Source organism: Streptomyces sp. NPDC019443, assembly GCF_044389785.1.
GTDB lineage: Bacteria > Actinomycetota > Actinomycetes > Streptomycetales > Streptomycetaceae > Streptomyces.
The window spans coordinates 338,861-396,531 of sequence record NZ_JBIRYJ010000006.1; the positions used below are offsets into that span (position 1 = coordinate 338,861).

A 57,671-nucleotide genomic window follows, 5' to 3' on the forward strand; every position below is an offset into this window, starting at 1 on the left:
TAGCGTGAGTCGGAGCATGGCGTAGCCGCTCTGACGCGACGGGCCCCGGACTCACCTGGATCGGAGTGCGGGGCCCGTCGTTTGCCAGGGGCAGGCGAGGCCTCTCAGGTCCCGTTCGAACTCGAAGTGGTCCCACACCGGCTCGCGAATGTCGCCGTACGGATCGTCGTCCTCGACTACGGCCGCGTCATCCAGACCGGCGTCCCGGGCGAGCCTCCGCAGGCGGTGGCCCTCTCCGTGAATCAGCCAGAGAGCATGAACGTGTGGGCGATTGGGGCTTGTTGGCAACGCTCGCGAGTCCTCTGGCAGGGCGTTATTGAACCGTCATTCCGCTGTGCACAACCCTGGTCAAACTGTGGTGATCGTCACCTCTCCATTGGTCTGGTTGCCTCGTTCGCCTGGTTGGTCCGGTAGCCCTTGGGGCGTCGATCGGCATAGGAATGCCTGAGGCGACATCGAACGCGCGTCGCAATTTGGTAACTGACCAACCAGGCCCCCCTGCTGGGCGGGCGGGGCGCGAGAGGATCACCCAACTTGTCTGCGAAAATACGATTAAGGTGCATACTGTCCCGCATTGCCATCGGCACGGCGCTGCTCACCGCTGCACCCCTCGCCGTGGTGAGCGGGGCCGCCGCACAAGACATCCAGCCGACCGCCTCGGGTACGCACTTCACCTCGAATCCCGACCCGAACGGTGCGCCGTCGGCGAGACCGGCGGCCGGTCCGGAGAAGGCCACCCTGGCGGCAGCAAGCCGCCCGGTTTCAGGCAAGAACCCCCAAGCGGGCCCGACCTTCACTCAGGTGTCCGGGGTGTGGAACGTCAACACCTCCATGGCCGTCCTGCGTAACAGCGTCACCGACGCTGACGGCGACAAGGCCAACCTGACCTTCGAGGTCTGGACGACCGACGCCAACGGCAACCCGAAGACCCAGGTCAAACTCACTGACGACAACCCGTACGGCGTTCTGGTGTCCGGCTTCGTGGCGTCCGGCAAGACCGCCGAAGTCACCGTTCCCAACGGGAAGCTGAAGCCGGGCACCACCTACACCTTCCGCACCTCCGCCTACGACGGCAGCCTCTACGAGACGTCCTGGTCTCCCTGGGCGAAGTTCCGTATCCACGTCCGCGCGGTGGACATCACGCTGCCGGCGCCGAACGACAAAGCCGTGAACCCGGCCTTCGACAACTCCTGGCAGCCGGTTCCCGGCTGGGGTTCGGTCGAGACGAAGAAGCTCGTCGGAGTAAATGAGCGGCACTGCCAGCCTGCCGGGAACGGCAACCAGCTCTGCATCACCTCGTCCCCAGCGACCAAGGCGGACATCACGAAGGCGAAGGAGAGCCGGGGCCGACTGAAGGGCATCCGGGCTGCCGCGCCGCCGTTGAACGACACTTGCGAGGTCGGCGGGACGCAAGGCAAATACGTGTCGATCTTCACCCGTGACGCGGCGTGCATGTACAACAAGCTGTCCGTCGAGGTGACCGACGAACAGCAAACGGAGTCCAAGGGCTACCAGGAATTCCTGATGTCCTACCACATGAAGACCGCCATGACCGGCATTGATCTGAAGCTGTGGGCTCGCATCACCCCGCTGCCCATGCCCGCCGGGAAGGTGCCGTTCCCGGCGCAGCCTGGCGCGATCAAGCTGACGATCACCCCGATGTGCAGCGCAGGATGCGTCGACAAGCCTTCCTACGCGTGGGACGGCAACCTGATGTGGGGCGGCTCGTACGACATCGACCCGCACGAGGAGACCGGTACAGCCACGGTGAAGTGGTCCGGCGGCGTTCCGGACGAGTCGGGGAAGAAGGACCGGGATCTGTCGCAGGACATGGCGTTCGCGCCGTTCGCGACGTTCTCCACCAGCGTTCCGGAGACCTTCCCCACCGACAAAAGCCACGGCCTGATCGGAAACCCCGTCTACGCCCGCTGCGACATGGTGTATTCCCCGGCAGGCTGCGTCTTCCGTGACTACATGCCCGGCTACGTGTTCAACACCGCCAAGGCGCCGGCTGCTGCCGCACATGCCTGGCTGATCAACACCAAGATCCGCAAGGGTGCGCCCCTGAACTACCTCCCGGACCGCAGGGGAGAGACCGGCGCTCATGGTGAGCGCAACGCCTACGGCCGTGACCCGGACGCCAACCGGAGGGTCATCTGCCCGGACGGCTGGGCCGCGAACAATGGACACCCCGACACCACGACGGTTCCCGACATCAGCACCAACGACAAGCCCAGTTGTGACGAGTTCGCCTTCGCCGCCAGCTACAACAGCGGCGGTATGCCGAAGGACATGGAGGGCACCAACCCGGTCACCTCCGGCGACCAGTGCGTGCAGACCTTCGCTACGAAGCTCACGGACGGCACCTGGAAGCTGTACGACGACGAGCGCAAGGCCGGCCCCACGTGGAAGGAGGTCTGTGGCCGGTCGGCGATGTCCGGGTGGGTCAACTCCACGTCCATGGCCCGCTTCTCGACCTTCACAAGCCAGTTCCGCCTTCTCGACCAGGATCTGTACTTTGTCAGGACGCCTGGATTCGAGAAGTGCGACGCGAGTAAGGCGATCGTGAAATGCGACATCAGGTAGCCCCCTAGAAGGACAAGCCCCGTCGGTTGAGAAGCGGGGCGTCGCGGGGGACGGCGCCATGCGCGGTCCCCCGCGACCTGCACAGGAGGAGAGAGATGAACGATGGAATAGGCTGGATCGCCCGCGACGAGATCGCCTGGATCGGCTACTGCATCACGCTGGCACGCGGCCTGGAGCCCGAGGAACTGGTCAGGCGTCTCGCGACGGATTCGGCCCCTCTCCCTCTGGGCCACTACACCGGCTATGACCTGAACACCTATCTGGACGAGCGCGAGGGGGAGCGGCGCCAGAACGACTCCATTGCAGTACGGTACGGCGCCAGCGGGGACCTCGCCTTCGCCGTAGCGGACGGTTACTGGCCCGGAGAGATGAACACCGGACCCCTCCACGGTGTGTCCAAAGATGGCGCTCACGTCTTCCGTCTGTACTACGAGAGCCAAAACCCGAAGCTGCCGCCGCCCGATTTCAGTTACTTCCATGACGGGCACTACATGTGCGGATTCGACATGTACATGCACACGTGGTCGCATGAGATCACAGGATCCCGCCCCGACCTGGTAAGCGCCGCCGTCCAGGCCGCAGGCATCCCCGACGAGAATAGGCGGGACGTGGCACACGCCAAGTCCCTCGCCGTCGTCGAGGAGCAGTTCAGTCTCACCCTCCCCAAGGAACAGGTGCTGCACGGGGCGCTTCCCGCCGCACTGATCAAAGGACAGGTCCCTGCGTGAAAGTGGCGTTGGCCGCTGTAACGTGCCCCGCACTCTTCCGGGCCGGAGTGCGGGGCTTGGCGTTTGTCAGGACTGAGCACTGCGTTCATAACCCTCGACATGGCCTTCATCGTCCGGATCCGCCTGCTGCGCAGATCGCTGAGCCAGATCGCTTTGATCGCCGCTGGCGCTCGCTCCACTCGGGTCAACGCTCACAACAGCACGGCCTGGCCGCGTCATTGGGCGCTGATGGCGATCCGGACGTTGCCTACCCAACTCCGCGGCGGTGCTGGGGTCATGGACGGTTCGGGGCCGTTGGCCGACTTGTTTCGCAACAACGATCGATGGCTGACGCTGGCCGAGGAGCCAGGCCGCGCCCTCGTGCTGGGCAGGGTGGCGCGGCTCTGGCGGCCGGTTCCGGCGGGACACTGCTGTCCGCAGCCCAACGCCGCTCCGGACGCGAGCTGGGCTCCGTTTCGGCGGTCGCGGACTCCAAGCAGACCCTGCTCTGCACTTATCTGGCGGCGGTACTGCTGCTCGGCCTGGCCCTCCGCGTCACTCTCGCCGGAGAGAGCAACTGGATCGGCTACCGCGAACTGACGGCTCTTGACGCCGCTGACCGTGTCGGCCATGCAGGTCTGGTGGCATGGCTGCGAGGTCGTGGTGGGAGGTCCGCCGCCGACCTGGCCTGACAACCTCGGCCAGCCGTACGCCGCGCCGAGCCACGGCCGGGCCGTGTACGTCGCCGCCAGTCCGGCAGCGGCCTCCGATGCATCGAAGTCGACGGGGCTGTCCGGGGCTTCGCCGCGGACAGCCCCTGCCTGGTGCGAGAGGTGATCACTCAGTGGCAGGTGGTGGTGCCGCTGTCGCTGTAGGTCTTGCCCGCCTCGGGCACGAACTGCCAGTCATAGCTGTTGGCGTGCAGGGTGAACTTGAGCACGCCATAGGTGTCGCTGTTGCGGGCTTGGCTGTTGGGCAGGATGGTGCCGAAGCTGTAGTGGCTGGCGCCGCCCATGCCGGCGACGAAGTGCCGGATGCCGCGGGCGGTGTCGAGCTGACCGCTCGGGTTCATGGGAGCGAACCGCTCGTACTGGTGGTTGTGGCCTGTGGCGATCACCTCGGCGTTGTTGTCGTACAGCGCCTGGACGAGAGGTCCGGTCGAGGTGTTGGGGGCGTGGTTGGCACCCGAGGTGAACCGCGGCTTGTGCCAGTAGGCGATGGTGCACGGCTTGGTGCTGGCAGTCAGGTCAGAACGCAGCCACTGCTCCTGCGCCGAGCCGACGGACATGCTGACTTCGGAGTTCAGCGAGACCACGTGCCAGTTGCCCAGGTCGTAGGAGTAGTAGCCCCGCCCGGACGGGCCGGCGTTGGCACCGAAGTAGTTGTAGTAACCCGTGGCTCCCGACGTGTGGTAGTCGTGGTTGCCGGGCGAGGGACGGGTGCGGGCCTTGTGCCGCCCCCAGGTCGGCTCGTAGTAGGTGGTGAAGTTCGACGCCGTGCCGTCCGGGTAGGCGTTGTCCCCGGCGGTGAACACTGTGCCGGAGATGCCGTCCAGCAGGTTGGCGGTCGCGGTGTCGCCCGAGCCGGAGGTGGCGATGTCGCCCGCGCCGACCAGCACCGGGTCACCCGACGGCGGCGGAGTGCTGGACGTGGGCGTGGGGCTCGGCGACGGGCCGCTGCCGGTGCTGATCACCAGCTGCGGCGCGTCGGCGCCGCTCTCCCTCGAGTCGTAGTAGGCGCCGTCGGAGCTGGTGGAGGTCGCGCCGATGCTGAAGGTGCCGTTGCCGGTCACCAGCGAGGTCACGTCGATCTCGTACCAGGTGTCCTTGGTTACCGAGCCGAGGCTGCCCAGCGTCGCGCCGTTGATGGCGGGCTTGTTGTTCCAGGTCGTGCCGGTCTCCGACCACGTGGTGTTGGTCATCGCCCGATACGTGCCGCCGTTGCTGCTGCCGTTGTTGCCGCTGATGGTGCGGATCCGCAGCTTGGCACTGGTCACCGGCTCGGTCAGACCGCTGACTGTGAACTTCAGGAACGACTGGCGCACGGGCGAGTTGTCGACGACGAACTGGGTCGAGGTGCCGTAGTTGGTGGACGGGGTGCTGTCCTGCACGTAGGTGTCGGCGATCGGGGTGAACGTGTTTGTGGCTGCGGTAGCCGTGGGAGCGGTCGTCAGCAAGGCTGCGACGGCGGCGGTCGTCAGCGCGACTGCTCCTCCCGCCATCGCAGATCTCTGGAAGCGGCGGATGCCCATCAGGTGATCCCTTCTGAGGTCAGGGCTGTGGAGGGCAATGAGGGAACTTAGGGACACACCGGAGCCATCAGCACGCGGTTGGATGAACGTTGAGCGTGCTGTGAGTGAGGTCTCTTCGTGCTCGCTCACACGTTCTGACGACCCGTGAGTAGGCCACCGGCTGTTCATCGACCGCATGTCTGCCTGCCGACTGCCGTGCGTGGTTCAGGCGCTGCCGACACCGGACGATGGGCCGTCGTCATCACCATGGAGTGCCGCTGCAGGCGAAGGCTCCGTGGGCGTCCGTCGTCGTGGCGGCGGTCCCCCAACCGCTCGGCCGGCGCAAGCCGCAGGAGGTGGGCAACCGCGTGTACCTGTCGACAATCGGCTGGTCCAGGGCGGCCGGCAAAGCAGGCGAGCCCGGCAGGCGCCGACTGCCGGCGATCAGCGCCAACGTCTTCGCTCTCGGCACCGTAAGCCTGGTCACCGACATCTCCGCCGAGATGGTCACCGCGGTCCTCCCGCTCTACCTCGTACTCGGCCTGCAGCTGAGCCCGATGGCCTACGGAGTGATCGACGGGGTCTATACCGGTGCAACGGCGGTGCTGCGGATCGTCGGCGGATACATCGCCGACCGGGTGCGCAGCCGCAAGGCGGTGGCGGGCGTCGGCTACGCGCTCTCGGCCGTGGCCAAGCTCGGATTGTTAGCGGCAGGCCGGTCGGTCGCCGCCGTCGGGCTGGTCATCGCGGTCGATCGGACCGGCAAAGGGCTGCGCACGGCGCCTCGGGACGCGCTGATCACGCTGTCGACACCACCGGAAGCCCTCGGTCGGGCCTTCGGAGTGCACCGTGCGATGGACAGCTTCGGCGCCTTCCTCGGCCCGCTGGTGGCCTTGGCGGTCCTTGCCGCCGCCGGCCAGTCCTTCGACGCGGTCTTCGTCACCAGCTTCTGCGTTGCTGTCCTCGGCGTCGTGCTGCTCGTGCTGTTCGTACGCGACCGGCGCGATCCGCAGCCCGCGGCCGGGACCGTCTCACCGCGCGGTGCCGCATCGATGCTGAAGGCCGCGCCGGTCCGCCGCCTCGTACTCGCCGCCTGCTTCCTCGGGCTTGCCACTATCGGCGACGGCTTCGTCTACCTGCTCCTGCAGCGACGTGAAGAGCTGAGCGCAGGCTGGTTTCCGCTGCTCGCGGTTGGCACCAACCTTGGCTACCTGCTCCTCGCCGCCCCCATCGGCGCCCTGGCCGACCGGGTCGGCAGGCTGCCCGTCATGCTGGGCGGCTACACCGCGCTGATCGCCGTCTACCTGTTGCTGTTCGGTCCACTGGGCGGGTGGTCGCTGATCGTCCTGACGCTCGGGCTTTACGGCATCTTCTACGCCGCCACCGACGGCGTATTCATGGCGCTGGCAGGCCCGCTGCTGCCAGAACGGCTGCGCACCACCGGCATCGCCATCGTCCAGACCGGCCAGGCACTGGCCTACCTCGTCTCCTCGGTCCTGTTCGGGATGGCCTGGCAGGCATGGGGTCCGGTGGCCGCCAGCAGGGTGGCAGCCGCAGGCGTCGTCGTGGCGATCATCGCCACCGCGGTGCTGCTCGCTCGGCGACCCGATGCCGTCATCCCGGAGGAATCCAGTTGAGCGCCCTCACCCAGCGGACCCGGATCGCCATCCTCTTGGCCGCCACCGTTGTACTCGCCGCCGTCGCCATCGGCTACATCCGGCTGGCCGCCGACCGGACCGCCACCGCCGACCGCACCGCCGATCCGTTCACCGCCGCCGCGGACCGCGCAACGCTCGTTGCGGGCCGACGCCTGCTGGTGGTGAGCGACCGTCACCTCGCCACAGTCTCCCGGGACAACCCGAACGGCCCGCGGAGGGTCGCCCCGCTGGAGTGCGTCCGCGTCTACGCCGCGGCAGGCACCGGCGTCTGCGTGCGTCCCGACTCCCCGTGGTCCTACAGCCTCGTCGTCCTCGACCAGGAGCTCCGTGAGAAGCGCGCGTTCCGGGTCCCCGGTCTGCCGAACCGAGCCCGGGTGTCAGCCAGCGGTCGCATGGTGGCCTGGACGACCTTCGTCGGAGGCGACTCCTACAACAGCGGCGGCTTCTCCACCCGTACCGGCATCCTCGACACCCGCACCGGCGCGCTCGTCAGCACACTGGAGAAGTTTGCGGTGACCAGAGAGGGCAGGCCCTACCAGGCCGCCGACCTCAATTTCTGGGGCGTCACCTTCACCGCTGACGACAACCGGTTCTACGCGACCGTGTCCACGGCCGGCCGCCGGTACCTCGTCGAGGGCGACTTCGCCGCCAGAACCGTCCGCACGCTCAAGGAGAACGTTGAGTGCCCGTCGTTGTCACCGGACGGCACCCGAATCGCGTTCAAGGAGGCCGTCGGCGCAGATCCCACCCGCGGTTGGCGGCTGTCCGTGCTCGAACTGGCCTCGATGAGGGTGACGCCACTGGCCGAGACCCGCAGCATCGACGACCAGGCAGCCTGGCTCGACAACGCCACTGTCGCCTACACGGTGCGAGACAGCAGCGGCGACCCCGACGTCTGGTCCGTGCCGTCCGACGGGTCCGGCACACCTCGCCTGCTGGTACCCGACTCCGAATCTCCTGCCGCACTGGGCTGACGCTGAGTCAGCCACGTGCTCTGAGGGGTACTTGGGCGATCACCGCTGTCGCCGGGTGCCCCGCAAAACAGGAGCGCCGTACGGTGATTATCGAAACCCTGCCGCTGCCCGAGGCCCGAGGTCGACGAGCAGGAGTGTTGGCACGAACCTGGGGACGCCCAGGGGACGGTGAGGGGACGCAAGGATCTGCACGGATCGAGGAGCACCGACTAGGGATGCCACGAGTGCACCACCTGCGCCGCGGCTCGGCCACTGTGTCGCTGCTCGCTTGCACAGACATCAAGGTCGTCCAAGTACACCTGCGCCACAGCGGTGCCGTTGGTGCTCCGCGTCGCCTGGCCGGAGGAACTCCCCGGCCGTGCAGGCCCTGCCACCACCCATTGCCGCCAATGCCCACCGGACGACTGCCCTTGGTGTCCGGCGAGCCGAATCCCCTTCTCGGACAGGTGAGCCCAGTGTCCGGTACGGCTGTGGGAAGTGCCGTACCGGACAGATGAAGATCAGGCCTCGCGGGAACCGTCGTACATCCCCTCGATGACCTCGGCGTACTCGCGCTCCACGACAGGCCGCTTGACCTTGAGGCTCGGGGTGAGTTCACCGTGCTCGATGTCGAGGTCGCGCGACAGCACCGAGAACTTTTTGATTGTCTGCCACCGTTGCAGGTCGCCGTTGACCCGCTGAACGAAGCCGTCGATCAGCTCGTGGACCTGTGGCGAGGAGACGACCTCGGCGTAGCTGCGGCCGCCGAAGTCGTGAGACGCCGCCCAGGGCATGATCACGGTCTCGTCCAGGGTGATCAGGGCGCTGCAGAAGTTGCGGCCGTTGCCGATGACCAGGATGTTGCTGACGAACGGGCAGACGGCCTTGAAGCGGCCTTCGATCTCGGTGGGCGCCACGTACTTGCCGCCTGAGGTCTTGAAAACGTCCTTCTTGCGGTCGGTGATCCGGACGAAGCCGTCCTTGTCCATCTCGCCGATGTCGCCGGTGTGCAACCAGCCGTCGCTCTCCAGCACCTCCGCGGTCTTCTCGGGGAGGTTGTGGTAGCCGCGCATGATACCGGGGCCCCGCAACAGGATCTCGCCGTCCCCGGCGATGCGGACCTCGGTGCCGGGCAGCGGTTTGCCGACCGTGCCGACCCGGTTGTCGTCGGCGGGGTTGACGATGCAGCCCGCGCTGGTCTCGGTCAGACCGTACCCCTCGAGGACGTGCACGCCGGCGCCGGAGAAGAAGTAGCCAATATCGGGGGCGAGTGCGGCACTGCCCGAAACGCTGGCGCGCAGATTGCCTCCGAAGGCCGCGCGGATCTTGCCGTACACCAGCCTGTCAGCGATGGCGTGCTGCAACGCGAGCGACAGAGGCACGCTGCGTCTTCCGGTTGCCGCCATGCTCTCCTGCCCGGCCCTGGCGTAGTCGCGGGCGACCTTCGCCGCCCAGAGGAAGATCTTGTACTTGGCGCCACCCTCGGCTCTCGCCTTTCCCGCGATGCCGTTGTAGACCTTCTCGAAGATCCGCGGGGCGGACGCCATCAGGGTGGGGCGCACGGCGGGCAGGTTGGTGATGATGCGGTCGACCCGCCCGTCCACCGCCATCACGTGGCCGGTCTTGATCTGACCGGAAATCAGCGCCTTGCCGAAGACGTGGGACAGCGGCAGCCACAGAAACTGCACATCGTCGGAGCGCAGCAGCCCGCCGGCCTCCTGCGCCACGGCCTGGTACGACCAGCAGTCGTGCACCAGGCGCACGCCCTTCGGCCGGCCGGTGGTGCCGGAGGTGTAGATCAGGGTGGCGAGCTGCTCCCGCTCGATTGCCCGGACCGTCTTCTCGATCGCGTCCGGGTGCTCTTCGAGGTACACCAGGCCCCGCTTCTCCAGCTCAGCGAGGGACAGCACCTCCAGTCCCTCCACCTGGGGGATTCCCGGCTGGGGGTCGAAGAGGATCGCGTGGACGAGCTCGGGCAGGCGTTCGGTGTGGGCGACCACCTTGGCCAGCTGGGCGGCGTTCTCGACGAAGATCGCCCGGCTGCCGGAGTCGGAGAGGATGTACACCGTCTCGTCGGCATTGGTGCTGGGGTAGACGGCGGTGGTGGCGGCACCCGCGCACATCGCGCCCAGGTCGGCCAGGATCCACTCCACTCGGGTGGAGGAGGAGATCGCCACCCTTTCCTCGGGCTGCAGCCCTAGGGCAAGCAGGCCGGCCGCGATCGCCCTTACGCGCTCGCCGGTCTGCGCCCATGTCAGCAAGCGCCACTGCTCGCTGCCGGAAGCGCCGTCGGCGGCCGGCGCGGGGTAGCGATAAGCCTCCCGGTCGGGCGTGGCCTCGACTCTCGAGAGAAAGAGGTGCGCCACGGAAGCCGGGCGATTTTCAAGAGGGGACTGCGCGGAACTCACATTGACCTCCGGGCCCGGGTGCGCCCATCAAACGACTTGTTAACTGACAGGTAACTCGCAAGCAATGGCCAGAGTAGGGGGTGAGCCTACCGACGCGTAAGGGAGGAAAGGCGCTGCACAAGCCGCAACGTCGAACACTGGGCGCGCGCACAAGGAGCCTCCTCCGCCGGGGCCCCGGCCTCGGCGGCGACGCGGCCGGCCGCGTCGTGGAGCGGGAACGTGGTCACCTGGCGCCCGCTTCGTCGCGGCGGCGGCTGCTGCGGTCGGCGAGGCGGGCAAAGACGCGGTCGGTGTCGGTGACGAGGAACCGCACGAGCTCCCCGGCGTCGGTGTGTGCCTTGTCGAGCAGCGGCGCTCCCTGGCCGGCGTAGAGGAAGAGGACCTCGGGGTTGGCGCGCTCTGTACCGGCGGCGCGCAGCGGTGCGGTGAGCCACAGCTGCTGCGGGTAGGGCGGGATGTCGGCTGGGTCGGTGGCGAGGGCGTCGAGGAAGTCGTTGCGGATGCCGCGGCCGTGACGGCCGGAGAACGCGTGGGTGAGCATGGTGTACCGGGCGCGGTCAGTGTGCAGGACCTCCCGGTGCACCGCCGGTGCCGCGGATTGCTCGGTGGCCAGGAACGCCGTGCCGAGCTGCGCCCCCTCGGCACCGAGCGCGAAGGCCGCGGCGATGCCCCGCCCGTCGGCGATACCACCGGCGGCGATCACCGGCACGCGCAGTTCGCTGCTGAGCTGTGCGGTGAGCGGTCCGGTGGCGACCGATTCCTCGGCCGGGCGCAGGAACGATGGGCGATGCCCGCCGGCCTCATTGCCGGAGGCGACCACGACATCGACGCCGCCTGCTTCCAGGGCGCGCCCTTCGTCGAGGTTGGTCGCCGCGCCCACGGTGACGATCCCGCGGCGTCGGCACTCGGCGAGCACCCGCGGGCTGGGGATGCCGAAGACGAAGCTGAACACCCGTGGTCGGCGTTCGAGCACGACCTCGACCTGTTCGTCGAAGTCCGGCAGCGTCTGTGGTCGGTACTCCGGCAGGTCCACGCCCAGCGCGTCGTACCAGGGGCGCAGCCTGGCCAGCCCGGTGCGGAAGGTTTCCTCGTCGATGCCGCGCGGCTGGTCCGCGGTCGGCACCCACAGGTTGACCGCGAACGGCCGGCCGGTCGCCGCCGCAAGCGCGCCGACCGTGGCGTCGAGCTGGTGGGGCTGCAGATGGTGACCACCGAAGGAGCCCAGACCGCCGGCGTTGGACACCGCCGTGGCGAGCGCGACGGTGGAGACCCCACCGCCGAACGGGCCCTGCACGATGGGGTACTGCGCGTCGAACAGCTCACTGATCCGGGTACTGGCCCAGCTGGTCATGGTTGTCTCCTTGACGATCTGGTCTGGTGTGGCGTTCTGGCGGGTGTGGGGGCGGTGGCGCCGCCCGGTGACCTGGGCAGGGAGCGCCGCGGCGCGAGCGGCGTCGCTCGCGCCGCGGGCGATCCCGTCACCATGGGCGTGGTCAGGCGAGCAGGTCGAGTACGCGGCGGGCGGCGTCGACGGTGGAGCCGGGGTTCTGTCCGGTCACCAGGTTGCCGTCGACGATGACGTGGCTGCCCCAGGAGGCACCGGCGTCGTACTTGGCGCCGGCCGCGCGCAGCCGGTCCTCCAGCAGCCAGGGGGCCTTGTCCGCGAAACCGGCCTGGGTTTCTTCGTCGTTGGTGAACGCGGTCAGGTGCCGGCCGTCGAAGGCCCAGCTGCCGTCGGCGCGGCGGGCGGCGAGGAAGCCGGCCGGGCCGTGGCAGACCGAGGCCACCACCTTGCCGGGAGTGTCGAGCAGGGAAACCAGCAGTCGGCCGAGCGTGTCGCTGACGGCCAGGTCCTGCATCGGTCCGTGCCCGCCGGGCACGAACACCGCGTCGTAGTCCGCGGGATTGATGTCTTGCAGCCGCCGGGGCGCGGCGAGGAACCCGTCGACCTCGGCGAGGTAGGCACGGAAGCCGGACACCTTGGCCTCGTCACCACCGTTCATCGCCGGGGCCAGGCTCAGCTCGTCCACGGTCGGCCGCACCCCGCCGGGCGTGGCCAGGGTCACCCGGGCGCCGGCCACGGTGAAGGCCCGGTGCGATTCGATGAACTCCTCCGCCCAGAACCCCGTCGGGTGGGCGGTGCCGTCCTTCAGCGTCCAGTGTCGGGCCCCGGTCAGCACGATCAAGATCGATGACATGTCTGTCTCCTGTCAGTGTCTTGGAGCCCAGGTTCGGCTCCGGAAGACTTTCTAGCCGACCGGTCAACTATTCGCAACCTGGACACGGCTGGATAGTTGACCGCCCATGTTGTGGCCCTGCTCGCATTGGTTGACCCGGTAATTGATCTGATCTCGGAGGTGGTGGTGGGACCAGGTTCAAGCCACCCAATGCGGCCGTTCGGTGCGGGAGGTGGAGGGCGTGCCCGCGCCGAGGGCGGCGGCCATGCGCCGGACCGCCTCGTCCAGAGTGTCGGAGGGCAGGGTGTACGGGATACGGAGGCGGTGCTCGAAGGTGCCGGGTTGGGCGCCGAAGCGGGCCCCGCTCTCGATCCGTACGCCGTAGTCGACAGCCTGCTCGGACAGGCGCGAGGCGATGGGCCGGCCCAGGTCGGCCCAGAGGGAGAGGCCCCCGGCCGGCAGTTGCCAGGTCCACTCAGGGATGTGCCGGGCAAGGGCCACCGTGAGGGCCGCGCGCTGCTCCCGTAGCCGTTGCAGACGGGCCGGTGTCAGCTCCTCCTCGCGGGCGAGGAGCGAGAGGGCCACGAGCTGGTCCAGCACCGAGCTTGCCATGTCGGCGGCCACGCGCTGGCCTGCGATTTCCGTGACAAGCCGGGAGGAGGCGCGCAGCCAGCCGATGCGCAGGCCGCCCCAGTGGCTCTTACTCATGGAGCCGATGGTGACGACGTGGTCGGCCTCGCCGCGCCCGGCGAGGGAGACGAACGGTGCCGGCGAGGGGACGTCGAGTGCGATGTCGGTGATGGTTTCGTCGATGACGAGGCAGGTGCCGGACCGCCGGGTGGCGCGCAGTACCCGGGCGCGCTGCTCGTCGGGCATGAGGCGGCCGGTCGGGTTCTGGAAGTCGGGAATCAGGTAGGCCAGCCGCGGAACGGTTTGGTGGAGGGTGGACTCGATGATCTCGATGTCCCAGCCGGTGTCGGAGACAGGGACCGGGGCGGTGCGCAGCCCCGCGCGGCGGATGGCGTCCAGGGCGTTGGGGTAGGTCGGGGTCTCGACCATGACGCGGTCGCCGGGCCCACCGAGGAGTCCGAGGGCGAGGGCGAGGGCCTGCTGGGCGCCGGAGGTGATCAGGAGCTGGTCCGGCAGGGTGGCCAGGCCTTTGGCGTTGTAGCGGTCGGCGATCGCGACGCGCAGTTCCGACAGGCCGTACGGGTGGTAGCCGTGGCTGTGGGCGTGTTCGGGCAAGCGGGAAGCGGCCTGGGCGAGGGCGTCGGTGACCGCCTTTTCCGGTAGTCCGGGGGCGGCGGTCGCAAGGTCGATCGCGGTGTCCGAGGGCGCCAGGAGTTGGCTGACAGCCGCGGTCCTGCGGTCCTGTGGCAGGGCCGTCCAGGTGCCGGAGCCGCGGCGGCTGTGCGCGTAACCACTCTCGCGCAGCAGGTCGTACGCGGCGGTGATGGTGGCCCGGCTGGTCTTCAACACCGGGGCGAGCTCTCGCTCCGCGGGGAGCTTGACGTGCAGGGCGATCCGCCCGTCCAGGATCAACGCGCAAATGGCCTGGGCCAGATGGCGGTAGGCGGGCCGCGCCTGCGACGGGGCCGGGAGCAGAGCGGCGAGCCGCTGACTGCCCAGAGTCCGGTCCGCCCTGCCCACGGACTGGATTGGCTGTCTGCCTGTCACTGCCCACTCTCCTGATTTGGCCATGCTTTCCAGGCCAATCAAGTTACAGAGTCGTCCAGGTGGCCCGCTACGATCCACCTGGACGACTGAGCGGAGAAGGCGGCGAAGGCGGCCAATGGCCAGGGGATGTCACGGGCCGTACAGACGTCACGGTTTGTACGAGCGGGAACTCCACCGGCAGTACGAGGAACCGGTGGGCGGTCCCCCTGTTCTCCGGGGCCGACTGTGCCGGCCCATCCGGCGTATCCGGTTGCGCTGGTACGTTCCGCGCGGCCGGGGAAGTCAGCCCAGTTCGAGGCTGGTGACGCCGAACAGCCCGGAGTGATCGATCCGCGGGGCCGGGCCCGTGTACATGCGTGCGGTCTCGAAGGACGGCGCGAGGCCGAGTTGCTCCATGAGGTGCACGGCGGCCGTGTTGGTGTCGGGTACATCGATCGCCACGGGCTTGCCCGGTGTGGTGGCCGCGAGCTCTCCCACCAGCGCGGCGGCCACATCGGGCGAGGCGGCATAGAGCGGCCCGATGCGCGAGGCCGTGCGGCAGGTCCGCATCACGGCCAAGCCCCGCAGTTCTCCCTCGTGCATCGCGGCCAGGGCGCGGCGCTGCGGTGCGGCGATCCAGGACGCCAGGAAATTGTCGCGCGCGGCCGGGAAGAAGCGGCGGTCGTAGGCTGCGAGTTGGCCGAAGGGCAGGGTGCGGGCGTCGACCAGGGTGACGCCGGTCGGCGTCGCGGTCTCGGCGGACGGCGTGCCTTCGTAGCGAATGTTGTTCCAGGCGGACCGAAAACCGGATTTGCGGTAGTTGCCCTGTTGGGCCACCACTCCGTCGAGCCCGACATTGCGACCGGCAAGTCGTGCCATGCCGGCGTGCCACAACTGGATTCCATAGCCCTGGCCGCGTAGCGGTGGACGGGTGATGTAAAAGCCCAGGAACCCGAAGCCGGTGCCATAGCGCACGACGGAGATGCAGGCGACGGGGTCACCATCGAGCCGTCCGATCAGGAAGCCTTGCGGATCGGTGGCGAAGAAGGCATGGCCATCGGTATGGCCCGGGTTCCAGCCTTCGGCGTCGGCCCAGTCTCCCATCAGTCCGATGTCGTCGACGCTCGCGACAGTGATCTCAAATGTCGGCACTTCTCACTCCAGAGACGTTGTCAGGTTGGGCCACCCCGGCGTGATGAGGCATGCCAGGGATGTGGCGCTTGGCCGGGGAACTTCGGGTACTGGTCTACCCCCGGCGTGATCGCTTCGTACCGGGCCACTTGGCCACAAGCGGCCGCTTTTGGCGTGTGCCGGTTGGGAACGTTCGCCTGCCCGAGCGGATGGGAGCGATCACGTGGTAGGGCAATCAGCCGAGAGACAGCACGGCGCGTTCCGCCCGAGGGCAACGCTCCTGGTAGACCAGTGCGTCGGATCGGTCCGGCCGATGCGCGTGTACGTCTGCGGCACTGCCTGACGTCTTTGAGATGGCGGCACTTGCGGGCATGTTCGGCGGTGCACTTGCTCTTGCCGGGTCGGGGACCGTCACCGCAGTAGGGGTGCTCGAGCGTCACGTAACGGCCCGAAGTGAAAACGGCCCCGCAAGTGCTGGGGACTCTCCAACCGGTCGACGCCCGGCCGCGCTCTGCCGGCTCGTGTCGAGTGCACCGCCGCCCAGGGCACCGGCCACCCGTAAATACGGCACCGACTCGCGGTGGAGGCGGAGCCACCAGCCGCATGGTCGACGCCACAACGGCGGCATCACCTCCCCGACCGAACTCCCCTGCGGAAACGGCGACGCTCCCGCCCACCGTGGTCACATCCGCCCCACCTCCGTCGATGCGTCCGGCTCACGAGACCGCTTCCCTGTACTGCCCGAGAAAGTCGAACTCTCCGTCGACGGTACGGAACAGGAACATGGCGTCGCTGTTGTAGTCCTTGCCCGTGGTGTACTCGATCGTCCGGCTGATGCCGCGGTAGTCGACCTCGTGCATGCGGCGCACGATCGCGCCCCGTTCCGCCAGGTGAGAGCCATTTCTCGTACAGACCGCGGCCAGGAACAGCACGGCGTCGTACGCCTCCGCCGCGTACCAGCCGGGGCGCTCGTCGAACCGTGCGCGGTACGCCGCAGTGAAGGGGCGGGCCGTCGGCGTGGACGCCGGATCGATGAAGGTGGTGGCGAACACCCAGTCCTCGGCGGCGGCGCCCGCGGACTTCAGGAACCGCGTGCCGAAGGCCCGTTGGGTCGCGACCCGGGCTCCGGTGAACCGCGCCTTGCGCAGCGCGGACGCGAAGGCTCCGGCGCGTTCCTGGCTTCCGCTGAACACGACCGCGTCCGCGCGATCCGCCATGACCTTGCCGGCGAGCGCGGCGGAGTCGAGCGTCCCGGCGGCGACACTGGTGACGGTCGCGTCCCTCCCCTGCTGTCGCAGCACCCGTTGGAGCTGGTCGCACAGTGCCCAGGCGAAGTCGCCCTCGGCCTGGTCGTCCACAAGGAACACCCTGCGCGCGTCCGCGGAGTTGGCGAGATAGGCGTTGCAGGGGGCGGCGAGCAGCTGATCGGTGGGCCGTAGCGCCGCATGCGAGCGGAGAGTGGACATGCTGTCCTCCCTGACCTGTGGCGCGACCCCCACCGAAACCGAGAGGACGGGCATCACGGCCTTGGTGTAGATCTCCTCCGCGGCGAGGAAACAAGCGTCGGTGGTGGGGCCCAGTACGGCGAGGACACGCTCGTCCGCCGTCAGCCGCCCGGCCAGGACCCGGGCCCGTTCTGGCTCGCCTCCGTCGTCGTACGGGCGCAGCTTCAGCCGCAGCGGGCGGCCGCTTTCGGCGTTGACACGCTCGACGGCCAGCCGGGCGCCGTTGAGCTGTGCGTGCCCGGTGTCCTTCGCGGCGCCGGTCAGATCCCCCTGGAAGGCCACGACGAGTTCGGGCCGTGAGGCCGAGGAGGGCGACGCGCCGCCGCCCGCCTTCCGGCCGCCACGAGTGCTCCACCACCAGGCTCCGCCGGCCGCCAGTGCTCCGGCCGTGGAGCCGATGCGCAGGAAACGACGGCGGCCCACGACGGGTGCGCGGAACTCCGGATCCACCAGGGACGTCACCGTCGCGGCTTCCGGTGACATCGTGCCGGCCGGTGAAGACACCCGGGTCGGCTCGATCGCCTCCATGCCGAGCACGGCCGCGGACCGGTCTGCGATCAGCCGCGTGACCGGCTCGGGCAGCCACTGCTCCCGGTCGTCGGGGGCGATCTCGTCCAGCGCCTCGCGGACCTGGGCGGCGGTCGGCCGCGGTGCCGGATGCTTGTCCAGGCACGCTCGCACGAGCGGCTCCAGCGCGTCCGGCAGCCCGGGCAGGTCCGGCTCCTCGTAGACCGTGCGGAGCAGCATTCCCGCGGCCGCACCGCCGCCGAACGGCCGTACGCCCGTGGCGGCAAAGGCCAGGAGACAGCCCAGCGAGAAGACGTCGCTGGGCGAGCCGATCTCGCCGGCGCTCGCCCGCGCCTGCTCGGGCGACAGGAATCCGGGCGAGCCGACGATCACGCCGCTGGACGTGAGCGCCGTACCCTCCGGCGTCCGTGCGATGCCGAAGTCGATCAGCCGCGGCCCGTCCGGGGCCAGCAGTACGTTGCCCGGCTTCACATCGCGGTGCACCAGCCCCGCCCGGTGCACCGCCTCCAGCGCCTCGGCGAGCCGGAGCCCCAGGACACTCACCGTGGCGGCGGACAACGGTCCTTGTGCCTCCAGTACTTCGGAGAGCGAGGGCCCCGGTACGAACGCGGTCGCCAGCCACGGGTCCTCCGCGTCGGCGTCCGCGTCCAGCAACGGGACCACCCAGGGGCTGTCCACCTGCCGGGCCACCCCGATCTCCCGGCGGAACCGGGCCCGGAAGTCCTCTCCGTCGGCATGGACCGCCCGCACGACCTTGACCGCTGCGAACGCCCCTCCCGGCGCGCGGGCCAGGAAGACGACGCCCATGCCGCCGGCGCCGAGCCGCCGAAGTATCCGGTAGCGGCCCAGCCGGGACGGATCGGCCGTGCGCAGCGGTTCCATCAGGCCGCGAACGGCGCGGGGCCGCCGTACACGAAGCGACCCTCTGCGATCCGCCAGAGGGAGACCCCGGTGCCGTCGGGGACGACCTGCCCGGTCTTCTGGAACGCGAACGTCCTTGTGATGCCCTGGTACTTGACGGCCCGTACGGCGGCGAGCAGCTCCTTGCGGGTGCGGCTCTTCGCCGACAGGTCCGCCAGCGCCTTCAGTACCATGCCCGTCACGTCATAGGCCTCCGCCGCGTACCGGGGCGGCGCCTCCTTCCAGCGTTTGCGGTAGGCGTCGGCGAACGCCTTCGCCTCAGGCCTGAGCGTCGCGTCGACGACCGGTGCGACGATCGTCCATCCGTCTGCGGCCTCCTTCGCCGCCGTGAGGAAACGCGGGTCGAGCAGGTCCGGGCCGGAGACGCGGGCACCCGTGAAGTCGCGCTCCCGCAGCGTCCGGGCGAGCGACGCGGCCCGGTCGTGCAGTCCGGCGAAGGCGATGGAGTCGGCATCGGCGGCCAGCAGATCGTCCACCGCGTCGCCGAAGCCGGACCGCATTGCGCCGACAACCCGCGGCAGGTACGGCTGTCCCGCGTTCCGCAACACAGTGCTCAGGTTGCTGCTGAGCTCCCAGCCGTAGTTGTCGGCCGCGCGGTCGACGACGACACCGATCCTGCGCGAGTGCGCCGTCCCCCGCAGATAGGCGCTGATGTAGAAGGGGAGCAGCGAGTCGGCGATCCGTGCGTGCAGGAACGAACGGAAGCCCTGGACGCTGAGGTTGATGGCTCCCGGAGACACGGCGAGCACCGGCAGGAGGCCGGCGTCGTAGGCGGCGAGCGCCGTCTGGGCGGTCTCGTCCGTGGTCGGACCGACCACGGCGAGCACCGACGGGTCGTCGGCGAGCTGCTTCGCCAGCCGTGCCGCGACGGCCGGGTCGCCGGAGTCGTCGACGGCCCGCACCTTCACGTCGAAGGGAGCGTCGCCCCGGGCGTTGAACTCCGCGACGGCCAGCCGCAGTCCGCGTTCCTGTGCCTGCCCCGTCTCGCGCCGGGAGCCGCTGAGGTTGCCGTGCACCGCGACGGTATAGGTGGGGCGCCGGGACGAGGCGGAGGACTTCCCGTCGTCCGGGCCGCCGCCCCTGCCCAGGGTCCACCAGCCCGCGCCCGCACCCGCCGCGAGCACCGCGCCCCCACCGGCGAGCACGAGGAAGCGGCGCCGTCCCGGAGTCCGGGTGTCGTCCGTGACCGACGGCACCGCATCCTCGGTGTCGGATGCCCGTTCCGTGTTGGCATCCTGAGGTCCGCTCCTGTCCTGGGAGTTGCTCCCCGGGGGGCTCTCCGCTCGCGAGTTGCCGGCCGAGATCTCGGTGCTGTCGATGTCCGGCAGCGCGAGTGCGGCGGCCGAGCGTCGGGCGATGAGTCTCGTGACCTCTTCCGGCAGCCACGATGCGGCCCCGCCGCCCGCTGCCGCGTCGCCTGCCTCCGTACCGTCGTCCGTACCGCCGTCCGTCGTGCCGCCGTGGGGCCCGTCATGGGCCAGGCCGTCGGCAGGGGCATCGGCCGGCTCATCGGCCAGGTCACCGGGAAGCAGTTCCCGCACCAGTTCCTCGACACCGGGCCGCTGTGCCGGATCCTTCTCCAGGCAGCGCGACACCACCTCGCCCAGCGCGGGCGGGACACCGTCGAGCTCGGCAGGGTCATGCACGGCCCGGTACAGCAGGGCGTCGAGCGCCCCGGTACCGAACGGCGGCCGACCCGTCGCCGCGAACGCCAGGACGCAACCGAGGGAGAACACATCGCTCGGTGGGCCGATGGCCTGCCCGCCGCGCCCCTCGGCCTGCTCCGGTGACAGATAGCCGGGTGTGCCGACCACCAGCCCCGTAGCGGTGAGCGCCGTGTCCTCGGGCGCCCTGGCGATGCCGAAGTCGATGAGCCGAGGCCCGTCGAAGGCGATCAGCACGTTGCCCGGTTTGAGGTCCCGGTGGACCAGCCCGGCCCGGTGGACCTCGGCCAGGGCCCGTGCCAGCCGGCCGCCGAGGATCCGCAGCCCGTGCTCCGCGAGCGGCCCGTGCGCGGCCACGGCCTCGGCCAGCGACGGGCCGGGTACGTACGCCGTTGCCAGCCACGGCGCTTCGGCGTCCGCGTCGGCGTCCACCAGGGGCACGGCCCACGGGCTGCTGATGCGCCGGGCGACGTCGACCTCGCGGCGGAACCGCTGCCTGAAGCCGGGCTCCTCGGCGTACTCCGCCGCCAGCACCTTCAGCGCCACCAGCGCGCCGGCCGGTGTGCGCGCGAGGTACACCACGCCCATGCCACCGGCGCCGAGCCGTCCGAGCAGGCGGTGGTCCGCGATACGCGCGGGGTCGGAAGAACGCAGTTGCTCCATCAGCCCTTGCCCCCCAGCTCGAATCTCACGCGGTCGAGCATGTTGGTGGTGCCGCGTGTCACGTACTGCTGCAGTTCGTCGGCGGTGTACCCGTGGGTGCCCTTCAGCGACACCGCCACGGTCACCGGGCCGAGCCGGGTGACCATCCACCGGTACGAGGCCTTGCTGCCCCCGGTGAGATAGGAGCCGAGCTCGAAGACCGAGTCGTCGGCGTAGGTGTTCCCGCGCACGCCGAAAGGAGTGCCCACGGACGCCAGCCCCGTGATCCGCTCATCGGTGCGTACCTGCTGCTCGGGGCAGCGCAGCACCTCCTCCAGCGTGGTGGCCAGCTGGTCGTCGGCACCCAGCTCCGTGGCATGCACGGTCACCGCCGCCGTCACCTTGATCGCGCCGCGGCTCCCGCTGCCGGGCAGTTCGCTGTAGAGGGACAGCGAGGCCAGCACGCCCTTGGGCAGCGCCCGGCGCTCCCATCGGCACTGCTCGTCGAGTACGGCGATGGTGCCCGGGGCGCTGCGGGCCGACTGCTGCGCCTTGAAGCCCCGGCCCCAGTCCTGTGGCCGGAACACGACTGCCTCGGCCAGAGCAGAGCCCTGACTCTTCGTGCGGGGCACGAGATCCGCGGCCGCCTCGAACGGCGTCGCGGACGGCTGTGCGCCACCCGCCACCTGGCCTGACGCGGAAGCGGACGGCGCCGGGGACCGCGAGGCCTTGGCGCTGGGCTCGGCTGCCTCCTTGGCCTCCCCGGCGCTGCAGCCGCCGAGCAGCACCGCCGCCGCGGCTCCCGACGCTGCGGCCCTCAACCGCCAACTGCCTCTGCGTCCAGTGGTTTTACCACCCATCGCCGCCCCCTCCGCAGCCGTTCCCCCGTTTGTGATCGGTGATCGTACAGAAGTGCGCAAGAAAGACGAGGCGGTTCCAATGAGTCTCTTCGGACACGTCGGAGCTCTTGACGCGAAGAATGAAGTTACCCATTCTGAACGGATGTTCAGAACGAATGTTCAGAACGGGCAGGAGCACGTCGACACGGCGGTGATCGGCGGCGGCATGGCGGGCATGGCGACGGCGCTGCGGCTGCAGGCGGCCGGACTGTCCACGCTTGTGCTGGAGGCACACGGCCACGCGGGCGGCTGCGCCGGGTACTACCGGAAGCGGGGTTTCTCCTTCGACGTGGGCGCGACCACCCTGGTCGACTTCGGCCCCGGCGGCGTCGGCGGCGAACTGCTGGAGACCGTGGGCATCCCGCCGCTGGACGCGCATGAACTGCCTGGCTACCGGGCCTTTCTGCCGGACCGTGAGGTCGTGCTGTACCGCGATCACGCCGCGTGGCACCAAGAACGGCTGCGCAAGTTCGGCGACAGCGAGGACCATCGCCGGTTCTGGGCGCTGCTCGACCGGCTGGCACACACCTTCTGGCGGGCCAGCCGGAGAGGTGTACGGCTGCCGGTACGCGGCCCCGCCGACGCCCTCCGCGACCTGCGGGCCGTCGGGATGCCCGGCGTACGGCTCGCCCGCCACCTGAACCGGACCCTGGGGGACGCGCTGCGGGACCACTCCCTGCGCGGGGACGACGCGCTGGTAGGGCTGCTCGGCATGCTGGTCGAGGACACGGTGCACACCGGTGTCGACGACGGGCCCCTCATCAACGCGGCGCTCGGAGTGACCATCCGGGGCGCGGGACTCAGCCGGCACACCGGCGGCATGCACGGATTCTGGCGCGTACTCGTGCGGCACTACCGGGGCCTCGGCGGCTCGCTCCGGGTGGGCTGCCGCGTCGCGCGCGTCGAAGGCGGCCCCGGCGCCTACCGGCTGACCACCCGCCAAGGCGTCGTTCACGCGCGCCGACTCGTCTGCGCGATCCCCGCCGCCACCACGGCGACGATCTGCGCGGGGCTCCCGGTCGCCCGCAGACTGCGGACGTACCTGGAACGGGACGCGGACGCGCTGGGCGGTGCGACCGTGGTCTTCCTCGGAGTGCCCGAGTCCGAGGTGGCGGGCCAGGACCTCACGCACCATCAGGTGCTGCAGGCGTACGACCGTCCCCTGGGCGACGGCAACAACATGTTCGTCTCCGTGTCCGCACCCGGCGACACGCTCAGCGCCCCACCCGGGCACCGAGCGGTGATGATCTCCACCCACACCGACCTCGCCGCCTGGCGCGGCCTCGACCGGACTGCGTACGAGCAGCGCAAGAAGGAAACCGGCGAACGGCTGATAGCCCTGGCCCGGCGCGTGTACCCCTGTCTAGGAGAGCGAGCCGTGATCGCGCAGACCGGAACGCCTCGCAGCTACGAACGGTTCGGCTTCCGTCCGGACGGAGCGGTCGGCGGAGTGCGCCAGCATCTGCGCAACGCCAACCAGCACGCCGTTCCGCACGATCTGGGCGGTCCCGGGCTGTGGCTCGTCGGCGACTCGACCTGGCCGGGCCTCGGCACGGTCGCCTGCGTGCTGGGCAGCCGCATCGTCGCCGAGGGCATCCTGAGGGAGAAGGGACGGGCCCGATGACCCCGCCCGATCCGGCCGCAGGGCCCGAACCACCGGTCGTACCGGCCGCCTTGCCGCCTCCGGCCGTCTTGCCGCCTCCGGCGGCCGGGTCCCCGGCACCGGGTCTGCCGTCCCTGGCGGACCTCGGCGAGGATCTCCTCGTCACCACACGCAGGCAGCGGATTGTCGCCCTGTCCCGCCCGGGCGCCGGAGTGCTGTGCTTTGCGGGCGCTGTGTGGCTGGGCTGGTGGTGGCTGACTCCCGTGATCGTCTTCGGCATCTTCGTCGCCGTCGTGACCGTCACCCACGACGTGGCGCACCGCACGACCGGCCTGTCGCCCCGCGCCACCGACTGGGCGCTGTTCGCGATGGGGCTGGTCCTGCTGGAGAGCGGGCATGCCTACCGGTCCACACACACCCAGCACCACCGGATCTTCCCGCACCCCGACGACCCGGAGGGCTACCCGGCCGAGCTGTCGCTGCTCGGCGCCGTCTGCTACGGCCCCGTGTTCCTCGTGCGCCTGTGGTTCTGGTCCTACCGGCGCGGGCGGAACCGCCGTTGGCTCCTCGCGGAAGCCACGGCCCCGTTCGCCGCGCTCGGCGGGGGGGTGCTGCTCCTGCCCCACACGCCAGGGGTGCTGGTCTATACGGTGATGGCGATCGTCGGGAGCTGGGTGTACCCCCTCCTGACGGTATATCTGCCGCACCACGACTACGGAGACACCCCGTTGACGCAGACCCGCACGCTGCGCGGGAGGATCATCCCCGCCGTCTTCCTGGAGCTCACCTACCACTTGGAGCACCACCTCTACCCGCGCGTGCCCAGCCATCACCTGCCGGAGCTCGCGCGCCGGCTCGAAGGCCACTTCGCCGCCCATGGGGTCCGGCCGGTGCGCGTTGTCTGACACTCGTGACCGCGTCCTCGACGCCACCCTCGCCAGCCTGGTGCGCAACGGCTACGGAGGTACCACCGCGCGGGCGATCGCCCAGACCGGCGGCTTCGCGCCCGGGGTGATCTACTACCACTTCTCGGACCTGGACGATCTGCTGGTGGCGGCGCTGGCACGGACCAGCGCGTCCCGTATACGACGCTATCGCGCCGAACTGTCCGGGACCGACCGGGCCGCGCACGCGGTCGCACGGCTCCGCGAGCTCTACGACGAGGACACCGAGACCGGGCACATCGCCGCCGTCCAGGAGCTGTACGCCGGCGCCAGGCCCGGGTCGAGGCTTGCCGCCCAACTGGCCCTCGAAACCCGGAACTGGGAGGAGCTGGCCGAGGAACTGCTGACCGCGCTGTTGCGCGGCAAACCACTCGCGTCCGTCGTGCGCGTATCCGTACTGGCGAGCGCGGCCGTGGCGTTCTACCTCGGCATGGAAACCCTCACCCATCTCGACGGCGACCGCTCCCGCCCGGCGACCCTCTTCGACCAGGCCGCCAGGCTCGCCGCGGTCTTCGACCGGATCCCTCGCCTGAACCGGCGGGCACCACGCCGGACGCCTTGAGCTTCCGGCTGTTGTGCCAGGGCGTGTCCGCCGCAAGGTCCCGGCTGCTATTGGGTGTTCATGGGACCTGGAATGCGGCCGGCGAGGGCAAACCACGCATCGCCGACACAGTGATACCCCGATAAACAGGCCCACCCGCACCCTGCGGTGCTCCCGGTCGCACAACCACACCGGGAGCACCGCCACGGCTTCCTCCCGCAGCCGCGCCGCCAGCACCGCAGGCCCGAGGTCTGCCTGATCCAAGGCGTGGAGTGCTTGTTCCGTAGCAATGTCCTGGTCGCCGAGGATCTCGGCGATCTGATGGTGGGGCGGCTGGCCGACAGGCTGGAGGACGGCCTGTGCTGACGGGTACTCAGGCCTCTTCGTCCCCGAGAACGGCTCTCTGCGCCGGTGTGGTCTCCGGATTTGCTTTGGCTCCGCACCGGCGAGCGGGGTGCTACGTACGGGTGGTTCTGGCGAGGATCTTGATGAATTCCCGTGACTCGGTCGCGGCCTCTCCGGGCGAGCGGCCGCGCGGTGCCACAGTCCTCTGGCGAGATGAACAGGCCGTCAGGGTGCAGGCGCGGCGGCCGGGCCAGAAGGAGACGGATGAGCGGAAGCAAAGAGGGGGACGCAATGTGGAACAACCACATTCAACGGCGTGCCCTCACCATTGTCAGCAGTATCCTCCTCGTACTGCAGACGCTGTTCTTCGTCGGATCGGCGACGCCCGCCTGGGCGGGCGATGACCAAGCGGTCGACACCGGCTTCGAGCCGCACAATGCCACGGCCAATCCCCGTAAGCCGTCACAGGTCGCCATCATGCGGGGATGCACGGTCCGCATCGACAACAACTTCGGCAAGGACGGCTTCCCGATCACGCGGACGTCGACCCTCCCATGCTCCGGGGACCCGTCCCTCGCCTTCGACTCACAGGGGCGCCTGTTCGTCACCCACCTCTCGTCGAGCTTCAACACCACCCCCAATCGCTTCGGGGTGGGGGTCGCTCGGATCAACGACCTGACGACGACGGGGAACCAGAATTACACCCCCGACCAGGTGAGCGGGAACAGCCCGAACAACCATGACAAGCAGTGGCTGGTGGCCGACGCCAACCCCACCAGCCCATACCGGGACAACCTCTACATCGTCTGGACACACCTCGGCGCCCCGTGGGAGATCCAGTTCTCCCGCCTCGTGAACGGCGGCACGGCGTGGTCGACGCCGCGCGTCCTCTCCGCGGCCGGAGAGGGGAACGTCTGGCCCTCCCATGCGGCCGTCGGCCCGAACGGCGACCTCTACGTCGCCTACCACGCCAACGGGTGCAACGAGGGGGCCGACGGGGCGCCCGGCCAGGGCACCACACAACTCCTCCGCGACGGCTCCGGCGGGGCCGATTTCGCCGCCGGTACGGTCCCGCAGAGGACCGCGGCGTTCGGGGCGGGGCAGGCCACCGTCACCTGCAACGTGCAGGACACCCCGGGCGGTGACATCCCGGGGACCGACTTCTGGCTCCAGGGCAGCATGCAGCCCTGGATCCTGCCCGACCCTGCCCGGCCGGGGAACGTCTACGTCGTCGCCAACGACGACCCCAACGACGCCTTCGGGAACGGCGACGACGCCGACGTCGTCATCGCCCGCTCCACGGACAACGGGCAGACCTTCACCCGGGGCAGGGTCGATCACGGGCCGGGCCAGACCTTCGCCGTGATGCCCACCGCCCACATCGACCAGGACGGCAACGCGGTCGTCACCTGGTACGACAACCGCAGTGGCCAGCGCAACAACGGCACCGGGCCGAACGGGAGCAACAACTTCCTGCTGGAGCTCTACGGCACCACGAGCCGGGACGGCGGGCAGACCTGGGCGCAGGACTTCCGGGTCAGCGACTCTCCCTTCGACCCCGACCTCAATGCCCCCTGCCGCTTCAGCTGCGCCGCCGGCTCCACCCAGCAGACCCTGCGCATCGGCGAGTACAACGGCGTGTGGACGGTCGACGGGATCGGCTACGCGACCTGGACCGGTAACGCCACCCCACCGGCGGGCGGTAACCCGGCCACCGGAGCGCAGACCACCTACTACGACACGTTCTCGATGCTCGGAGCATTCCGGGACACCTTCGAACCGAACGAGTCGATCGACACCGCCGTCGCCGCCGCATTCGGGTCCGACGACAGGTTCAACCAGGGCCGGCTCACCCTGCACAGCGCGACCGACGTCGACTTCTTCAGGGTCGAGGCCCGCCACACCGGACACCTGCACACCAAAATCGCCTTCAACGAGGTGATCTCCGAGCTCCAGGTGCGCGCGTACGACAGGTTCGGCAACGAGGTCGCCACCGGAACGATCGCGGAGACCAGGCCCGGCAGCTCGACCAGCGAGCTCGCTATCCCGGTCGTCAAGGACCAGCCGTATTTCATCGCGGTCAGCGACAGCGGCATCAGCGACCCGACCGAGCCGGGTCAGGCATCACCGACGGATCCGCCGGAAGCGACCTACGACCTCACCATCGTCAACCGCGCGGCCCCCGAACCCTTCGGCCTCGACCTCAAGCGCGAGTCGGACTCGGGCCGGATCGACAACGACGACGTCACCAATGTCACCGGACCGGAGATCCTCCTCAGAGTCGACGACTCGGAGTTGCGGGCCGCGGGCATCGAGCTGTCGCCGGAGAACGGCACAGCCGCTCTCGAGGACGACGTCCCCGGCTACAAGGTGGCCGTGGAGCGTGACGGACAGCGCGTCGGCCTCGCACAGCCGGTGGACCCGACTCTCAAGCCGGGGGCGTACGAGATCGACCTGGACCCCGTCCTGGTGGAGGGGGAGCATCTGATCACCGCCGAGGTACTGATCGTCGACCCGTCCGACGACCCGGACAGCGCCGGCATCCTCCACGACACCGGCTCGGGCAAGGAGAGCGCGCACGCGCTGGCGATCACGCTCGACACGACCGCACCGGCCGCACCGCTCAGCGCCCCCGACCTGTTGTCGTCGAGCGACACCGGTGGCAACGAGATCGACAACATCACGACGATCACAAAGCCCGCCTTCCAGGGCTCGTCGGTCGAGCCGAACGCATTGGTGCGGCTGACGGCCGATCCGCCGGCCGGGGGACCGGCCGTGGTCGGGAAGGACACCGTCACCTCGGGCGGTGAGTACGAAGTCGTCAGCGATCCGCTCGACGACGGGACATACGACATGGCCGTGCGGTTCGAGGACCTCGCCGGCAATGTGAGCCCGGCGTCACCGTCCCTGCCGGTGACCATCGCCAACCAGTCGCTCACGCTCTCGGGCGCGACCGAGGACGTGCTCGTCGACGTCGACAAGGGCACCGTGACGGGCTATCCAGGCATCCCGGGCGGCTTCGTGGGTATCCGCGGGATCCCCGTGGTGAACCTCGACGCGGCCGACAGCGGCCTGGCCATTCAGGGCGGAGCAGGCGACGAGTCGCTGACGTTCACACCGACGAGTGCCAATGGCGGGCGTCTGACCCGGACGAACTCGCCGCAGGTGCTGAACCTTTCCGGAGTGACGGGCAACGTGGCGATCAACCCTGAAGGCGGCGACGACGAGGTCACCATCGTGGGCACGACAGGGGCCGATTCGATCCTCGGCACCGTGGACCTGCTGACCCTGCTCCGGGTCGAGGGGCTGCTGGGCCTCGAGATCACCACCGGTGAGACCGAGCGGATTGGCGTCGCCGCGCGCGGCGGCAAGGACACGGTGGACCTCACTGCCAAGAACACGGTCAGCGCCCTGCTGTCCGTCGACTCGGGTCCCCCGAACACGGCCGCGCCGCCGCAGGGCGACACGCTGATCGTGCGCAAGGGCTCTCCCTTGGGCCTGCTCAGCAACGCGCCCGGCGGGCCGTTCACAGGAGAGGGGTCCGCTTTCGTCAGATACCCGCTGACGACCGGAGCCGAGACGCGCATCGACTACGCGCAGACGGAACACGTGAAGCTCGTGCACTAGAGCACGCAGCCGAACACGCCGTGGCCGTCGTGGCCGTCACGAGCTGCGCCCTGCCCGGGTTCACGGGCAGGGCGCAGCGTGCTGACGCGCCGCGCCCGGTGCGCCCGGTTCGCTGCGCCACGAAAGCTCGGGCATGCCAAGGCCTTGCGAGTTCGCCTCGCGCGGGAGGCCCCACGTGGCCGGCCAGTTGGCCGTGGCGGTCGGCAGAGCCGTCCGACTGCCGGAGTTCCGCCCCGCTCGGCCCGAGGAGATCGCCCCCTGTCCGCCCTGGCCACCGCAACCGGTCCGGGCGACCGCCGTCGTCCTCTCGTCTGCAGGTCGCCCAGGTCAAGACACGGGCCTGCCACGAGCCGGGGACAGGCTTTGCGGTGCCGGTCTGTGGGGGAGTCGGATGGTGAACACCGCCCCGGCGCCGGGCTCGCTGTCGGCGGTGACGGTTCCACCGTGCGCCTCGACGAACTGGCGGACGATGGACAGGCCCAGTCCGCTGCCGCCGGTGCGTCGGCTGCGGGATTTTTCGGCTCGCCAGAAACGCTCGAAGACATGGGGCAGGTTTTCGGGGGCGATGCCGCCGCCCGTGTCCTGGACGGTGAGGACAGCCAGATCGCCGGTCTGCCGGGCGGTGACCGTGACCGTGCCGTCCGCGGGGGTGTGCCGGAGCGCGTTGGAGACGAGGTTGCCCAGGGCCTGGCGCATCCTCACCGGGTCGGCGTCCAGCCAGAGGCCGGGGTCGGTACGGGTGTGCAGGCGGATGCCCGACGCCTCGGCGCGGGTGCTGTGGGCGGACACTACCTGGGCTATGAGTTCGTCCACGCCCACCGGCTCTCGGTGCAGCTTCAGAGTCCCGGCGTCGACGGCGGCGAGGTCCTGCAGATCGTCGATGATGTGCTGCAGCAGCAGTGCCTCGTCGTGCAGGGAGGCGATGAGGTCCGGGTCAGGGTCGAGCAGCCCGTCGCGGGTGACTTCCAGCCAGCCGCGGATATTGGTCAGCGGGGTCCGCAGCTCGTGGGCGATGTCGCTGACCATGGCCTTGCGCTGGGCTTCCAACTGTTCGCGGCGCGCGGTGAGATCGTTGAAGGCGGTCGCCAGATAGCCCGTCTCGTCCTTGGTGGTGACGGCAACGCGCGCATGCCGCTGCGGCGGCTGCTGGGCCGCGGCCGTCAGTGCTCGCAGGGGACGGACGAGGCGGATGGCGACGACAGCGGTCATGGCGACGGTGACGGCCAGGACGAGCCCCGTGACGCCGACGATCTTGGCCTTGTTGGCGGGAGAGAGGTTGAAACCTGCGGGCTGCCTGCCCAGGCTGCCCAGATAAAGTCTGGCCCTCGGGGCGACGTACGGGTCGAGTTGTTTGCGTCGCGCGTTGTCGACACAGCTCTGCGTCTGACCGAGCGGGCGGCCGCTGTCGCTCGCCAGGGTGTTGAAGCCGGGAATCAAGTCGATGCCAACTCCGGCCAGCGGGGTTCCTTTCCCCTTCCCCTGCTCGGGATCGGGGCAGGAGGCGATCAGGGCGCCCAGTTCGTCCAGTGCCTTCTGCTCGGTGCGCGCGGGTGTGTTGAGTTGTCCGTCGGCGCACTGCAGCGGCACGGACGCCTCCCCGCCGTCGGACGTGACCACCGTGCGGCCGCTGGGAGTCTGTCGGCTGCTGCCGTCACTCCCGTATCGCCGCATGCACGCGAGGCGCTTCTCGGCAAGTGTCTTCACCTGTGCCCGTTCGGCCGGGCGGAGAAGATACGGTCCCACCGCCCGCGGGTCGATCCCGGCGAGCTGGGCCCCTGGTTCGGTGTAGGTGTCGGTGTTCAGCGGTTCGACAGTGGCCGAGGAGCGGGCGGGCAGGGGGGTACCCGGGGCGGCGGAGTCGGCGATGGGGTATCCGGTCTCCGTCGCCAGGGCGATGCGCCGGCCCATGGTGCGTGACAGCGTGCGCACCGAGGTCTGCACGCCGTCCCAGTCGGCGTGGGTCGCGGCGTAGCCGCTGAGCTGCCGCAGTATCTCGTTGTCGTCGGAGAGCACCTGACCGCGCTCCTCCTGGATGGCCCGCGTGGTGGTCTCCACGGCCAGCCAGGACGTGGCGCCCACGGAGACGACGGCGATCGCCATGGAGGTGAGCAGAAGCCGCACCGACAGGCTCTTGCGCCAGGGAAGACTAGGCGTCATGGCCGCCGCCGACGAGTTTGTAGCCGACGCCGAAGACCGTCAGCAGCCGGACGGGACTGCGCGGGTCGGGTTCGATCTTCTTGCGCAGGTTCATGATGTGTACGTCGATGGCGCGTTCGGTGGAGGCGCGGTCGTGGCCGCGTGTGTGCTCGAGCAGTTGACGGCGTGAGAAGACCCGGTCGGGTTCTGCGGTCATGGCGTGGAGGATGGCGAATTCACCCGGGGTGCAGGTGACGGGGGTGCCGTCACACGTCACCAGGTGCCGTACGGGATCGACGGTGATGCAGCCCGCGCGCAGCAGAGGGGAGTTCTCGGCGGGGCGGTGGGTGCGGCGCAGCACGGTGCGTATGCGGGCCAGCAGCTCCCGTGGGCTGTACGGCTTGGTCATGTAGTCGTCCGCGCCGAGTTCGAGGCCGAGCAGAACGTCGTCCTCGGTGGAGCGGGCGGTGAGCATGAGGACGGGTACGTCCCCGTCCTGGCGCAGCACGCGGCACACGCCGAAACCGTCGATCCTCGGCAGCATCAGGTCCAGGACGACCAGGTCGGGTCTGCGGCTCTTGGCCTCGTCGATCGCCGCCCGGCCGTCGTGGACGACGACGGCGGTGTGACCCTCCTGAAGCAGCAGCCGACGTATGAGCTCGGCCTGCATTTGGTCGTCTTCCGCCACCAGAATATGTGCGCACACGTCACTGACTCTAAGTGCGCGGGATCGTCATCAGGCCGATGTGCGGGCCTTCCCACACCCTGACAACTTCCTGATATCCGCACGCCAGGCTGGGCGTTGCCCCTGGTTGCCTTCGGCGCCGCCATCCCGCCGGGCAGCTACCGGGTGTGACGGCGACGGCGAGCCGAAGAGCTGCGGCCGGGCCGCAGCCACGAGAGCGGCTGTCGCCCGGCCCGATGAGTCGCGCCGAACAGCGCCGACACCGCGCCGCTCGAACCCGGGGCCTGCTTTCCCACGACTCGTGGGAAACGCCACCCAACGCGCATGACGGAGATCCCATGCACCGCACCCGCCCCGCCCCGGCCCTCGCTGTCCTGTCGATCTCGGTTTGCCTTCTGGCCGGATGCAGCACTGGGCCAGGAGATGCGAACGACCGCGCGAAAGCGGCGCCGGCCGCTGCCGGAGCCACGGCCACGCCGCGCATACATCTGAATGCCGCCGACGGACAGAAGCATGTCTCCGTCGCACGCGGTGGCCGCGTCACGGTCGAGGCGGGGAGGATCACCGAGGTGTCCCTGGCCACTGCGAACGGCCGGGCCGTGCGCGGCGAACGCTCCCCGGACAAGAGGACCTGGGCACCCGATGCCGCCCTCGACCACGGCACCGCCTACCGGCTGACCGTGGTGGCTGCCAACGACGACGGACGCGAGGAGACGAAGAAGATCGCGTTCACGACCCTCGCCGAAACCGACCGCTTTACAGGCACGTTCACCCCGGACAACGGATCCACGGTCGGTGTGGGGATGCCGGTCTCGTTCACCTTCGACAAAGCGATCACCGACAAGAAGGCCGTCGAGTCCGCCATCGAGGTCAGCTCCACCAGCGGACAGGCCGTCGTAGGCCACTGGTTCGGCACGCAGCGCCTCGATTTCCGTCCGCAGCAGTACTGGAAGGCCCACTCCACCGTCACCGTCACGATCCGCCTCGATGGAGTCAAGGGCGCCGAGGGCGCCTACGGCGAACAGAACAAGACCGTACGGTTCACCGTCGGCCGTAGTCAGGTCTCCACCGTGGACGCCTCCGCGCACCGGATGACCGTCGTCCGCGACGGCAAGGCCCAAAAGACCATACCCATCACGGCAGGCGCCAAGAACTCGCCCACGTGGAACGGCCAGATGGTGATTTCGCAGAAACTGATCACCACGCGGATGGACGGGGCCACGGTGGGTTTCGCCGGCGAGTACGACATCCCCGACGTCCCGCACGCCATGCGCCTGTCCACCTCGGGCACGTTCATCCACGGCAACTACTGGGGCGCGGACTCGGTGTTCGGCCGGTCCAACATCAGCCACGGCTGCGTGGGGCTGAACGACACCCAGGGCGGCGGCGACCCTGATCAGGACGGCGCCTGGTTCTACGACCACTCCCTCGTCGGTGATGTGGTCGTGGTGCAGAACTCGAACGACAGGACGATTGCCCCCGACAACGGCCTCAACGGCTGGAACATGGCATGGGATCAGTGGAAGGAGGGCTCCGCACGCTGAGGCGGACGGACCGGGCCGCAGGCCGCCATCAGGGAAGAGACGCCGGAGGGCTCCGCTACCGGCATCGCCCCGAGGCTGCCGCGCGTTGACCTCGTCCGACCTCGTCCGACCTCGGGCGACGGAGCTGACAAGTTCCTCACTTGTCTCATCGAGGCTGACGACATGGCTTCATCAACCAGTCGCCCCCCGCGACGGCGTCCCCGTGCGCAGTTCGGGAACCGTCAAGCGACCACCTCCACAACCCCGGGCCTGAACCGTCTCGGGATACCCGCCGTCGTCCTGTCCTTGTCCATAGCGCTCGCCGGATGCGGGGGCATTGGCACCGGGACAGCCGACGACGCCCGGTCTGCGGCCGTCGGTGCAGAGGACGCATCAGCCACCGCGTCCGGCGTCCCCGGCACGACACAGGCCAGGCCCCGGCAGACGCCTGCGGACACCGAAGGGTCCGCCGCATCCGTCCCCGCGCAGCTGCCGGGCCTGGGCCCCCAGACGCTGGCCGGAATCCCCAAGAACGCGCGGCAGGTCGTCCTGGTCACCGGCCGCGGCAAGGACTCCCCGAAGTCGCAGGTGGTGCTGTACCGCCGCACGAGCGCGGGCTGGGAGCCAGGAGCCACCTGGCCGGCGCACAACGCTCTCAAGGGCTGGACGGACGACCATCGCGCCGGCGATCTCCACTCGCCCATAGGCGTGTTCACCCTCACCGATGCCGGCGGGCGGCTGGCCGATCCCGGCACCGAGCTGCCGTACGACCAGTCGTCGCAGGGCTTCAGGATCGGCGGCACGGGCTTCGAGGGCGAGCCGCTCGCGGGCTCCTTCGACTACGTCATCGCGATCAACTACAACCGCAAGGCCGGAACCTCCCCCCTCGACTGGACCCGCCCCCTCGGCGACGACAAGGGCGGCGGCATCTGGCTGCACGTCGACCACGACGGACCTACGCACGGCTGCGTGAGCCTGGCGCGGAAACACTTGAAAGAACTGCTGCTCACGCTCGATCCCGACCAGCACCCGGTGATTGTCATGGGAGACGCCGAGTCCCTCAAACGCTGACCGAACAGTCGAAGACGAAGGCCAGGAGCGCTCCGGAGATCCCAGGGGCTTCGTGGACGTTCTTCACAAGGACTGCCGCCGCAGCGCGGTGGTGGAAATCCTGAGCCGCGCGACCCGCCCGGGCACACGGCAAAACGGGCAGGGGCCGCGGGGACTACTTCCACTCGTAGACCTTGGCTGTGACCTTTCCGTTCTCATCCGTGTTGAACTCGAACACTCCCGCGGTCCCTGCGAGCTGCGCGAACTTGGCGGCGGCGGTTTCGTAGTAGATGGCGCCTCGCCAGTTCACTCCGCCGGTGTCGGTGAAGTGCCCGACGCCCTGACCGTGCCAGGTGACCGTCTCTCCCTCCTGGGTCATGATGATCCCTTGGCCATCGCCGAAGAGTGTGCCGTCGGGTCGCACGAACGACTCGTACGTCCCCATGTCCTTGACCGCTGCGCTCAGAAGCGTGCCCACTGCCTGGAAGGAGACTTCCATCGCGGGGTGGCCGTCGTCAGTGGGCAGGACCCGCATTCCGGTGGTTTCTCCCTGTTCTTCGCCGAGCAGATCGCCGAGCATGATCGGACTCCTCTCGAAATCCTCCCGGAAGTATCTGATCCACCTCCTAATCCCGGATTACGCCGGATGCCGACGGCCGTCAAGCCGACGCCGACCGGAGCAGCCGGTAGCCGGGCGAGCCGCCCGCCCAAACGACGCTTCGGCGTGCGCCTGCTCCTTGGCGTTCAACCCGTTGCCCATCGCGTGTCCCGCTCGGTGGCCTGGCGTGGCCCACAAGTGGGGGGATCCCCCGTCCGGAGACTGGACGCACCCCCGGACGCTCCCAACCTGGTCCTGAAATGATCAGTACGGCCGGGTCGGCACCCTGGTGCGGTAGGCGCCCGGGGTCGCGCCCGTCCACCGGCGGAACGCGCGGATGAACGCCGCCGCATCGGCGTACCCGAGCCGTACGGCGATCTGGTCGACTCCCAGTCCGAGGGTGGACAGCATCTCGACAGCGCGAGCGTGCCGCGCTCCGTCGACGAGACGCCGGTAGGAAGTGCCCTCCACAGCCAGACGCCGGTGCAGTGTGCGGGTGGAGACGTGCAGCGCGGCTGCGGCAACGCCCATGTCGGGGATCCCGTCCGGCCACTGCATGAGCAGTTCCCGTACCCGCGCTGCGAATTCGGTGTGGGCGCGCCGGGCCAGCAGGAGGCTGCACTCGCGTTCGCACACCTGCATCGTGTGGCGGTCCGCCTGCGGCAGCGACTGCTCCAGTACCGCGGCGAGGGTGACGATCGCGTTGCGCGGCGCCCCGAAGGCGATCGGCGCGTCGGCGAACGCCTCGTACGCTGCGGGCTTTTCAGGCCGTGGGAAGCGCACCTCCAGCCGGAGGGGAGTGAAGGGCCGACCCAGAATGGTGTCCAGGATGGTCCGGATGCTGGCCATTTCCCGCTCGACGAAGAAGTGCCGGACGGGCTGGGGCACAAACCCGTCGTCCAGGACGAGGTGGACCTCGTCCCCGTTCTCCTGAAGGTGGATCCCGACCATGGTGAAGGTGAGTTCCAGGTAGCGCAGTCCCACAGCCGCCGCATCGCGCAGCGTTGGGCTGGCCAGCAGTGCGAAGCCCCACACGCTGTACTTGCGCAGCGGAATCCGGCTGCCGACCTCCAGCCCCAGGCCGGGAGCATCGCCTGTGGCGCGGACCAGGTTCTGCGCCACGACGAGCTCCTGCCAGGCGCGGACGTGTGCGGCATCGTCGGCCAGGGTGTTCTCGTCCACACCGCTGCCGTCCAGGCATGCCGGTACGGGAACTCCGCGCTCGACCCCGACATCCACCATCGCTCGCACGCCTGCGATGCCTCGCGGGAACAGCCGCGGAGCCGTGGAGACTTCGTCGACCCCCGCCCCGTGTCCGGAACGGCCAACAGCATGGCCGCCATTGCCTGGAACCAGCACTGCCAATCCCCCTAGCATCGGAAGGGATCGATGCGGCGAATCCCGCCGCAGGCTGTCATTCAGCCTAACCGGGATGCGCGTGCCGGCCAGGGGGCATATGCGGTATCAGCCACGGTCACCAGTGGGGCTCAGCGCGCCCTACAGCCATCGCGTGTGCAACCGCTGTACCGGAAAGCGTTCTTGACAGTACTCGTCAAACCACACCGGTCAGGAGACCACGGAGTGGAATGGGGACCACACTTCCGAATCGCACAGGCGGAGTGATTGATGGACGACTTCAGCACGTTGGAAGTAATACTGGTCGACAATGAGGACCTTGTGCGCCGCGGTTTCCGGCATGCACTCAAGGAGGCGCCGGACATCACCGTGGTCGCCGATACGAGGGTCGGCGAGGAGGCATTGCGAATGGTCGAGCTGCGGCGACCGCAGGTCGTACTCGTCGATGCCGAATACGAATTCATCCGTAAACTCGCCAAGCCTTTGGGGGCGGCAGCACCAGGAATCGCACCCGGATTCGCACCCGGAATCGTCGTCCTCACCAGCATCGACCTCGACAGCCATCTGTTCGGGTCGCTGAAGGCGGGCGCAAGCGGGTTTCTGCTCAAGAGCGCCAGCCAGGAGGAGCTGACCTCAGCCGTCCGCGCGGTCGCCGGCGGCGCGGCTTTCATCTGCCCCACGATGACCCGACGGCTGATCGATCGGTTCGAGATTCTTCCGCCGCCACAGGAGCGCTCTCACGCGGTCGCCCTGGCAACCCTGAGCGGCCGGGAGACCCAAGTCCTGTCCGGTATAGCCATGGGGAGGTCGAATCAAGAGATCGCCCGCGAGCTGCATGTAACGCCCGCCACCGTGAAGTCCCACGTCTCGCGCATCCTCGCCAAGCTCGAGTTGCCGAACCGGATGCATGCGGCGCTGATGGCTCAGCGGAGCGGTCTGGTGCACTCGCCCCAGCCTGCGCAGGCTCCACGGGCCTCCGCAGGCCCGGCGGGACCCCCAGCCACTCAAGCCCCCCTCTCCTCCGGCCCGTCCCGCGCCCCTGGTCAGGCGGGCTTGGTGAAAGCGAGGACCACGTTGTGACCCCCGAAACCGAACGAGTTCGAGATGGCCGCGGTGACCTTGGTGTGCCGAGGGCTTTCCGTGACGATCTCCACCTTCACCTCGGGGTCCTTGTCGTCGAGGTTCCTGGTCGCGGGAATCACGTCGTTGAAGATGCTCAGGACCGTGAAGATGGCCTCGATCGCGCCCGCCCCGCCTATGAGATGGCCCGTGATCGACTTGGTCGCCGTCACGAGAGCATGCGGGCCGATCGATTCCAGCAACGCCGACGCTTCGATACGGTCACCGACGGGCGTACCGGGAGCGTGAGCGTTGACGTGAACGATGTCCTGCGGGCCGAGGCCGCCGGACCTCAAGGCCTGGCGGATCGCACTGATCTGACCGTCCGCTGATGGAGCTGTCATGGCGTGCGCGTCGGAGCTCATCCCCGTACCGGCAAGCGTGGCATACGCCCGCGCGCCACGAGCTCTTGCGGATTCCGCTCGTTCCAGTACGACGGCTCCGGCGCCCTCGGCCATGACGAAGCCGTCACGGGCGCTGTCGAACGGCCGCGATGCCCTCTGAGGTTCGTCATGACGGCTGGACAGGGCTCCCATGCGGGCGAAGGCCGCCATGGACAGCCGCCCGATGCATGCCTCGGTGCCGCCGGCGACAACGACGTCGGCCCGCCCGGCACGAAGTATGGCGAGCCCCATGGCGATTGCCTCCGCTCCGGAGGCGCAGGCGCTGGTCGGTGCGTGGGCGCCGGCGCGGGCGCCGAGGTCCAGACTGACGGCGGCGGCGGGGCCGTTGGGCATCAGCATCGTCACGGCGAAGGGCGACACGCGCCCCGGCCCCTTCGCCGAGGACACGTCGTGCTGGTCGACCAGGGTCTTCCCGCCGCCGAGGCCTGTGCCGATCACTACGGCCAACCGCTCCGGCGCCACCGTGGGCGCGTCGGCGTCGGCCCATGCCTGGCGGGCCGCCACCATCGCAATCTGCTGGCAGCGGTCCATCCGCCGGGCCTCGACCCGGTCCAGCACCTCGGTCGGTTCCTGACTCAGTCGGCCTGCCAGCCGTACGGGCAGGTCGCGGGCCCACGGTTCGTCAAGCACGGTGACCGGAGAATCGCCGGTGAGCAGCCCTTTCCAGGTGGAGTGGACGTCGGCACCCAGCGGCGTGGTCATTCCTAAACCGGTGACCACAACGCCGGTTGTACCGAGGACTTCCCCGTCCGGGGGACCGGGGAGGTCGGGGAGCTTCGGATAACCCAAGAAGTAGTCGTCAGATGCTTCGTAGGACATCACGGTTCCCTTTCTGAAGCCTTCTAGGGGAATTTTCTCCCTTGGACACGGGCTTGGGCACGGGCCATTCGTCGTCCACTGGCCGTCGTCATTACGGTAGAGAGCACGAGGTGTTTTCCATAACGGCCGGCGGACGGAACCGTGAGGGCGACCGGAGGCTGGTTGTCATCCGTCCTACGGCTTACTGGGCACTCGCCTCCGGTAGGGGGTGGACGCCTTCCGCCGGCGGATACCCCATATTTCTCCGTCGACTTAGCATCTCTCCGAGTGGAACGAACGTGACGCAGGCGTACAGCAATGGCTGGGCAAATAGTCAAGTCCTGGCGGCCAGTGGGGGAATGGCGGGCAATGGCAATGGCCAAGCCGAACAGGAGGACCACGATGTCAGAGGATGCCATCACAGAATCCCGACTCGAGCCGACGACCTTGGTCGAGCTCTGCAGGTATCGCGCGTCCAGGGACCCGGATCGACGGATGTTCGCCTTCCTGGAGAACGGCCTCGAAGAGTCCGACTCGCTCACCCTCGCCCAACTCGACGCCCGCGCAAGGGCGATCGCCGTGCGTCTGAGCAGGCATGCCCCGCCGGGCGCCCGCGCCGTGCTGAGTTACCCGCCGGGTCTGGACTTCGTGTCCGCCTTCTTCGGCTGCCTGTATGCCGGCCTGATCGCGGTGCCGGCTCCTCCGGTGCTGCGCGTCGGCGTCGACGACCGGTATACGCGCTTCCGGGCAATCGTCAACAGCTGCCAGCCGGATCTGGTGCTGTCGAACGGGTCCAGGCTGGACCGTGTCGACACTTTGCTGAAGGACATGTCCACACCACGCCGGCCGACCTCTGTGGCGACTGACGAGATCAGTGGGACGGAGGCATACGGCTGGAAAGCCCCCCGCATCGGCCCGGACACGATCGCGTACCTGCAGTACACCTCCGGCACGACCGGTCAGCCCCGGGGTGTGGAGCTCACCCATGGCAACGTCCTGCACAACCTCTCGCTGATCCTTGCCAACGGTTCCCGGGACACGGACGACTTCGACCGGCTGCCGCCCGTTGTGTCCTGGCTGCCCGTGTTCCACGACATGGGACTGATCACCGGGGTCCTGCAGCCGCTCTATGTCGGTTACGACGCCGTACTGATGCCGCCGTCGGCGTTCGCCCAGGATCCGGTCAACTGGCTCCGCGCGATATCGGACCGTGGGGCGGGCATCAGTTCGGCACCCGGTTTCGGGTACGAGCTGTGCGTGCGGCGCGCCTCCGAGCAGCAGCTGCGTTCCCTCGATTTCAGCGGCTGGCGGATCGCGGTGGTCGGGGACGAGCCGGTGCGTGCAGAGATGATTGACCAGTTCAGTGCCATGCTCGCCCCGTTCGGCTTTCGCCGAGAGGCGTTCTTCCCGAGTTACGGCATCGCCGAGTCCACCGTGATGCTCAGCGGCGGGCCGGTGGAGCCCGAACCGGTGATCCGGCGGTTCGACGCGGTGGCGCTGGCGAAAGGCAAGGTGCAGCGAGCCGGTCGCGAGGACGGGGCCCGCCGACTGGTCGGCCTGGGCCAGTTGCACCCGTCCATGACCATCGCGGTGGTGGATCCGGCCACCGGCGAACCCTGCGCCCCGGACGAGACAGGGGAGATCCTGGCTTCCGGACCGAGTATCGGTGCCGCGTACTGGAACGCCCCGGAGGAGACTGCAAGTACGTTCAACGCCACCGTGCGCGGCCACGAGGGCCGCCAGTTCCTGCGCACCGGCAGCCTCGGCTTTCTGGACGGCGGTCAGCTCTTCGTCACCTGCCGGGTGGACGACCTCATCGTCGTGGAGGGCATGCAGCACTACCCGTACGACATCGAGGCGACCGCGGGAGGAAGCCACGCGGCCGTACGGGACGGCTGCTGCTGCGCATTCACCGTCGAGGACGGCGGACGCACGCGCCTCGTCGTCCTGGCTGAGATCAACAGCCGGTACCGCGTCGTGGCCGGCCCCCCGCCGGACGCTCCGTCAGGTGCCCGCGCGACCGTCGGGGCGGACGAGGTCGAAGAAGCCGTCCGGGAGGCCGTCTTCGCCGGGCACAGCCTCCGGGCCGACGAGGTCCTCCTGGTCAAGGCGGGGTCGCTGCCGTTCACCACCAGCGGCAAGCTGCAGCGCTCGCGGTGCCGGTCCAGGTACCGGGCGCGGGTGTTCGAGACGGTCTGAATCTCGCTCCATGCAGGGAGGGCGCGCGAACTGCCGCCGCCTTCTTCCTCCTTCCTCCGTTTGGAGTGGTCTCATGCAAACCAATCGTCAGCACAGTGTCCGCCTGCCCGAGGGGGTGGCCGGTGAGCACGGGGCACTGACGACGTTGATCGACCTGTGCCGCACTCGTGCGGCAGCCGAGCCCGACCGGAAGAGCTTTGTGTTCCTGGGCGATGGTGTCGATGAATCCGACTCACTGACCCTGGCCGAACTCGACCGCTATGCGCGCGCGATCGCCGTGACGCTGCTGAAGCAGGCTCCAACCGCACGCGCAAGCGCGCTGCTGAGTTACCCGCCCGGACTGGAGTTCCACGCCGCATTCCTGGGCTGCATCTATGCGGGTCTGATCCCGGTGCCGGTAGCTCCGCTCGACGGTACGCGGGGCAATGCCAAATGGACTCGGGTGGAGTCGATTGCCGCGAGTTCCGAGTCCCGGCTGTTCCTGTCCACCGGCTCCATGCTTGCCGCCGCCGAGCCCGTCCTCACCGGCACCGAGGGGCTCGCCCGACTCGACCGGGTGGCGACCGACGAGGTATGCCCGGACCTGGCCCGGCAGTGGACCCCGCCGGTGACCGCCGCTGAGATGGTCGCCTACCTGCAGTACTCCTCGGGATCGACCGGAGTGCCGAAGGGCGTCGCGATCACTCACGGCAATGTGCTGAACAATCTGTCGTTGATATACGACAACACGCGCCGGCCTGCCGACGACGCCGGGCTGTCCCGCCCGTCGTCGGTGTCGTGGCTGCCGCCTCACCACAACATGGGCCTCATCTGCAACGTCCTCGAGCCCCTCTTCTCCGGCCGGGACGTCACACTGCTGCCGACGATGACGTTCGTACAGCGTCCGCTCACATGGCTGCGGGCGATCTCCCGGCTCGGACGCGCGGACAGCTGCGCGCCGAACTTCGCCTACGACCTGTGTGTCCGCCGGGTGACCGACGCTCAGCGCCGGGAACTCGACCTCAGCCGTTGGGAGATGGCTCTGGTCGGAGGTGAGCCCGTCCGCGCCGATACCCTCGACCGCTTCAGCGCGGCATTCGCAGAGGCCGGCTTCCGGCGCGGGGCGCTGTCCCCCGCGTACGGCCTCGCCGAGGCGACAGTGATGGTCACGGCCGTGCCGGTCGGCCAGGGCCCGGAGGTCCTGCGCTTGGACTCCGAGGCGCTCGCCGTCGGAAAGGTGCGCCCAGCCGCGTCGGCACTGGACAGTCGGGAGCTGGTCGGCTGCGGCCCGATCCATCCGTTGAGCACGGCTGTCGCCGTCGACCCGGAGACCGGCAAGCCCTGCGATGAGGACGAGGTGGGCGAGATCTTCGTCTCCGGCCCGAGCGTCGCAACGGGCTACCTGAACGCTCCCAAGGAGAGTGCCGAGACCTTCATGGGGACCCTTCCCGATCAGCCGGGCGAGCGGTTTCTCCGTACCGGTGACCTCGGATTTCTGCACAGCGGGGAGCTGTTCATCACCGGTCGGGCGAAGGACGTCATCATCATCGCCGGTGCCAACCACTACCCGCAGGACATCGAAGCCACTGTTGAGGCCAGCCATCCGGCAGTCCGCGAGTTCGGTGCTTGCGCGGTGTCGGTCGACGACGGCGCACATGAACGGCTCATCGTGCTCGCCGAGACGACGGCGGCAGCCGGCGGCGGGAGTGACGACCCGGTGACCGCGCAGGAGATCAAGCAGGAGATCAGGCGCGCCGTCCATGCAGGACACCGCATCCAGGTGCACGATGTCGTCCTCCTCAGGCCGGGGACGCTGCCGCTCACGACGACCGGCAAGCTGCAGCGTCGCGACAGCCGGGACCGATACCTGGGGGGTTCCTTCGAGGCCGCCCTCATCGAATGAAATGAGGGGACGCGGTCGAGTGGCGCCGCCGGTTGTTGAGCTCAGTCGGCGGTGGCGGTGGCGGCGCGGTCGTCGGATGCCGGTGTGCGAACGGCGATGAGGGCCACGTCGTCGCTGCTGTCCTGAGCGAGGCCGGTGAGGAGCTCGTCGCAGAGGGCTCCCAGGGGTTCTTGGGCGAGGGCGGCGGCGTGCTGGCGCAGCCGGGCCGCGCCGCGGTCGAGGTCTTCAGTGCGCCGTTCGATGAGACCGTCGGTGTAGAACAGGATCGTGGCGTTCGCCGGCAGGACTTCGGTCGCGTCGGGGCGTCGTTGGGTGGGATCCACTCCCAGAAGCATGCTGCGGCCGTCAGTCAGGAAGCGTGTGTCGCCTTCAGCTGTGATCAACAGCGGGGCGGGATGGCCGGCTGCGGCGTACTGAAGAGCCCATGGCTCATGCTCGGCCGGTTTCTCGACAAGCGCGTAAATGCAGGTCAGGGTCTGGTGTGGGTAGAGGATGCTGTTGGCCGCGTCCATGCGGCCGAGGATCTTGCCGGGTGGCTCTTTGCGGTCGCTGGCGATGCCGCGCAACATGTTGCGCATGTGGCTCATGGTGACGGTGGCCTGTAGGTCGTGGCCGGCGACGTCTCCGATGATGAGGGCCGTGGCACCGCCGGGCAGGACGAACGCGTCGTACCAGTCTCCGCCGACCTGGGACGTGGCCAGAGCGGGCTGGTAGCGGGCGGCCAACTCGAGCAGTCCGAGCGTGGGCAGGTCGGGCAGCAGGGAGCGCTGGATGCGCTCCCCTGTGTTCTGGACCTCGGAGTACAGGCGTCCGTTGTCGACGGCGAGCGCGACGCGGTGCGCCAGGTCCTCCGCCAGCGGAAGAGAGTCCTCGTCCAGTGCCCCGGTACTCTCCGTGCGCGCCAGGGTCAGCGCGCCCAGAACCTGCCGGCGGGAGCGCAGTGGCGCGATCACCACCGTGTCCGCCCCCAGGCGGTCGAAGAGTTCCAGTTCCCTGGCATGCAGAGGATCGGCCGCGGCATTGGGCGCGGAGAATGACGTGACGAGCAGCGGCCCGGCCCCCCGCAGGGCACGGGCCAGTGAGGCGGCCGAATCCTCGGACAGGGGTGGCAGTCCACCTTCGTACAGGCCGGGTGACACCAGGTCGGACTCACGGTGCTCGATCACGTGCCGGCGCAGGCGGCCGTGCTCGTCGAGCAGATCCACCGCGCACCAGTCCGCGAGGCCCGGCACCAGCGTGTGGCACAGGCGTCGCAGGCCCGTGTCCAGGTCGAGGGTGCTGGCCAGTGCGTCGGCGGCGTTGGTCAGCAGCGTCAGCCGGTCGAGGGCTTGCTGCACCGCCCGGTCCAGCTCATGGGAGTCCGTAGCCGGCCCGTCATGGTCGTCCGCATCCGAACCCATCCGGCACCTCTTCCCCATTCGCCGGCCAGCCGCAGCCGACTCCAGGCTGTCACGCTGCACAGCCGCCGGGATTGTCCCTGTCTCCATGCTGCCGCATGGACGGGACCGCGGCCGGTGGCGCCGTTGAGAGCGAATTCTCAGTGGTCGGAGTAACTGAAGTCCCCCACCGTCCAGGCGCTCACATCCTTGATGGCAATGCGGTACATCCCCCCGGTCTCGGGAATCCCGAGGCTTCCCTGAAGGATTCTCGCGACATGGAAGTGCAGGTGTGTGGGCGGCTCACCCTGTTCGCTGCGGGGACCGGCCCCGGCGGCCATGAAGATGGTGGAGAACGGTCCAAGCCGGTCCGAATCTTTCAGGACCTCGGCGACGCGCTGCCTCCACATGGCTTCGGGAGCCAGTCGTCCGGTGATGACAGCCCCGTTGACCACCACGGTGAGAGACATCTGATTGGTTTGCTCCGATTCCACCATGGCGGCGACATCGACGAGCAGGTAATCAGGCTTCGACATGAGAGCCAATTTTACTATGCGGCCTTGGCATTCCCGGGGGGCTCCACGGCCGGGCAGCAGGGGTAGTTGGGCCGCGATCAGGGCGTGGCAAGGGAGATCTCGGTCGACTTGATCAGTGCCACTACGGATGACCCGGCGGCAAGGCCCAGGTCGGCGACCGCGTCCTTCGTGATCGCGGCGGTCAGCTCGCCGCCCACCACGCCGACCTTGACGCTCGCCATCGCGCCGCCGGCGGCGACGTCGGTGACGGTGCCGGGGATCTGGTTGCGGATGCTCAGGCCCTCGACCGCGCCGGTGGCGAGCGAGACCTCGGTGGACTTCACCAGGGCGCGTACGGCGGAGCCGGGCGCGAGGCCCAGTTCCTTGACGGCCTCCAGTGTGATCGCGGCGGTGATCTCCTGTCCGCCTTCCAGGCGGACCCTGACGGCGGCCATCACCTCGCCGGGCGTGACGGAGACGACCGTGCCGGGGATCTGATTGCGGATGCTCAGGCTCATGGGGTCACCGTAGCCACGGGCCCGGGCAGCGGCCGGGCAGCGCGCTTGGGGCTTCCTCCAAGGGGTCTGGCATTTGCTATGAAGCGGTGCTCGATGGCTTGTAAATGCTGGCTGATGCCGCCTACCTTGTCGCATATGCAGTCCTACACAATCGGCCAGGCGGCGCGTCTGCTGGGCGTCAGCCCCGACACCGCGCGTCGCTGGGCGGACGCCGGCAAGGTCGCGACCCATCGCGACGAGAGCGGGCGCCGCCTCATCGACGGCCGTGACCTGGCGGCCTTCTCGATCGAGGTCGCCCAGAGCGGGACCGGCGATGAGGATGTCTCGTACACCTCGGCCCGCAACGCCTTCCCGGGCATCGTCACCGCGGTCAAGCTCGGCGATGTCGCCGCGCAGGTCGAGATCCAGGCCGGCCCGCACCGGCTGGTCTCCCTGCTGACCAGGGAGGCCGTCGAGGAGCTGGGGCTGGAGGTCGGCATGCAGGCCACCGCCCGCGTGAAGTCGACCAGCGTGCACATCGACCGCGCCTGAGAACCGCGCCTGAGAACCGCGCCTGAGAACCGCTCCTGAACCGCCCCCGAGACCCCCGAACACTCACTCAGCGCTCATCCCTTGCAGCGGCGTCGCCCGTCCCCGACGCGGCCTGTTCCCACCGCTTCACCAAGGAGTCCTCGTGTCGTACGCCTTTACCCGGCGCCGTACCGCCGCCGTCCTGACCGCAGCACTGCTCGTACCGCTGGCCGCCTGCGGCAGCGACGACAGCAAAAAGAACAGCGGCGCGAAGGGCACCGGGTCCGCCGCCGGCGCACCGAAGGCAGAGCTGACCGTGCTGGCCGCCTCCTCGCTGACCGATGTCTTCAAGACCGCGGGCGCCGCGTACGAGAAGTCCCACCCCGGCACCACGGTGAAGTTCTCCTTCGCCGGGTCCCAGGAACTGGCCGCCCAGGTCAAGCAGGGCGCCCCCGCAGACGCCCTGATCACCGCCGACACCAAGACCATGGACGGGCTGAAGTCCGACATCGGCGCCCCGACCGTCATCGCCAGGAACCGGCTCGTCATCGCGACCGGCAAGGGCAACCCGGAGAAGGTCGGCTCGCTGGCGGACCTCGCGGACACCAAGCTGAAGGTCGTGCTCGCCGCCCCCGAGGTGCCGGTCGGCCGCTACAGCAAGAAGATCCTGGACGCCCGGAAGATCGTCGTGAAACCGGTCTCCCAGGAGCCCAACGTCCGCGCCGTCCTCAGCAAGGTCGAGCTCGGCGAGGCCGACGCCGGACTCGTCTACAAGACGGACGCCACGAGCGCGAAGGGCAAGGTCGAGGCCGTCGAGATCCCCGACGGTCAGAACGCCGTCGCCTCCTACCCGGCGGCGACCCTGAAGACGTCCACGAACGCGGAGGCCGCCGCCGCGTTCGTGAAGTGGCTGAGCACGCCCGAGGCGCAGAAGATCCTTCAGGACGCGGGCTTCCAGCAGCCGTAACCGCCGGCAGCCGTAACAGCCGTGCGTGGGCTGCCCGGTACGGGGGCCGGGCAGCCCACGACCGTAACTCGACCCCAACCAGGTCCCCGAGGAACCCCCGATGAGACGCCTACGCAGCCGCGGCACCCGCACCCCTGTCACGCTCGCCGTGCCCGCGCTGCTCGCCGTCGCGCTGCTGCTGATGCCGCTGATCGGCATCCTCGTCCGCACCTCCTGGGGCGATCTCGGTACGCATCTGACCAGCCCGGGCGTCACCGAGGCGCTGCAGCTGTCGCTGCTCGTCTCGTTCTGGGCGCTCGGTCTCTCCCTGCTGCTCGGTGTGCCGCTGGCCTGGCTGCTGGCCCGCGTCGACTTCCCCGGCAAGGCGCTCGTACGCTCCCTCGTGCTGCTGCCGATGGTGCTGCCGCCCACTGTCGGAGGCGTCGCGCTCCTCCTCGGATTCGGCCGTCGGGGACTGCTCGGCCCCTGGCTGGAGGGCACCTTCGGCATCACCCTGCCCTTCCACACTTCGGGTGCCGTCGTCGCCGCGACGTTCGTCGCGATGCCGTTCCTCGTCATCAGTCTCGAAGGCGCCCTGGCGGGGCTGCGACCGAGCTACGAGGAGACCGCGGCCTCTCTCGGAGGCTCGCCGCTACGGGTGTTCTTCACCGTCACCCTCCCCATGGTGGCCCCCGGGCTCGTCGCCGGAGCCGCTCTCACCTGGGCGCGGGCCCTGGGTGAGTTCGGCGCGACCATCACCTTCGCGGGCAATCTGCCCGGCACCACGCAGACGCTGCCCCTCCAGGTGTACCTGCTGCTCCAGGACCAGCCGGAAGCGGCAACCTCCCTGTCCCTGCTGCTGCTCGCCATCGCCATGGCGGTGCTGATCGCGCTGCGCGGCCGCTGGTCCGGCGGGGCCCCCGGCCAGGCACCCGGCAGGCAGCGCCCGGAGGAAGCGCCTGCCGAGCCGCCTCCTGCCGACCAGCTCCCCGCCGAGCCGGTCAGGGACTTCAACCTCCTCGAAATGCAGGAGAGTTGGCCGCTGCACGCCGAGGTCACCGGCTTCAACGAGCTCATCCTGGACGCCGAACCCGGCACCACCATCGCCGTCGTCGGCCCCAACGGCGCGGGCAAGACCACCCTGCTGCGCGCCCTCCTCGGACTGACCCCACGCGCCCACGCCGCGCTCCGCCTCGGTGACGCCGATGTGACCGACCTGCCCCCGCACCGCCGCGGCGTGGCCTGGGTGCCCCAGAACGGCGCGCTCTTCCCGCACTTGAGCGCCCTCGGCAACACGGCGTACGGGCTGCGCGCCCACGGCGTCCCACGCGCCGAGGCCCGTCGTACCGCCCAGGGCTGGCTCGACCGGCTCGGCGTCGGCCACCTCGCGCACCGCAGGCCCGGCCAGCTCTCCGGCGGCCAGGCCCAGCGCGTCGCGCTGGCCCGCGCGCTGGCGACACGCCCCCGGCTGCTGCTCCTCGACGAACCCCTCGCCGCACTCGACCAGACCACCCGCGCCCATGTACGCCACACCCTGCGCACCCACCTCGACGGCTTCGGCGGCGTCTGCCTGATCGTCACCCACGACCCGGTGGAAGCGGTATCGCTCGCCGACCGGGTGCTCGTACTGGACGAGGGCCGCGCCCTGCAGGACGCGCCGCCTGCCGAGGTCACCCGCCACCCACGCTCCCCATGGGTCGCCCGGATGCTCGGCCGCAACGCCTGGCTCGGCACCGCGACGGCGGAGGGCCTCGCGCTCCCCGGCGGCGGGCTCCTCGTCGTCGCCGATCCGCTGCCCGTCGGCACGGAGGCCCTCGCGATCATCGCGCCGGAAGCGGTCGCCGTACACCGTGACAGGCCCGGCGGCAGCCCGCGCAATGTGTGGCCGGGCACCGTACGGGAGATCACCGCCACAGGCAGCCGGCTGCGCATCCTGATCGGCTCGCCGCAGGCGCCCGACCTCGTCGCCGAGATCACCCCGCAGGCGGCTGCCGAACTGGGCCTCGCCGACGGGACTTCCGTATGGACCAGCGTCAAGGCGACCGAGGCCGTCATTGTGACGCTGTGAGAGCGGTGGCGGCCGATCCGGGGGACGGGCGCGCACTGCTACTCCACGGTAGAACCAGTCAACTCTGAACAAAAGTCGAGCGGTTCTTTCCTTTTCTCGACAGCGTCGGGAATGGTCGCGGTTCCGGAACTCTTGTTCCACACCTGTGGGTTGTGTAAGGGTGAGCTTCCTCATGTCTCAGCAGGCCGATTTTGTTCAGCCGTTCGAATTTCACCGCGGTATGGACCAAGCAGACGCGTACCCTTTCAACTGACAGAAATGTCCGGCCCCGTTAACCCGGGCCGGACCGGAACCATGTTCAACCCCCCACCGCAATGCCCTGGATGGAAAGACGTCTATGCAGAATCCCCGTACTCCGGGTCCCGTCCCTCCTCCCCGCACCGGTCTCAGCTCCGGGGACTCCGACGAAGGTCTCGCGGCGACACTGCGGGCCGACGGGGGGAACGACGAGGCCCGTGCCGTAGCAGTGCTGCTGGCGAGGCACTGGCAACCGGTGTTCGACTACACGTCGATCTGCACCCCTTCGGCCCGGGCGGCGTCCTTGCTCGCCACCGCGGCCTCCCACAAGGTGTTGGAAAATCTGCGACAGGCCCGGACGGCCGCGGCCCTTCGTCCGCTTCTTTTGGTGACTGCCCGTCAAATCGGCAAGGCGTGGGCGGCGGACGAGCGCATCACCGCGCTGCCCGAACTCCAGAATCCGGACACCGGGCGCACCGTGCCTGTCGACATGTTCACCATCCCGGAGAATCGGGGGCTGATAGCTCGGGCTTTCCAGGCAATGCCCGGCCCCGCCCAATGTCTGCTCTGGCACGTCGAGGTCGAGGGCGAGGGTATATCCGTACCGGCCGGATTGCTGGCGGTTGATCCCCGTAGCGCGGCGGCCCAGCTCGAACAGGCGCGTGAAATCCTCCGGACGGGCTGCCTACGGGCCCATCTGGAACTCGCCCCGTCCCAGGAATGCCGCCACTTCAACCGGCTGCTGGACGTATCCCTGCGCCGCGGCGGCCCACTGATTCCCGACATCCAGGCGCATCTGGCGAAGTGTCAGCACTGCCGCTACGGCGCCGAACAGCTCAACCACGTCGACGGCAGGCTCGCCCTCCTGCTGGCCGAAGGCGTACTCGGCCCGGCCGCCCAGCCCTACCTCGACTCGCGGCCCGCCCGCAACAACGCCCGCTCCCGGGCGGTCAGAGCGAGCGCGGTCCGCAGCGCGGTCCGCAGCGCCGGCCGTCACTCGCGGGGCGGTCGTCCTCGCTCGCTGCCCCGCGTGACCTTCCACGGCCGCCCCCTGTCGCTGTCCCAGCGCGGACGCGGGGCCGTCATCACCGGCCTCGGGATTGCGACCGGCCTGCTCGTCGTCGCGGCCGTCGTCACCGAGATCTGGCCGGACGACGGCAGTAATGCGGGACCGGCTGTCCCGAGCGGCTCCGTCAGCGGGGTCCCCGCCCCCGGATCCCAGCTGCCCTCCAGCCCCGCTCCGCAGCCCTCGCAGCCGTCGACCACCTCTGCCGCGCTCCCCACGGGCCCGCTCAACACCAGACTGCGCAACGCCGACTCCGGCCTGTGCCTCGACATCCGCGACCGCAGGGCGCAGCTCGGCGCCGACGCGACGACGTCGCCCTGCTCCAGCTCCGTGACCCAGCAGTGGGTGTACGAGAACGACGGACTGCTGCGCAGCGCCGCCGCCCCCGAACTGTGCCTCAACTCCCATGAGCTGGACGGCGTGGTCGTCCTCGGCGCGTGCGCGGACCCGTCGGCGGGCAACGCCGCGGACGTCCGCTACGACCTGACGATCCAGGGCGATGTGATTCCCCGCTGGAACGACGGTCTTGCCGTCGTCCCCACCGCCGCGGAGGCCGGAGCGACGGTGGTGGTCAAGGTCCGTGACGGGTCTCCGGCGCAGCGCTGGGCCACTGACAACGTTGCCGCCGGCTCGCCCAGGATCCGGCCGACCGCCGATTCGGGAAATCCACCCGCCGAGGAGGTCAACACCTCCCCCTCGGGCGGCAAACCCCCGCAGCCGGTGGGCGGGGGTGCGGTGCCGGATCCGGTGCCTGATCCGGAGAGCACGTCTCCGTACGGGGACGTGCCCAAGTCCAATGTCCGCCGCGCCGGCAATGGCGGGTCCGGGTCTGGGTCCGGGTCCGGGTCCGGGTCTGGGTCGGGGTCTGGGTCCGGGTCCGGCTCGGACATCGCCCCGTCCGGGCCGAGGCCCGGGACTCCGGGGCGGCTGCTCGACGCCGGGGGCCGGGGCCTGCAGAGTCCGGTGCCCTCGCTTCCCCGCCCGCGGGAGGCCGTTCACGCGGACGGGGATGACGAGCGCGTCAGGTCATATCAGGCATCTCGCCCTGCGTCGTCTGCAGATCGATGACGGAGAACGCCGCGCCCTGCTGGTCCGCGACCGCCGCGAAACGGCCGAACGGGCTGTCCATCGGGCCGAAGTGCACCTGCCCGCCACGCTTGTTGACCGTGGCCACCGCGGCGTCGCAGTCCGGCACCGCGAAGTACACATTGATGTACGGCGGGACTTCGGGCCGGAAGTCGTCGGTCATCTTCATCCGGCCCGCCACCGGCCTGCCGTTGACGTTCCACACACAGAAGTCGATGTGCTCGTCTGCCATCCGCTGCACCTCGAAGGGGAAGACGGCCGGGTAGAAGGTATCCGCCTTCGCGGCGTCGCGGGTGGTGACCTCCGCCCATGCGAACGAGCCGGACTCGCCCGTCTTCTCGAAGCCCTCGTGGCCGGCGGCCTGCCAGGCGCTGAAGTACGCGCCGCTGGGGTCCTGGGCCGTCACCATGGTGCCGAACTCGCCTACTTCCATCGGCTCCATGGTCAGCGCGCCGCCGTTGTCACGGATCTTCGCGGTCGTCGCGGCGATGTCCGGGGTGGCGAAGTAGAGGTTCCAGGCGGCAGGGGTGCTTTCCATGCCCGGCATCTGAGGGGAGAGGGCGGCCACGGCCTTGCCGCCGGAGTACGCCTGTGTGTAGTTGCCGAATTCTTCCAAGCCTTCGCCGTACGTCCAGCCCAACAGCTCGCTGTAGAAACTCTTGGCGGCTTCCAGATCGGGGAACATCGCGTCCGCCCAACAGGGGGTGCCTTCGGGTTGCGCGGCCATGGGAACCAAGCCTCCCGGTCGAGGAAATTTCGTCCCTTTCACGCTATTCGCGAGCACGCGGCGCCGCGCGCCGAGCGGGGGATGGGGGGCTTGGGCGTTTGGGGGTGCGGGGGGGGGCGGTGGTGCGGGTCCGGGTGCGTTCGGCTTGCGCGGGGCGGGGGGATGGGGGCCTTGGGGGGCGTCCGGGGTGCGCGGGGCGCGGCGCGGCGGTGCGGGTCAGGGGTGCGCGGGGCGCGACGCGACGCTGCCGCGTGGGCGGGCTGTTTGCCGTTGCTGCCGCGGCTGGCGGTGGCGGCGGGGAGCTGCCGCTGCCTGGCGGTCTGGGGCGTCAGCCCCCACGTACACCCCCAGGGGGTCTGGGCACAGCCCCGGTTTCGGGAAGGGGCGGGGTGGGGGAACAAGCACCCCGCACCCCGGACGCCCGTGGTCCCGGCGCCCTACGGCAAGGGGAGCGCCACCTTGACCGCGTACACCGCGACCAGCCCGTACCCGATCCGGAACGTCCACGCCCGAGCGGTGTCCGAGATCCGCATGCCCGCCAAACCGCTCACCGCGACCAGCAGTTGTTGCCACGCCAGCGAGGCGACGAAGACACCGCCGACGAACACCGCGCCGGCCGTGCCTCCACTCAGGGCCGCGCCCTGAGCCGTGGTGAGGGCGGCGAAGTACAGGGCGGTGGTCGGGTTGATGAGGGTGAGCGCGGCGAACCGGGTGAACGTCCGCACCGGTCCGGCGCCCGTGCTCTCGCTCTCGGAGGCGTCCCCCGCGTGCCGCGAGGCGAGCAGCCCGCGCACCGCGATCACCGCCAGCACGGTGGCCGACACCAGCCGGACCCAGGCCTCGACGCCGGAGAGCGCGGAGGCGACGAGCGGCCCGAGTGCGGTTGCCACGGCGGCGTACGCGAAGTCGACGACGGCGACCGCGGCCGCCGCGGCCACTGCACCGCGGCGGTCGCGCATGCCCTCCTGGATGAGGAGTACGCCCATCGCCCCCACGGGCATCGCCACACCCAGGCCCGCCGCCGCGCCCGCCATCGCCGTCGTCCACATACTCATGGCGCACAGCGTCGGGCCCCGGCCACGGCCGGCGCGACTGATTTACGCGCCCCCGCCCACCGGCTGTCTCAGCTGGCTTCGGCGAGCGGATTGAGGAGCATCGGCTGGATCTTGCCCTCCAGCATCGCGCCGAGGCCCAGTACGGCGCAGATGTCGGGCCGGTCGGCGATGTGCACCGGCATTCCGGTGGCGTCGCGCAGCATCTGGTCCAGGCCGGGCAGCAGCGCGCTCCCGCCGACCATCATGATCCCGCGGTCGGCGAGATCGGCGACCAGGTCCGGCGGGCAGTCCCGCAGCACCTTGCCGATGCCGTCGAGCACAGAGGTGAGCGGGGTGTGGATGGCGTCTCGTACGGCTGCGGTGTCGACGCGCACCGAGCGGGCGAGGCCGGTCGCCACGTCCCGGCCGTGGATCTCGGTGGACGCCGGGCCGTGGGTGTTGAGGCCATTGCCGCTCAGCGCCAGCTGAAGGGGGCGTACGGACTGGCTGGGCAGCATCAGTTCGTGCTGGTGGCGCAGGTGCTGGATCACCGCGTGGTCGATGGCGTTGCCGCCCACCGGGATCCGCTCGGCCGTGACGATCGCGCCGAGCGAGAGCACGGCGACCTGTGTGGTCGCCGCGCCGCACACCATGATCATGGTCGCGGTGGGCTGCTCCACGGGCAGCCCGCAGCCGACGGCCGCGGCGATCAGGGTGTCGACGAGCTCGACCCGGCGGGCGCCGAGGCCGACGAGGGTCTCGACGGCGGCGCGCTCGGCGAGCGGGTCGCTGTCGTGCGGGGTGCAGGCGGCGGCGCGCAGCCGCGGCTTGCGGCGCAGCTGGCGGCGGAGCTTCTCGCCGAGGAGGAGACGGAGCATCCGCTGGGCCATCTCGATGTCGACGATGGTGCCGCCGGCGATGGGACGGGCGACGCGGATGTAGTCGGGCGTACGGCCCGTCATCTTCTCGGCGAGCGCGCCGACGGCGATCAGCGCGCCGGTGCGGGTGTTCACGGCGGCGACGCTCGGCTCGTCGACGACGAGCCCGGCCCCCTTCACGAAGACCCTGGTCCTCGCGGCTCCCAGGTCGACGGCGACATGGCAACGGCGCAACTGCTCAAGGCTGACGGTCACGGCGGATCCTCCCGAGTGCGGTACTTGATGGCATCGTGCGATCGCAACGGGAAGTTCGCGCGCTGGGTGAGCCGGTCGGGGGTACGGAGCTGACGACCCGCCAGATTTGTTCGGCCGATCGGTGGTCATCGCGCCCCGGCTACAGCCGTCTCTGCAGCAGTCCCCAGCAGAACTCCGCGACGCCCTGCTCGCCGTCGGGGAGCGTGAACACCAGCTGCCATCGCGTCGGCGCCGAGCCCTCCATCGGTCTGGCCGGAGGAAACGCTCTTGCCACCTCGTCCACCGTGCACGACCACGGCACCAGGTCATCGGCCGTACGCAACTCGGGTCCCGCCGTCCCCGGGGCGCGGACCAGCCATTCGTTCCACACCGCCCCGCCGTCCGCCGCCAGCACCTCGAAGCGCAGATCGGGCCAGAGCGGTACGGGCCACAGCAGCGCGTCGCACTCGAGGTCGCCGATCCGCCGACGTACGACCTGCTCCGGCTTCCCGAGCACCGAGCGGTAGCGGGCGAGCGCGCCGCGGCCCCTCGGCGAACGCACCATGGCCTGCCAGCGGCGGTTGGCCTCGCGCATCTCGGCGAGGGACGCGCCCAGTTCGTGGCGGGCGTCCTCGACCAGACCGGGTTGATGATCAGCCATCCGGCGTAGCAGTACCAGCTGGAATTCGCGGGGCCCGAACGGTGCGGCAGGGGTCATGTCCGACATCCTGCCCCGCCGTCTGGGGCGAACGCGCCATCAGTGACGAGAAGCTGACTCGCAGCCAAGATGAGGGGTCCACACAAAATCCTCACAGGCTCATTCACCACTGGTCCCTCCGCGCCGCATAACCTGCGGGCGCCATGGATTACTGCAACCAGTGCCGTCGGCACCTCAACGGCGCTCTGGCCTGTGCCGGCTGCGGTACACCCGTTGAGGAGCTCCGGTATCAGAGCCCCATTGCGCCCGCGGCGGAGCACGTCCTCGAACTGGACGAGGTGTCCGAGCCGACGGGCCATCGGCGTGCCCATCGCCAGAACAGTTCGCGGCGCAGGGCCGCGTCCGGGCGCCGGGCCCGTAAGCGGCGTGGCCGCAAGGTGCTGCTCGGCACCTTCGGCCTGGTGCTCGCTGCGGGTGCGCTGAGCCTCGCCGAGCTGGCCATGGACAATCCGGGGGACGACGGCGCGGCCACCGCCGTCAAGGAAGAGCCGGACGTCGAGACGGAGCCCGCTCCGGAGCCAACAGACGTCGATGTCACCCCCGAGGGCCCCGACCCGGTGACGGAGTCGCCCGTCTCGGCGTCGAGTTCCGCACGCCCGACGGGAACCAGCACCGGCGGCACGGGCAGCGGCGGCACCGGGAAGCCGACTGCCACGAGCCGGGGCGGCGGCAGGCCGTCCGCCGCACCCTCCGCCGTGCAGCCGTCCGCCAGTGCGGAGCCGTCGAACTCGGGGCAGCCGAGCGGATCGGCCTCGGCCGACCCCCCGTCCTCGGGCCCCACGCCGACCCCGACGCCCACCCAGACCTGCAATCAGTTCCTCTTTTGGTGCATCTAGCGGTCGGATGACCGAAGGCTACGGCACGGCCGGAGCCTCTTCGCCCAGCATCCGCTTGAGCAGGTCCCGCAGTATCTTCCGCTCCTCGTCCGACAGCCCGGCCAGCGGCTCACGCGCGAAGTCCAGTGATTCCCGCAGCCGCCGCGCGGTGTCGACCCCGTCCTTCGTCGGTGCGGCCAGCTTCACCCTGCGGTCGTTCGGATCAGGCCGTCGCTCCACCAGCCCGCGGCTCGCCAGCCGGTCCACGATGCCGGTGATGTTCGACGGCTCGCACCTCAGTTTCTGCGCGAGGTGGCGCATGGGCATCGGCTCCAGGGTCAGCAGTCCCAGCACCCGCGCCTGCGCGCCGGTGAGTGAGTGCTTGGCCGCGGCCTGCTCGTACTCCGCGTGGTAGCGGGCCACAACGGCGCCGATGAGCTCGACGACTTCGACGGTCAGGGTGTCTGTTCGTGGGGTGGCCATGGCGAACAGGATACCCAGTTACTTGACAACATGAAATATCCATGAGCATGGTTGTTTCACATAGTGAAGCTTTTCTGAGAGGAACGCAGCATGTCCGCACTCCCCGCGTCCGGTCGTGAATGGCACCTGGTCGCCCGCCCGCACGGCTGGCCCAAGGCGGAGGACTTCGCTCTGCGTGAAGCGCCGGTGACCGAGCCGGGCGAGGGTCGCATCCTCGTACGCAATCTGTACTTCTCGGTCGACCCGTACATGCGCGGCCGGATGAACGACGTGAAGTCGTACACCCCGCCCTTCAAGCTCGACCACCCCATGGAGGGCGGCGCTGTCGGCGAGGTCATCGCCTCGGGAGCCGAGGGCTTCGCCGTCGGTGACCACGTCCTGCACGGGCTCGGCTGGCGCGAGTACGCCGCGATGCCCGCTAAGCACGCCACCAAGGTCGACGCCTCGCTCGCCCCGCTCTCCGCCTACCTCGGCGTGCTGGGCATGACCGGTCTGACCGCCTACGCCGGGCTCTTCGAGGTCGCCTCCTTCAAGGAGGGCGACGCGGTCTTCGTCTCCGGCGCGGCCGGCGCGGTGGGCAGCCAGGTCGGCCAGATGGCCAAGCTCAAGGGCGCCTCCCGCGTCATCGGCTCGGCGGGCTCGGACGAGAAGGTCAAGCTCCTGGTCGAGGAGTACGGCTTCGACGCGGCCTTCAACTACAAGAACGGCCCCGTCGGGCAGCAGCTGAAGGAGGCCGCCCCCGACGGCATCGACGTCTACTTCGACAACGTCGGCGGAGACCACCTGGAGGCCGCGATCTCCTCGCTCAACGTGCACGGCCGCGCGACCATCTGCGGCATGATCGCCCAGTACAACAACACCGAGCCGGCCCCGGGACCGCGCAACCTCGCCATGGTCATCGGCAAGCGGCTGCGCCTGCAGGGCGTGCTCGTGGGCGACCACGCCGCGCTCCAGCCGGAGTTCGTCCGTGAGGTTGCGGGCTGGATCGCCTCCGGCGAGCTCAAGTACAACGAGACCGTGGTCGAGGGTATCGAGAACGGCTACGACGCGTTCCTCGGTCTGCTGCGCGGTGAGAACACCGGCAAGATGATCGTTTCGCTGACCAGCTAGGCTCGGCCTCAGCCACCGCGGTCGTGGGCGCGAGCCGGGGTGAACCAGCGACAGGAAACTTCTTCATGTCCATCCAGCAGTCCGACGTCCTGTACACCGCTGCCGCCACCGCGGAGAACGGCCGTGACGGCCGCGTCGTCACCCACGACGGCCGGCTCGACCTGGTCGTCAACCCGCCCAAGGAGATGGGCGGTTCCGGCGCGGGAACCAACCCGGAGCAGCTCTTCGCCGCCGGTTACAGCGCCTGCTTCCAGGGTGCTCTGGGTGTCGTCGCCCGCCGGGAGAACGCAGACCTTTCCGGCTCGACGGTCACCGCCGAGGTCGGCATAGGCAAGAACGACGAGGGCTTCGGGATCATCGTCAAGATCTCCGCGAACATCCCGAACGTGGACGCCGCCACCGCCAAGGACCTGCTCGAGAAGGCCCACCAGGTCTGCCCGTACTCCAAGGCGACCCGCGGCAACATCACGGTCGACCTCGCCGTCTGACCGGCGCTGCGTACAGGAGGGCCGCACCCCGTCCGGGGTGCGGCCCTCGCTGCGTACTCAGCGTGTGATCAGCGCCCGGCCGACCTGCGCGAACACGCCCTTCGGGTGGTCGCGGAACAGCGGCTCCGTGCCGAACAGCACGACCGGCGTGCCCTTCGCGCTCGTACCGCTGACGATCGACGCCCGGCCGGCCGCGTCCTTCGGGCCGCCCTTGCCGTCCTCCGTCGTGCGCCAGTGGCCCGCGACGAGCGGGTTCCCCGAGCCGTACGACTGCTCCACCCGCACACCCGGGCCGAGGTCGGTGAACCACAGCGGGGAGTACACGAAGGTGTGCGCGGGCGCGCCGCCGGTGACCGGGCTGCCGGCCGCATTGGCCACCCGGACCAC

Annotated in this window: 44 protein-coding genes (1 of these 44 cut by a window edge); 21 read left to right on the forward strand and 23 right to left on the reverse strand. The window is 69.5% G+C overall.

All coding sequences use genetic code 11. The features are described 5' to 3' along the window. Positions 1 to 534 precede the first annotated feature (534 nt). The 3 genes from ACH492_RS21625 (at position 535) to ACH492_RS21635 (ending at position 3,985) form a co-directional block, all read left to right on the forward strand. Entirely contained in the window at positions 535 to 2,586 is a 2,052-nt protein-coding gene (locus ACH492_RS21625) for a hypothetical protein (RefSeq protein WP_398988868.1), read from the forward strand. Positions 2,587 to 2,681: 95 nt separating this feature from the next. Beyond that, positions 2,682 to 3,314 carry a DUF6461 domain-containing protein gene (locus tag ACH492_RS21630; protein WP_398988870.1) on the forward strand — a complete coding sequence of 211 codons (633 nt, stop codon included), beginning with the start codon at positions 2,682 to 2,684 and terminating at the stop codon, positions 3,312 to 3,314. A 323-nt stretch (positions 3,315 to 3,637) separates the two neighbouring features. After that, complete coding sequence (locus ACH492_RS21635; protein ID WP_398988873.1) at positions 3,638 to 3,985, forward strand: hypothetical protein; 348 nt, start codon at positions 3,638 to 3,640, stop codon at positions 3,983 to 3,985. Positions 3,986 to 4,134: 149 nt separating this feature from the next. Here the strand turns inward: ACH492_RS21635 and ACH492_RS21640 are convergent, their stop codons facing one another. After that, positions 4,135 to 5,544 carry a DNRLRE domain-containing protein gene (locus ACH492_RS21640; protein WP_398988875.1) on the reverse strand — a complete coding sequence of 470 codons (1,410 nt, stop codon included), beginning with the start codon at positions 5,542 to 5,544 and terminating at the stop codon, positions 4,135 to 4,137. Positions 5,545 to 5,795: 251 nt separating this feature from the next. On the opposite strand from ACH492_RS21640, the gene ACH492_RS21645 reads away from it, so the two are divergent. Continuing rightward, positions 5,796 to 7,160 carry an MFS transporter gene (locus tag ACH492_RS21645; protein ID WP_398988877.1) on the forward strand — a complete coding sequence of 455 codons (1,365 nt, stop codon included), beginning with the start codon at positions 5,796 to 5,798 and terminating at the stop codon, positions 7,158 to 7,160. Further along, the gene (locus tag ACH492_RS21650) at positions 7,157 to 8,155 is read left to right on the forward strand and encodes a TolB family protein (RefSeq protein ID WP_398988878.1); all 999 of its coding nucleotides are present in this window, start codon (positions 7,157 to 7,159) and stop codon (positions 8,153 to 8,155) included. The genes ACH492_RS21645 and ACH492_RS21650 overlap by 4 nt, the downstream gene beginning before the upstream one ends. A gap of 500 nt (positions 8,156 to 8,655) precedes the next feature. Here ACH492_RS21650 and ACH492_RS21655 read toward each other — a convergent pair whose 3' ends face one another. From ACH492_RS21655 to ACH492_RS21690, 8 genes are all read right to left on the reverse strand, one after another. Further along, positions 8,656 to 10,542, reverse strand: coding sequence for an AMP-dependent synthetase/ligase (locus tag ACH492_RS21655; RefSeq protein WP_398988880.1), 1,887 nt, complete (start codon positions 10,540 to 10,542; stop codon positions 8,656 to 8,658). 223 nt (positions 10,543 to 10,765) lie between these two features. Then, positions 10,766 to 11,893, reverse strand: coding sequence for an NAD(P)H-dependent flavin oxidoreductase (locus ACH492_RS21660; RefSeq protein WP_398988882.1), 1,128 nt, complete (start codon positions 11,891 to 11,893; stop codon positions 10,766 to 10,768). Between the two features lie 142 nt (positions 11,894 to 12,035). Next, positions 12,036 to 12,740 carry a type 1 glutamine amidotransferase domain-containing protein gene (locus ACH492_RS21665; RefSeq protein WP_398988884.1) on the reverse strand — a complete coding sequence of 235 codons (705 nt, stop codon included), beginning with the start codon at positions 12,738 to 12,740 and terminating at the stop codon, positions 12,036 to 12,038. Between the two features lie 177 nt (positions 12,741 to 12,917). Beyond that, positions 12,918 to 14,396 (reverse strand): PLP-dependent aminotransferase family protein, encoded by a 1,479-nt coding sequence (locus ACH492_RS21670; RefSeq protein ID WP_398988886.1) that lies wholly within the window; start codon positions 14,394 to 14,396, stop codon positions 12,918 to 12,920. 282 nt (positions 14,397 to 14,678) lie between these two features. After that, the gene (locus tag ACH492_RS21675) at positions 14,679 to 15,527 is read right to left on the reverse strand and encodes a GNAT family N-acetyltransferase (RefSeq protein ID WP_398988888.1); all 849 of its coding nucleotides are present in this window, start codon (positions 15,525 to 15,527) and stop codon (positions 14,679 to 14,681) included. A 695-nt stretch (positions 15,528 to 16,222) separates the two neighbouring features. Beyond that, positions 16,223 to 18,421, reverse strand: coding sequence for a bifunctional serine/threonine-protein kinase/ABC transporter substrate-binding protein (locus tag ACH492_RS21680; RefSeq protein WP_398988890.1), 2,199 nt, complete (start codon positions 18,419 to 18,421; stop codon positions 16,223 to 16,225). Then, positions 18,421 to 20,787 carry a bifunctional serine/threonine-protein kinase/ABC transporter substrate-binding protein gene (locus ACH492_RS21685; protein WP_398988892.1) on the reverse strand — a complete coding sequence of 789 codons (2,367 nt, stop codon included), beginning with the start codon at positions 20,785 to 20,787 and terminating at the stop codon, positions 18,421 to 18,423. Before ACH492_RS21685 ends, ACH492_RS21680 begins: the two co-directional genes overlap by 1 nt. Beyond that, positions 20,787 to 21,587 (reverse strand): hypothetical protein, encoded by an 801-nt coding sequence (locus ACH492_RS21690; RefSeq protein WP_398988893.1) that lies wholly within the window; start codon positions 21,585 to 21,587, stop codon positions 20,787 to 20,789. The genes ACH492_RS21685 and ACH492_RS21690 overlap by 1 nt, the downstream gene beginning before the upstream one ends. 181 nt (positions 21,588 to 21,768) lie before the next feature. Here ACH492_RS21690 and ACH492_RS21695 point away from each other — a divergent pair, with 181 nt between their 5' ends. From ACH492_RS21695 to ACH492_RS21710, 4 genes are all read left to right on the forward strand, one after another. Continuing rightward, the gene (locus tag ACH492_RS21695) at positions 21,769 to 23,289 is read left to right on the forward strand and encodes a phytoene desaturase family protein (RefSeq protein ID WP_398988895.1); all 1,521 of its coding nucleotides are present in this window, start codon (positions 21,769 to 21,771) and stop codon (positions 23,287 to 23,289) included. After that, a complete protein-coding gene (locus tag ACH492_RS21700; RefSeq protein ID WP_398988897.1) occupies positions 23,286 to 24,173 on the forward strand; it encodes a fatty acid desaturase family protein in 888 nt (295 codons plus the stop codon). The genes ACH492_RS21695 and ACH492_RS21700 overlap by 4 nt, the downstream gene beginning before the upstream one ends. Further along, positions 24,166 to 24,774 (forward strand): TetR/AcrR family transcriptional regulator, encoded by a 609-nt coding sequence (locus ACH492_RS21705; protein ID WP_398988899.1) that lies wholly within the window; start codon positions 24,166 to 24,168, stop codon positions 24,772 to 24,774. Before ACH492_RS21700 ends, ACH492_RS21705 begins: the two co-directional genes overlap by 8 nt. A 588-nt stretch (positions 24,775 to 25,362) precedes the next feature. Continuing rightward, the gene (locus ACH492_RS21710; protein WP_398988901.1) at positions 25,363 to 28,725 is read left to right on the forward strand and encodes an Ig-like domain-containing protein; all 3,363 of its coding nucleotides are present in this window, start codon (positions 25,363 to 25,365) and stop codon (positions 28,723 to 28,725) included. Between the two features lie 327 nt (positions 28,726 to 29,052). Here ACH492_RS21710 and ACH492_RS21715 read toward each other — a convergent pair whose 3' ends face one another. Together ACH492_RS21715 and ACH492_RS21720 are read right to left on the reverse strand one after the other, a co-directional pair. Further along, positions 29,053 to 30,882, reverse strand: coding sequence for a sensor histidine kinase (locus ACH492_RS21715; RefSeq protein ID WP_398988903.1), 1,830 nt, complete (start codon positions 30,880 to 30,882; stop codon positions 29,053 to 29,055). Further along, a complete protein-coding gene (locus tag ACH492_RS21720) occupies positions 30,872 to 31,567 on the reverse strand; it encodes a response regulator transcription factor (protein ID WP_398988905.1) in 696 nt (231 codons plus the stop codon). Before ACH492_RS21720 ends, ACH492_RS21715 begins: the two co-directional genes overlap by 11 nt. 317 nt (positions 31,568 to 31,884) lie before the next feature. On the opposite strand from ACH492_RS21720, the gene ACH492_RS21725 reads away from it, so the two are divergent. Both ACH492_RS21725 and ACH492_RS21730 read left to right on the forward strand, forming a co-directional pair. Next, entirely contained in the window at positions 31,885 to 33,090 is a 1,206-nt protein-coding gene (locus ACH492_RS21725; RefSeq protein ID WP_398988907.1) for an Ig-like domain-containing protein, read from the forward strand. A 162-nt stretch (positions 33,091 to 33,252) separates the two neighbouring features. After that, positions 33,253 to 34,140: a L,D-transpeptidase family protein gene (locus ACH492_RS21730; protein WP_398988909.1), complete on the forward strand. Its 888-nt coding sequence runs from the start codon at positions 33,253 to 33,255 to the stop codon at positions 34,138 to 34,140. 154 nt (positions 34,141 to 34,294) lie between these two features. On the opposite strand, the gene ACH492_RS21735 is transcribed toward ACH492_RS21730, so the two are convergent. Beyond that, positions 34,295 to 34,699, reverse strand: a complete 405-nt coding sequence (locus tag ACH492_RS21735) for a hypothetical protein (protein ID WP_398988911.1) — start codon at positions 34,697 to 34,699, stop codon at positions 34,295 to 34,297. A 282-nt stretch (positions 34,700 to 34,981) separates the two neighbouring features. Continuing rightward, positions 34,982 to 35,959, reverse strand: a complete 978-nt coding sequence (locus tag ACH492_RS21740) for an AraC family transcriptional regulator (RefSeq protein WP_398988913.1) — start codon at positions 35,957 to 35,959, stop codon at positions 34,982 to 34,984. A gap of 384 nt (positions 35,960 to 36,343) precedes the next feature. Between ACH492_RS21740 and ACH492_RS21745 the strand changes: the two genes are divergently transcribed. Beyond that, entirely contained in the window at positions 36,344 to 37,153 is an 810-nt protein-coding gene (locus ACH492_RS21745) for a response regulator transcription factor (RefSeq protein WP_398988915.1), read from the forward strand. Here ACH492_RS21745 and ACH492_RS21750 read toward each other — a convergent pair. Beyond that, the gene (locus tag ACH492_RS21750; protein WP_398988917.1) at positions 37,117 to 38,415 is read right to left on the reverse strand and encodes a beta-ketoacyl-[acyl-carrier-protein] synthase family protein; all 1,299 of its coding nucleotides are present in this window, start codon (positions 38,413 to 38,415) and stop codon (positions 37,117 to 37,119) included. The genes ACH492_RS21745 and ACH492_RS21750 overlap by 37 nt on opposite strands. 381 nt (positions 38,416 to 38,796) lie before the next feature. Between ACH492_RS21750 and ACH492_RS21755 the strand changes: the two genes are divergently transcribed. Both ACH492_RS21755 and ACH492_RS21760 read left to right on the forward strand, forming a co-directional pair. Next, entirely contained in the window at positions 38,797 to 40,593 is a 1,797-nt protein-coding gene (locus ACH492_RS21755; RefSeq protein ID WP_398988918.1) for a fatty acyl-AMP ligase, read from the forward strand. A 73-nt stretch (positions 40,594 to 40,666) separates the two neighbouring features. Beyond that, the gene (locus ACH492_RS21760) at positions 40,667 to 42,475 is read left to right on the forward strand and encodes a fatty acyl-AMP ligase (protein WP_398988920.1); all 1,809 of its coding nucleotides are present in this window, start codon (positions 40,667 to 40,669) and stop codon (positions 42,473 to 42,475) included. A 41-nt stretch (positions 42,476 to 42,516) separates the two neighbouring features. On the opposite strand, the gene ACH492_RS21765 is transcribed toward ACH492_RS21760, so the two are convergent. The 3 genes from ACH492_RS21765 to ACH492_RS21775 form a co-directional block, all read right to left on the reverse strand. Continuing rightward, positions 42,517 to 43,875: a PP2C family protein-serine/threonine phosphatase gene (locus tag ACH492_RS21765; protein WP_398988922.1), complete on the reverse strand. Its 1,359-nt coding sequence runs from the start codon at positions 43,873 to 43,875 to the stop codon at positions 42,517 to 42,519. A gap of 137 nt (positions 43,876 to 44,012) precedes the next feature. Continuing rightward, the gene (locus tag ACH492_RS21770; protein WP_398988924.1) at positions 44,013 to 44,387 is read right to left on the reverse strand and encodes a hypothetical protein; all 375 of its coding nucleotides are present in this window, start codon (positions 44,385 to 44,387) and stop codon (positions 44,013 to 44,015) included. 77 nt (positions 44,388 to 44,464) lie between these two features. Then, a complete protein-coding gene (locus tag ACH492_RS21775; RefSeq protein WP_398988926.1) occupies positions 44,465 to 44,884 on the reverse strand; it encodes a molybdopterin-binding protein in 420 nt (139 codons plus the stop codon). A 135-nt stretch (positions 44,885 to 45,019) separates the two neighbouring features. Here ACH492_RS21775 and ACH492_RS21780 point away from each other — a divergent pair, with 135 nt between their 5' ends. From ACH492_RS21780 to ACH492_RS21795, 4 genes are all read left to right on the forward strand, one after another. Then, entirely contained in the window at positions 45,020 to 45,415 is a 396-nt protein-coding gene (locus tag ACH492_RS21780) for a molybdopterin-binding protein (RefSeq protein ID WP_398988928.1), read from the forward strand. A 142-nt stretch (positions 45,416 to 45,557) separates the two neighbouring features. After that, positions 45,558 to 46,361 carry a molybdate ABC transporter substrate-binding protein gene (gene modA / locus ACH492_RS21785; RefSeq protein ID WP_398988930.1) on the forward strand — a complete coding sequence of 268 codons (804 nt, stop codon included), beginning with the start codon at positions 45,558 to 45,560 and terminating at the stop codon, positions 46,359 to 46,361. A gap of 100 nt (positions 46,362 to 46,461) precedes the next feature. After that, the gene (locus ACH492_RS21790; RefSeq protein ID WP_398988932.1) at positions 46,462 to 48,408 is read left to right on the forward strand and encodes an ABC transporter permease; all 1,947 of its coding nucleotides are present in this window, start codon (positions 46,462 to 46,464) and stop codon (positions 48,406 to 48,408) included. A gap of 625 nt (positions 48,409 to 49,033) precedes the next feature. Continuing rightward, positions 49,034 to 50,779, forward strand: coding sequence for an RICIN domain-containing protein (locus tag ACH492_RS21795; RefSeq protein ID WP_398988934.1), 1,746 nt, complete (start codon positions 49,034 to 49,036; stop codon positions 50,777 to 50,779). Here the strand turns inward: ACH492_RS21795 and ACH492_RS21800 are convergent. The 4 genes from ACH492_RS21800 to ACH492_RS21815 form a co-directional block, all read right to left on the reverse strand. Next, positions 50,733 to 51,524: a VOC family protein gene (locus tag ACH492_RS21800; RefSeq protein ID WP_398988936.1), complete on the reverse strand. Its 792-nt coding sequence runs from the start codon at positions 51,522 to 51,524 to the stop codon at positions 50,733 to 50,735. The genes ACH492_RS21795 and ACH492_RS21800 overlap by 47 nt on opposite strands. Positions 51,525 to 51,961: 437 nt before the next feature. After that, entirely contained in the window at positions 51,962 to 52,579 is a 618-nt protein-coding gene (locus tag ACH492_RS21805; RefSeq protein ID WP_398988938.1) for a LysE family transporter, read from the reverse strand. A 68-nt stretch (positions 52,580 to 52,647) separates the two neighbouring features. After that, positions 52,648 to 53,691, reverse strand: coding sequence for a rod shape-determining protein (locus ACH492_RS21810; protein ID WP_398988940.1), 1,044 nt, complete (start codon positions 53,689 to 53,691; stop codon positions 52,648 to 52,650). Positions 53,692 to 53,830: 139 nt separating this feature from the next. Beyond that, on the reverse strand, positions 53,831 to 54,388 hold the full coding sequence (locus ACH492_RS21815) for a hypothetical protein (RefSeq protein ID WP_398988941.1): 558 nt from the start codon (positions 54,386 to 54,388) through the stop codon (positions 53,831 to 53,833). A 143-nt stretch (positions 54,389 to 54,531) separates the two neighbouring features. On the opposite strand from ACH492_RS21815, the gene ACH492_RS21820 reads away from it, so the two are divergent. Beyond that, positions 54,532 to 55,224 carry a hypothetical protein gene (locus ACH492_RS21820; protein ID WP_398988943.1) on the forward strand — a complete coding sequence of 231 codons (693 nt, stop codon included), beginning with the start codon at positions 54,532 to 54,534 and terminating at the stop codon, positions 55,222 to 55,224. An 18-nt stretch (positions 55,225 to 55,242) separates the two neighbouring features. On the opposite strand, the gene ACH492_RS21825 is transcribed toward ACH492_RS21820, so the two are convergent. Further along, entirely contained in the window at positions 55,243 to 55,686 is a 444-nt protein-coding gene (locus tag ACH492_RS21825; protein ID WP_398988945.1) for a MarR family winged helix-turn-helix transcriptional regulator, read from the reverse strand. Positions 55,687 to 55,776: 90 nt separating this feature from the next. On the opposite strand from ACH492_RS21825, the gene ACH492_RS21830 reads away from it, so the two are divergent. Further along, positions 55,777 to 56,796 (forward strand): NADP-dependent oxidoreductase, encoded by a 1,020-nt coding sequence (locus tag ACH492_RS21830; RefSeq protein ID WP_398988947.1) that lies wholly within the window; start codon positions 55,777 to 55,779, stop codon positions 56,794 to 56,796. A 65-nt stretch (positions 56,797 to 56,861) separates the two neighbouring features. Next, complete coding sequence (locus ACH492_RS21835) at positions 56,862 to 57,284, forward strand: organic hydroperoxide resistance protein (RefSeq protein ID WP_398988948.1); 423 nt, start codon at positions 56,862 to 56,864, stop codon at positions 57,282 to 57,284. 57 nt (positions 57,285 to 57,341) lie between these two features. Here ACH492_RS21835 and ACH492_RS21840 read toward each other — a convergent pair whose 3' ends face one another. Then, positions 57,342 to 57,671, reverse strand: the 3' portion of a protein-coding gene (locus ACH492_RS21840; RefSeq protein ID WP_398988950.1) for a M14 family zinc carboxypeptidase. It continues 2,247 nt past the right edge of the window; only the last 330 of its 2,577 coding nucleotides appear in the window; its start codon lies off the right edge, out of view; it ends in the stop codon at positions 57,342 to 57,344.

What these genes read in the sequence shown, in the direction of transcription:
- ACH492_RS21730 (WP_398988909.1), top strand. Translation starts at nt 33,253, where the DNA reads ATGGCTTCATCAACCAGTCGCCCCCCGCGACGGCGTCCCCGTGCGCAG.
- ACH492_RS21765 (WP_398988922.1), bottom strand. Translation starts at nt 43,875, where the DNA reads ATGGGTTCGGATGCGGACGACCATGACGGGCCGGCTACGGACTCCCAT.
- ACH492_RS21710 (WP_398988901.1), top strand. Translation starts at nt 25,363, where the DNA reads ATGAGCGGAAGCAAAGAGGGGGACGCAATGTGGAACAACCACATTCAA.
- ACH492_RS21660 (WP_398988882.1), bottom strand. Translation starts at nt 11,893, where the DNA reads ATGACCAGCTGGGCCAGTACCCGGATCAGTGAGCTGTTCGACGCGCAG.
- ACH492_RS21780 (WP_398988928.1), top strand. Translation starts at nt 45,020, where the DNA reads ATGCAGTCCTACACAATCGGCCAGGCGGCGCGTCTGCTGGGCGTCAGC.
- ACH492_RS21760 (WP_398988920.1), top strand. Translation starts at nt 40,667, where the DNA reads ATGCAAACCAATCGTCAGCACAGTGTCCGCCTGCCCGAGGGGGTGGCC.
- ACH492_RS21700 (WP_398988897.1), top strand. Translation starts at nt 23,286, where the DNA reads ATGACCCCGCCCGATCCGGCCGCAGGGCCCGAACCACCGGTCGTACCG.
- ACH492_RS21640 (WP_398988875.1), bottom strand. Translation starts at nt 5,544, where the DNA reads ATGGGCATCCGCCGCTTCCAGAGATCTGCGATGGCGGGAGGAGCAGTC.
- ACH492_RS21680 (WP_398988890.1), bottom strand. Translation starts at nt 18,421, where the DNA reads ATGGAACCGCTGCGCACGGCCGATCCGTCCCGGCTGGGCCGCTACCGG.
- ACH492_RS21790 (WP_398988932.1), top strand. Translation starts at nt 46,462, where the DNA reads ATGAGACGCCTACGCAGCCGCGGCACCCGCACCCCTGTCACGCTCGCC.
- ACH492_RS21815 (WP_398988941.1), bottom strand. Translation starts at nt 54,388, where the DNA reads ATGACCCCTGCCGCACCGTTCGGGCCCCGCGAATTCCAGCTGGTACTG.
- ACH492_RS21685 (WP_398988892.1), bottom strand. Translation starts at nt 20,787, where the DNA reads ATGGAGCAACTGCGTTCTTCCGACCCCGCGCGTATCGCGGACCACCGC.
- ACH492_RS21835 (WP_398988948.1), top strand. Translation starts at nt 56,862, where the DNA reads ATGTCCATCCAGCAGTCCGACGTCCTGTACACCGCTGCCGCCACCGCG.
- ACH492_RS21830 (WP_398988947.1), top strand. Translation starts at nt 55,777, where the DNA reads ATGTCCGCACTCCCCGCGTCCGGTCGTGAATGGCACCTGGTCGCCCGC.
- ACH492_RS21805 (WP_398988938.1), bottom strand. Translation starts at nt 52,579, where the DNA reads ATGAGTATGTGGACGACGGCGATGGCGGGCGCGGCGGCGGGCCTGGGT.
- ACH492_RS21630 (WP_398988870.1), top strand. Translation starts at nt 2,682, where the DNA reads ATGAACGATGGAATAGGCTGGATCGCCCGCGACGAGATCGCCTGGATC.
- ACH492_RS21715 (WP_398988903.1), bottom strand. Translation starts at nt 30,882, where the DNA reads ATGACGCCTAGTCTTCCCTGGCGCAAGAGCCTGTCGGTGCGGCTTCTG.
- ACH492_RS21770 (WP_398988924.1), bottom strand. Translation starts at nt 44,387, where the DNA reads ATGTCGAAGCCTGATTACCTGCTCGTCGATGTCGCCGCCATGGTGGAA.
- ACH492_RS21825 (WP_398988945.1), bottom strand. Translation starts at nt 55,686, where the DNA reads ATGGCCACCCCACGAACAGACACCCTGACCGTCGAAGTCGTCGAGCTC.
- ACH492_RS21725 (WP_398988907.1), top strand. Translation starts at nt 31,885, where the DNA reads ATGCACCGCACCCGCCCCGCCCCGGCCCTCGCTGTCCTGTCGATCTCG.
- ACH492_RS21665 (WP_398988884.1), bottom strand. Translation starts at nt 12,740, where the DNA reads ATGTCATCGATCTTGATCGTGCTGACCGGGGCCCGACACTGGACGCTG.
- ACH492_RS21735 (WP_398988911.1), bottom strand. Translation starts at nt 34,699, where the DNA reads ATGCTCGGCGATCTGCTCGGCGAAGAACAGGGAGAAACCACCGGAATG.
- ACH492_RS21745 (WP_398988915.1), top strand. Translation starts at nt 36,344, where the DNA reads ATGGACGACTTCAGCACGTTGGAAGTAATACTGGTCGACAATGAGGAC.
- ACH492_RS21800 (WP_398988936.1), bottom strand. Translation starts at nt 51,524, where the DNA reads ATGGCCGCGCAACCCGAAGGCACCCCCTGTTGGGCGGACGCGATGTTC.
- ACH492_RS21820 (WP_398988943.1), top strand. Translation starts at nt 54,532, where the DNA reads ATGGATTACTGCAACCAGTGCCGTCGGCACCTCAACGGCGCTCTGGCC.
- ACH492_RS21635 (WP_398988873.1), top strand. Translation starts at nt 3,638, where the DNA reads ATGGCTGACGCTGGCCGAGGAGCCAGGCCGCGCCCTCGTGCTGGGCAG.
- ACH492_RS21755 (WP_398988918.1), top strand. Translation starts at nt 38,797, where the DNA reads ATGTCAGAGGATGCCATCACAGAATCCCGACTCGAGCCGACGACCTTG.
- ACH492_RS21695 (WP_398988895.1), top strand. Translation starts at nt 21,769, where the DNA reads ATGTTCAGAACGAATGTTCAGAACGGGCAGGAGCACGTCGACACGGCG.
- ACH492_RS21740 (WP_398988913.1), bottom strand. Translation starts at nt 35,959, where the DNA reads ATGGTGGATGTCGGGGTCGAGCGCGGAGTTCCCGTACCGGCATGCCTG.
- ACH492_RS21775 (WP_398988926.1), bottom strand. Translation starts at nt 44,884, where the DNA reads ATGAGCCTGAGCATCCGCAATCAGATCCCCGGCACGGTCGTCTCCGTC.
- ACH492_RS21750 (WP_398988917.1), bottom strand. Translation starts at nt 38,415, where the DNA reads ATGTCCTACGAAGCATCTGACGACTACTTCTTGGGTTATCCGAAGCTC.